This is a genomic window from Bacillus cereus, from assembly GCF_002577405.1.
GTDB lineage: Bacteria > Bacillota > Bacilli > Bacillales > Bacillaceae_G > Bacillus_A > Bacillus_A cereus_AU.
Map to the genome: position 1 here is coordinate 1 of NZ_NULR01000003.1, position 57671 is coordinate 57671.

Consider the following 57671-nt stretch of genomic DNA (forward strand, 5'->3'; position numbering starts at 1 on the left):
TGTTATACCCCTCGTCCCTTTGGGGTTGCGAGAACACGATGAAGCACTAACTTGTGTAAATTTGATTGAATTGTATAGATTTAGTTAAGTTTATCTTATCGGAAGTTCATTCAATTATCAGATTGCCATTATATGCGTAAAAACCTTTCGAGAAAACAAGCGTTATCACAATTAACAGCCCATATCGAACGTCACGGAGATGTGTATGATCGCACGACATCAAGACAGTTGTGGGAAAGGAAAATTTCGAAACGTTTACGCTGGTTTATGGAAATGAATCTTGAAGAGCCAAAAGGGTTATTAAAAGATATTTTAGCCGCAAAACGAAAAATTATTATTTCACTTCCGAGTACAAGACAAGTGGATAAACGAGTATGGCAAGCGTTAATGCGTACAAATGCGCAAATAACAGTGTATAGTGATGGACCTGTTCCGTTAAAGAATGTAAAGTTACAAAGACAAAACAAAGCGTTCCCGTTTATCGTAATCGATGATGAAACCTTTTGGGCAGGGGCACCACTCACATCTCAAATGATGTTTGAAGGTAGTACCGAATTTCCGTACGTATGTGCAAGATTGCAAGCACCGGAAACGATTGGTGTATTAAAAGGATTTTTAGATATTCGGTAAATTCGGATAGGAATTCCTTGACTTTTGCCTGGAATAAATTTAGAATGAAAATAATTTAATATAATTTTATGAAAATTCTTATCACGAGAGGTGGAGGGACTGGCCCTATGATACCTCGGCAGCGGATTCTTTATGAATACTGTGCCAATTCCAGCAAGGTAACTTGAAAGATAAGAAAGAAGCTCATTTTGACTGTATATACAGAAGCCTCTTTCTATCTTTTAGAAAGAGGCTTTTTTACGTGAAAATAAAAGGGGGAAGAAAAATGGGAGCGACTGGAGTCACGTCACAAAGAAAAACAATTGAAGAGAGTATAGAGAGAAATAAGGAAAAGTACATACGAACAAGTCATAATATTCATGCGAATCCGGAGATTGGTAATCAAGAGTTTTACGCATCAAGAACGTTAAGTTTATTGCTAGGAAGTGCAGGATTTCAGCTGCAGCACAATATAGCTGGACATGAAACGGGATTTATCGCGCGAAAAAGTTCAGGAAAACAAGGACCAGTTATCGCATTTTTAGCTGAGTATGATGCTCTGCCAGGACTCGGTCATGCGTGTGGTCACAATTTAATTGGTACCATTAGTGTTGCAGCCGCAATCGCATTATCAGAAACGCTTGAAGAAATTGGCGGAGAAGTTGTTGTGTTTGGAACACCAGCAGAAGAAGGCGGGCCAAACGGTAGTGCGAAAGCAAGTTATGTAAAGGCAGGTTTATTTAAAAACATTGATGCGGCACTTATGATTCATCCGAGCGGAAAAACAGCGACAACGAGTCCATCACTAGCAGTCGATCCACTTGATTTTCATTTTTACGGAAAAACAGCTCACGCCGCAGCTTCACCAGAAGAAGGAATTAACGCGTTAGATGCGGTGATTCAGCTGTATAACAGTATTAACGCACTTCGCCAACAACTTCCGTCAGATGTGAGAATTCATGGCGTCATTACAGAGGGCGGAAAAGCACCTAACATTATTCCTGACTACGCCGCAGCAAGGTTCTTCATCCGCGCAGCAACGAGAAAAAGATGTGCGGAAGTAACAGAAAAAGTAAGGAATATCGCACAGGGAGCAGCGTTAGCAACAGGCGCAAAAGTAAAAATTCATCAATTCCAAAATGAAATTGATGAACTACTCGTAACAAAAACATTTAACGACGTCGTAGCCGAAGAACTAGAACTACAAGGTGAAGATGTAAATCGTAAAGAAAGAGTGGGCATTGGTTCAACGGACGCAGGAAACGTAAGCCAAGTCGTACCGACAATTCATCCGTACATTAAAATCGGCCCAGATGACTTAATTGCACATACGAATGAATTTAGAGAAGCAGCACGTTCAGAACTAGGAGACAAAGCGCTAATTACATCGGCAAAAGCATTAGCGAATACCGCTTATCGATTAATTACAGAAGAAGGGTTGTTAGAGAAGGTGAAGGAGGAGTTTAGGGAGGCGCAGAGGAATCAGGGGTAGAAGGTTAAAGGGAGTGGGTTTGACCACTCTCTTTTTTGTTTTTTTGTATAACTCAAGCTTATAAACTCTCATTATTAAGAGGTCCATGCTTGATACTTGTTTTGGAATAGATGAAAATTTGAAATGCTGTTCTGGCGTTAATAATCCTTTTGCACGCTTTGAAGAAGCTGTTTTCTTTTTTTAAAAATTTGTATTGAAATTTCAAATTTCTAGAAGTATCATATACATATTCAAACATTTGAAGATGTATATGATACTTTTAAAAAGAAAAAATAACCAATGGAGGTATTGGAATGGGAAACGAAATGCAACAATTTAAAGCCGATTTCTTTAAGGCTTTATCTCATCCTTTGCGAATAGGTATTCTTGAACTATTATCTGAAGGTGAAAAAAGTGTAAATGAAATACAAACGATCTTAAATAAAGAAGGTTCAGCTGTTTCTCAGCAACTGAGTGTATTACGTTCAAAAAATATTGTTGTTGGCATAAAAGATGGAAAAAGAGTTTTATATTCACTACGAGATCCTATGATTGTGGATTTATTAATAGTTGCAAAGCGAATTTTTAACAATCATTTAATTGATACAATTTCAATGTTAGAGGAACTGGATGAGACAGAACGTACACCTATGGTTAAGGAGGGATAGGTTGAGCATTGAAGTTAAGAAAGAAGATGTCATCCAACATGGAATTGAAGTATTTCGCTCGATAGGAGCTCATTATGTTTGTAATGTTTGTATTAAAAGTGGGAATTCTTGTTGTTTTTCATGCCAGCATCTACAAGATAGCGTCGGGTGTCAAAAAAGAAATACGGCTTGTACAGCTTGGTTATGTGGGATCCAAGGTTTTTTATTTGATCAAATAGGATTATTAGATGAATGGAATCGTTTTTGGATTGAAATTCCAGGTAAAATGTTTCGTAGAGATATTACTCCAGATAAGATAAGGATTACAACATTTATAGACACGAAGAAGCTAAATAGTCGAGCAGGGGAGCTTCTAGCGGAAAGGTTGGAATCCTACTTACAACAAGGTGGAGATATAAGTAAATTAGAGAGACATTTAAGCAAAACGTATAGTAAGTATTAGGCTGGCGTTCTATAAGGGAACAAGAAATACATTTTTAACCTAGATTAATTTCGCATTAACTGCCCGTAAACGCCTGATTGGTGCGGGGTGATTAAAGTTTCACTTTATTAAGAATAGAAAAGAAGGGTTTATAATGAGAGGGTTATTTACAGGAAGGTTTGAAGGCTATTCATTAGGACATTTGCAAAAGGATCTTCTGTCAGGAATGATTGTTGGGGTTGTTGCGATTCCTCTTGCTATGTCTTTTGCCATAGCTTCTGGTGTTAAGCCAGAGTATGGAATTTATACAACATGTATTGCAGGGATACTTGTTTCGCTATTTGGTGGTTCAAAGTATCAAATTGGGGGACCTACAGGTGCTTTTGTTCCAATTCTTTTAGGAATTGTCATCACCTATGGATATGAAGATTTACTACTTGCTGGTTTATTAGCGGGAATTATTTTATGCCTTATGGGAATTTTTAAGCTAGGGTCTTTAATTAAATTTATTCCACGTCCTGTAACAATTGGCTTTACGTCAGGAATCGCTGTCATGATCTTTACAGGACAGATTGCTAGTTTTTTAGGTCTAACAGGTATAAAAAAGCATGAGGACTTTATAGCAAATCTGCAAGAAATCTTTATGCATATCAGTACGACCAATTTTTACAGTGTAATAACTGCTTTAATTTGTCTTCTTGTCATACTCATAACACCAAAGATTTTGCCAAAAGTACCAGGTTCATTAGTAGGTGTTGTGATTTCGACTATAATTGCAACGATATTTTTCTCAGGTCATGTACCTACTATTGGTACAGCATATGGTACGATTCCGAATACAATGCCTCAGTTTGATATACCAGAAATCACGGTAGAGCGTATAAAACAGTTAATTGGTCCTGCATTTGTGATTGCTATGCTCGGTGGGATTGAATCTCTTTTATCTGCTGTCGTAGCAGACGGTATGACAAATAGTAAACATAACAGTAATAAAGAGCTTATCGGTCAGGGAATTGCCAATATTGTTACACCATTATTTGGAGGTATTCCCGCAACTGGAGCAATTGCCCGCACAGCAACCAATATTAAGAGTGGAGCTGTATCTCCGTTATCGGGTGTTATTCATGGAGGATTTGTGTTACTCACGCTTTTATTATTAGCTCCATATGCTTCACATATTCCCCTTGCTAGTATGGCTCCTATTTTAATGGTGGTAGCTTGGAATATGAGCGAACAAAAGCATTTTATTCACATATGTAAAATGAAGACAGGGGATTCCCTTGTATTACTTGTAACATTTCTGCTGACTGTATTTACAAGTTTGACAACAGCTGTGGAAATTGGACTTATTTTGGCTGTTATTTTATTTACAAAACGTATGAGTAACATGCTTGTTATATCTAAAGTGCTTCCAGATCACACAAGAAAGAACGAAAAATTGTTACCGCATGTGGTAACTAAAGCTCATGATTGTCCACAAATAAGTATTTACACAATAGAAGGACCATTATTCTTTGGGGCTGCTCAAACATTTGAACAAAACATTCTAGCGACCATTCATTATAAACCAGAAGTTTTAATTTTACGTATGGGAAAAGTTCCTTTTATTGATACAACAGGAGAATCATATTTTAGGAATATTGTTCAGCATTTTAAAAAGCAAGGTGGCGTACTTCTTATATCAGGAATTCAATCAGAGTTAAAAACAACTCTAGATAAGAATGGATTATTTGCTGAAATTGGAGAACAAAACTTTTTTGATCATACAGGGGAAGCGATCAACTGTGCTTTAAGCTATTTGAATACGAAAAAATGTATAGGATGTAAGCACTTCGCTTTTCGTGAATGTACGGGGCTTGCTCAGCAAATTCAGGAAATGGATACGATAAAGAATAAAGTAAAGACATTAGATTATTAAGAAGTTAAAATTTGAATTTGTTAAAAAGGTTTAAATGTGAGGTTCATATAACAGAACTAGTTTAATCTAACTGTTTGAATTCAATGAATATAAAATACTCTTAAGATAGTAGAAGTTAACCATTTTTTTAATAGAAAGACCGCATTCAAAGATACGTATCAAGGATGAGGTCTTTTTATTTTTTGAAATTATTATGAATATACTCGTATATTTTTGAATTAACTATTGTGTTGTAAAAAGAATCGTAGTTTTTCATTCTCAGAAAGCTAAGGTTCTTTTACTTTTGATACAGGTAGGATTAGAGAAAGTGGATCTATATTAATCAAAAAAACTTGATGAATAAGTTGCATAAAGAACTAAACAACGTATATACTATGAATATCAAAAAAATTTGATGAAAGGAGAGTGAACTACAATGGCACAAGATTTTCAGTTATATGAGAAAAAGTTTAAAGCATTGGCTGATCAAAAGCGTTTAGAAATTATGTATGAACTTTGTCAGCGAGGACAGACATGTGTATGTGATTTAACAGAGGTTTTTGAAATGACACAATCTAAGTTGTCCTATCATTTGAAGATTTTATTAGACGCAGGTTTAATTGTAAAAGAAACAAAAGGTACGTGGAGTTATTATGATTTAAATGATGCGGAAGTGAATAATTTATTGTCAGAAGAATTGTGCTGTATTTTTAGAAAAACAGGAAAAGGTAGCTGTTGTTAAAATTTTGCACTATTAATCAAAAAAAATTGATTAATTACATATAAAGAGGAGGAATAAGGTATGAGATATGTTCACGTTGGTATAAATATTACGAATTTAGAGAAGTCTATTGAATTTTATGAAAAGGTATTTGGTGTGTCACCAGTTAAGGTGAAAACGGATTATGCAAAATTTTTATTAGAGACACCAGGACTTAATTTCACGCTGAACGTGCGAGATGAAGTGAATGGAAATCAAGTAAATCATTTCGGTTTCCAAGTGGATACAGCTGAAGAGATTACATTACATAAAGAAAGATTAGAAAAAGAGGGGTTCTTTGCGCGTGATGAGATGGATACGACTTGTTGCTATGCGGTGCAAGATAAGTTTTGGGTAACGGATCCTGATGGTAATGAGTGGGAGTTCTTTTATACGAAAGCAGATAGTGATGTTCACAAAATAGAAGAGTCATCTTGTTGTACGACTTCTAATGAAGTAGCTAAAAATTCTTGTTGTTAATAGGAGATGGAGAATAAAATGAAACGTTTATCATTTCTAGACCGATATTTAACACTATGGATCTTTCTAGCGATGGCTATTGGGATTGGTTTAGGGTTTGTATTCCCTAGTGTAGTAGACGGACTAAATGCATTACAAGTTGGTACGACGTCTATTCCGCTTGCTGTTGGTTTAATTGTAATGATGTATCCACCATTAGCGAAAGTTCGCTACGAGGAAATGGGCCGAGTATTTAAAGATGTAAAAGTGTTAGTGCTATCTTTAGTGCAAAACTGGATTATTGGTCCGATACTTATGTTTGTTTTAGCAATTATTTTTCTTCCTGATAAACCAGAATATATGGTCGGACTCATTATGATTGGCTTAGCACGTTGCATTGCAATGGTCATTGTTTGGAATGATCTTGCTGATGGTGATAAAGAATATGCAGCTGCTTTAGTTGCTTTTAATTCTGTATTCCAAATGTTGTTCTTCTCGGTTTATGCATACGTGTTCGTAACAGTAATCCCAGAATGGTTAGGAATTGAAGGGGCTATCGTTGCTATTACAATGGCAGAAGTTGCGAAATCAGTGTTTATCTATTTAGGAATTCCTTTTATAGCAGGTATGTTGACACGATTTGTATTCGTGAAGTTAAAAGGAAGACAGTGGTATGAAAAGGTGTTTATACCTAAGATTAGTCCACTTACATTAATTGCATTGTTATTTACAATCATCGTTATGTTCTCTTTAAAAGGGGAAATGATTGTGAGTGTACCACTAGATGTAGTAAGGATAGCGATTCCGTTATTCATTTATTTTATCGTGATGTTTTTCGTTTCTTTCTTTATGGGAAGAAAAATTGGTGCAAGTTATCCGGTAACAACAACGTTAGCGTTTACAGCAGGTAGTAATAACTTTGAGTTAGCGATTGCGGTAGCGGTTGGTGTGTTTGGTATTCATTCGGGCGCAGCATTCGCAGCTGTCATTGGACCGTTAGTCGAAGTACCTGTCATGATTGCGCTTGTAAATGTCGCTTTTTGGTTTAAACGTAAATATTTTAATGATCAACCAACTTAAAAACAAAGGTGGAAACCAACATGGAAAACAAAAAGATAATTTACTTTTTATGTACAGGAAACTCATGCCGAAGCCAAATGGCAGAAGCTTGGGGAAAGAAATATTTAGGAGATAAGTGGAATGTATATTCTGCAGGCATCGAAGCACACGGAGTAAATCCAAATGCTATTAAAGCAATGAATGAAGTAAATATCGATATAACAAATCAAACATCAGACATTATTGATCCAAACATTTTAAATAACGCTGATTTAGTCGTTACCCTTTGTAGTCATGCGGATTCTGTTTGTCCATCTACACCTCCGCACGTGAATCGTGTTCACTGGGGATTTGATGATCCAGCAGGAAAAGAGTGGTCTGAGTTTCAACGTGTTCGTGATGAAATTGGTGAACGGATTAAACGATTTTTTGAAACAGGTGAATAAATAAAGGAAAGAGTCAATCTTCTAATGTATAGGAGATTGGCTCTTTGTCAATTGGAAGTCAAAGCTGCAATTGAATGAACTGGTAGTTTAGTTGAAGAAGGAAAACCTATAGTAAGCATAGAAAAAGTTTAACGACTTGAAATTCTTACGAGGTGAAAATAATGGCAATAAAACAAGATGAAATTAAAGTAGTAGTTGGAGCTGGGGCATTTAATAACAATCCAGGCTGGATTCAAACGAAAGAAGATGAGCTGAACTTATTAGTTGAAACGACATGGGAAGAAAGATTTGAACATAATTCCATTTCAGCTATTTTAGCTGAGCATGTATGGGAGCATCTTACTTTTGAAGAAGGGGTAAAAGCAGCTGGAATTTGCTATGAATTTTTAAAACCGTCAGGTCATATTCGGTGCGGCGTCCCTGATGCATTTTTCCAAGATGAAACATATCAAAATATAGTTCAAGTAGGCGGACCTGGCCCCAAAGACCATCCAGCTGCAAGCCATAAAATCGTTCATAATTATAAAACATTAACGAAAATGTTTGAAACTGCTGGGTTTGAGGTGGTTTTACTTGAGTATTGCGATGAAAATGGGCAATTTTATTACAAAGAATGGGACGCGAATGATGGCGTTATCTTCCGCTCAAAAAGATATGATTCTAGAAATCAAGGAGATAAACTTGGTTTCCCATCATTAATTGTTGATGCGATTAAACGGTAAGTGATTAACCGCATGAATTAGTTCTATAAGATTATGAGCCGCAAATGCGGCTTTTTATTTGTGGTGTAATTATTAATGGGATGCCTTTTCGAAAAACTGAATGATTTTTTTTAGTGTCTATTCTATAGGGGACATTTATTTCTCGGCACAGCTGTGTCTTATGACGAACAAGCGATTGAAATTGTGAACAAATCAGAGTTCGGTTTCATTTATATAATACGTGAATCGTTTCAATCCCTCTTATCGCGCTTGAAGCATTTAGAGTTACGTTATATATTTTAAACATAGAAACATTTTAAAATATTTCATATACAAACTATAGAAAAAGAATAAAGGAGCCATGAGATTGAAGAAGACAGCGAAATGTTTATTATGGGGGACAGGCTCTATATTTGGTGCTTTCACAGCATTTATTACTTATGTGGCAATTAAGAATGTGAAGCATAAGGATGTTGAGAAATTGAAGGTGACCAATAATAACGAGCACGTTCTTAAAGTCGGTAAAGAGTTTAAGGTGACAACGTTTAATATTGGCTACGGCGGTTTAGATAAAGAGCAAGATTTCTTCTTAGACGGAGGGAAAGGCTCGCGTTCTAGTAGTAAAGAACAAACAGAAAAGAATATCAGCAATATGCTGTCTTTTTTACAAAAGGAAGATTCTGATTTTATATTAACGCAAGAGATGGATGAGAAGTCACTTCGTTCATTTGATGTGAATCAGTATAAGGCGTTTCAAGATGGACTGAAAGATCATGCGTCTACGTTTGGTGATAACTTTAATGTGCAGTGGGTGCCGGTACCAATTAAGAAGCCACACGGATATACGAACAGTGGACTTGGTTCGTTTTCAAAATATAAAGTAGAAGAAGCGACGAGATATCAACTTCCTGGAAGAGAAATGTGGCTTCGTCAATTATTCGATGTAGATCGGGCGATTGTTGAGCATAAGGTTCCGGTTGATAACGAAAAATATTTACGAATGGTGAACGTTCATTTATCTGCATATGATAAGGGTGGAAACATTCGAAAGCAACAAGTTGAGTTTTTGAAAGAGTATATGAATAAACATTTCAAAAGTGGCGATTATATCGTGCTTGGTGGAGATTGGAATCAACTATTATCTGATGTGCAGTTAAAGGATTCGAAGTTTAAAGAAGGATGGCCAGAGTGGTTAGTACAGTTACCAGAAGATTTCACTGATGGTGGGTTCCAGTGGGCTGTTGACGATACTGTTTGGACAGTTCGTGATAATGTGAAGAGCTTTGTTGAAGGTGAGAACTTTGTTACGATTATTGATGGGTTTTTAGTCTCTCAAAATGTGGAGATTGTAAGCGTACAAGGGCATGATTTGAAATTTGAAAACAGCGATCATAATCCAGTTAGTGTGGTATTGAAATTAAATTAGCAAGGGAAGACAATGGTTTCAAGGGAGTATGTGCAAGAAGGGTGTAACCACATGTTGTCTGAAGTTTTATCCAATGTAAATAATCTTTGCTCATTCATTTCATTAACCGGTTCCTTACGTATAAGGTACCGGTTAATTTGTGTCACAGTTTCCTGAAATGATGGGGTGATCCTTCACGGTACAGTTGCTTTTTCTTTTATCAATTCCACAAATGCATCTTGGATTGCTCTTTTGTAAGAACGACTCGTAAATCGATATATATATCACGTAAACGATATTCAGCCTGAATTTTTTCAACACATTAAGAAAAAATGACGGATATACGACACATCCATCATTTTTGATTGTTGTTAGGAGTTTTACTCAAGATTTATAATTTGAAGTAAAAAACAACACGTTGTTCATTAGTTTGCTTGAAAATGGGGAGGGAAGTTTATGAAGAATCAATAGTTAATTGTTGGAGCTGGACCAACTGGATTAGTTTTAGCTATTGGACTTACAAAACAAGGAATCCCTTTTAGAATTATCGATAAAAATAAAGGACTTGGAGAAACTTCAAGATTTATAGGTATACAAGCAAGGACATTAGAGTTCTATGCCAATTCTTTTTTTGGATATAATAGATGTGCAGCAAGAGATAGAAAGATATTTCTAGTAATTTATATTTAAAATGCAGGGAGATTGAACAGAGTTATGGGGAATGAAAAAGAAATTAGTTCCGCTAAATTAATATGGAAGATGACGCGCCCACATACATTAACAGCGACGTTTTCTCCTGTAATTTTAGGGACGGTGGCATCACTTTATGTTGCCGAAATTCATTGGCTTTTATTTATTGCGATGATGAGTGCATGTTTAGCATTGCAAATAGCAACGAATTTATTTAATGAGTACTATGATTTCAAACGTGGGTTAGATACCGCTGATTCTGTTGGGATTGGTGGTGGAATTGTCCGTCATGGATTAAAGCCAAAAAACGTTTTAACAGTTGCGCTTTTATTGTATGTGGTAGCAGCATTTATTGGCATTTATATTTGTATGAATAGTAGCTGGTGGTTAGTAGTCATTGGTTTAATTGGGATGGCGGTTGGCTATTTATATACAGGTGGTCCATTACCGATTGCGTACACCCCATTTGGAGAATTAGTTTCTGGCTTGTTAATGGGGACATGTTTTGTATTAATTGCTTTCTTTATTCAAACGAATACTTTAACGATTGAAAGTGTATTGATTTCCATTCCAATTGGGATTTTAGTAGGTGCGATCAACATGTCGAATAATATCCGAGATATCGATGAAGATATTAAAGGTGGAAGAAAGACGTTAGCTATCCTCCTTGGGAGAGAGAAAGCAGTGGTAACACTAGCTGTAGCCTTTTTTATTGCTTATTTATGGATCGTTGTGATTGTGTTGATGGGTTATATAAGCCCTTGGGCATTAATTATGTTCCTAGGTTTGAAAAAGCCAATCTCTGCAATTCAAGGTTTCCAAAAAGGAGTAAAGGAACCTGGATATATGCGCATAGCAATGAAATCAACAGCGATGACAAATACGATTTTTGGTTTCTTATTATCAGCAGGATTATTAATCAGTTATTTGTTTTAAATAAAAACCCTCAACAATCGGGCTTTTTAATATTGAAATTTCCAGAAAGATCAACGTCTATAGTATTAACATGGTTATTTTAAAAAATTGTTCTTTATCAGTAACATGTTATCTAATTTTACTAATAAAGAATCCGATAGTGCTCCGAACAACTTCATTTAGAATCGATTCATACAATTTAGCTTATGGGAAAAGTAACATTATAAAACAAACTAAAAGAGCCAACTCATAAGAGTAGGCTCTTTTATTTATCTACTATGTCCAATTGTCTTCTTATTTCCGTATGTCCTTTTCAGCAATAACATCGTACTGCTTCTCTCACAAGGATTTTTATGGCCGGCCAATCCCAATATAATGTAGTCCGTTTTTTACTACTTCATTTCGTTCAAGACAATTACGGCCATCAACGATTTTACATCCTCGCATTAATTTTTTTACTCGTTGCCAATCAAGTGTTTTAAATTCATCCCATTCTGTGGCAATAATTATACAATCCGAATCTGTAATAGAGGACTCCAATTCAGTATGTTGTGTAACTTGTTTTTTTACATGAGAAGGGAGAAGGGCTATTGGATCATAAGTATGAATTTCGTAACCGAGCGGGATTAGCTTTTCAATAAGTGTGACAGCGAGAGAGTCACGTGTATCATCTGTATTTGGTTTAAAAGAAACCCCTAAAATTGTTAATCTGTTTGAAGAAGGATCTTTTAAATGATTTCTGATTTTTTCAATATAAAGATCTACTTGTGTCGAATTGATAGATTGCACAGCTTGTAAAATAGGTACTGATACTTGTTTACTATTTGCTGTGTAAATTAATGAATGCAAATCTTTCGGAAAGCAGGATCCTCCATAACCAAGTCCTGCTTGAAGAAAGTCGGGATTGATTCGGGAATCATACCCAACTCCTTTTGCTACTTCAGTAATATCAATATGATAAGCGTCACAAATTCTAGCAATTTCATTTATAAAAGATATTTTCGTAGCTAAAAAAGCATTAGATGTATATTTAATCATTTCCGCGCCGTCTAAACTTGTATGAAAAAACGGTGCTTGAATACCTTTATAGAGTGCATGCATAATTTCTAGTGACTTTGTGTCATCTTTTTGTATTCCTATGACGGTTCTATCTGGAAAGAGCATGTCATGAACAGCTGAGCCTTCACGAAGAAACTCTGGATTAGAAACGATATTAAAAAGTGAGGGTTCTACACCTTTTTTTATAAGCATTTCGCTCATAAATTGGTTGGTACCTGGTGGAACCGTACTTTTCGTAATAATAGTTTTATATGATTTTATGTTTTGAGCTAATATATCAATAACAGAGTCAATATATTTTAAGTCTGTTTTTCCATTGGACATGGGAGGAGTTCCTACAGCAATAAGAATAACTGCTGTTTGTTGAATAACTTGACCAACATCACTACGGAATTGTAACCGATTGCGATTTTTGTGCATAAGTTCTGTTAAACCTGGTTCATAGATAGGATACTCTCCTTTTTGGAGAGCGTTAATTTTATTTTGATCTTTATCAACACAAATAACATGATGTCCTAAATCGGCTAATACTACTGCTGATGTTAGTCCAACATAGCCAGAACCTATAATACATATATCCATAAAATAATCATCCTTTTGAAATTAGTGCTAGTTTTTCCTTTTAAATAACGGTGCAAAAGAAAAACAACTCGAAGTATGTCTTTTGGAAGAATCTTACTCCAAATTGTTTGGAAGTATTCTTATACCATATTTGATTTTAATTTGTTCCAATGATTATGTCTATCGAAGAAAATACGTTTCAGTATATTTGGTTCTATGTCTAAAAACTATCATAACCTGAGCAGGTAAGGGAGTTCCAAATTTTGTGTGATATCTCATGCGTGACAGGGATTTTTAAGTGCTTTTGAAGCTTTTGAAACAAAGGGGAAATGTCTTTTTATTAGTTTTTTAAAAATTGGTCGAAATTACCATGCAGAAATATGACAACTACTGAAATATTTATGTTGACACTTAACGTAAGCGCTTTTATAATCAATTTGACAATAATGAAAATCACTATCACTTAGGGGTAACAGGGGGAAGTAATTTATGACATTCAAGTTGAAAGTATTATCTGCAGCTGCGGTAACATCTCTTCTTTTTACAGGTTGTGCAAAAGAGGAAACAAAAGCAACGGAAGCACAAAATAAAAAGACAGAACAGACAGTGAAAAAAGAAGAAACAAAACAACAAGAAGTGGATTTTGTACAAGCTTACAAGGATGGAGTAGCTGAACTTGAAAAGGCGAAAGAAGGCAAAGAGGTTGACTTTGATAAAGTAACAAAGTTATATAAAGAAAAATTACAACCTCTTGTTCAAAAGCGAGATGGTGAATTCAATGAACAAATCGACCAAACAATTACAGCTGCATTAGAAGCAGGGAAAAAGAAAGAAATGGAACCAATGGTTGTAAAGCAACTATTTGATAAATTAATGCAAAAAGAGTTTTTCCAATCGATGCGCCATGAATTTAAAGAAATCGACACAAACTGGGGCAAAAAAGATGTTGTGAAAAAAGAAATGGATGAAGCACTTGCGTTTTATAAGGGCGTAGAAGGTACAGTTGGAAAACGCGATACAGCGTACGGTACACAAATGGCTTCTCAAATTAAAGGCGGCTTTGATGAAATGCAAGCTGCAATTGATAAAGACGACAAACTTGCATTTGCACTTGGTAAGCAAGTTGTAGATAAAACGATAATGAAAACATTCTACCTAGCGACAGGTGGAGTACCACATGGCTATGCTACAAAAATGGTAGAAGCAGCAAAAACTGATGAAAAAACAGCGGAAATTGAGCAAGCAGAGGGATGGGCATTTTATCAAGCAATCTATCCGTACATAAAAAAAGCAGCTCCTGAAGATGCAGACTTTATCTTACAGCAGTTTGATTTGAAAACTGATGTAAAAACAGTTGATGCAAAAGCAGTAAATCAAGCGTTTGTACGTGGATTCTCAAAAGTTGCATTAGGTGAGTATAAAGAAAGCCAAGAAAACTTCGGAAAAGATAAAGGTCCTATTACAGCATTAGAAGGCGCGTTGTTCATTAATATCATTGAAAATGATTTAAAAACAGTACTTGGCGAACAGCAAACAGTAGAGTTAACAAAAACAGCACAGTCTTATTTAGATGCAGTAAAAGCGAAGAAGAAAGAAGATGCTGATAAATTGTTACCACAACTTGAGGGCGCGTTAAATAAAGCTATTGAAGCAGCGAAATAATCTGCTCATACGTATACCTTTTTGAAGAAACCTTGTCTTGACAAGGTTTCTTCTTTTACATAGTGTAGTAAAGGGTGGTGAAATGAATGAAAGTACTAATTACTGGAGGGGCTGGTTTTATCGGGAGTCATCTTGCTTTAAAGTTGTTAGAACAAGGAAAGCAAGTTGTACTACTTGATAATTTCCACTCCTATTATGCGAAATCACGAAAACAGTTTCAGCTTGAACAAGTGCAGCGATCTGGAAATGTACCATTTTATGAGTGTGATATTTTGCATAAAGAAGATGTGAAAGCTGTTATGCAGCAAGAGAAGGTTGATGCAGTTATTCATTTAGCTGGATTTCCAGGCGTGAGACCATCGCTTGAAATGCCAGGTGCTTATATTGATATTAATATAAAAGGGACAAGTAACGTATTAACATGCGCAGGAGAAGAAAATGTAAAAAAAATCATTGTGGCATCCTCTTCTTCTGTGTATGGAGAGCAAACAGGAATGCCTTTGAAAGAGGAAATGGCAAACGGCAGTGTCTTATCTCCTTATGCAGCATCGAAGTACGGGATGGAGTCACTTTGCCATGCTTATCAATATATGTATGGATTTCAAATGAATATTTTACGATTCTTTACCGTATATGGTCCGTGGGGGCGCCCTGATATGGCGATAGCAAGCTTTATTCGAAAATTATTACGTGGTGAAGAAATTGTCGTATATGGAAAGGGAACAGGAAGAGATTACACATACATTGATGATATTACAGAAGGGATTGCTCTTACGTTAGAGTCGAATGGAAGCGATGTCTACAATTTAGGTTCAAATGCACCAATTTTAATGACCGAATTGCTTGCACAGCTAGAGAAGCACTTCCCGCTTATGCGTGTAAATAGAGAGGCGCATCGTAAAGGAGATGTAACATCGACGTGGGCTGATATTTCGAAGGCGAAAAATCAGCTAGGATATGAACCTCGTGTATCATTTGCAGAAGGGTTGGAGCAGACTATTGCTTGGGCGAAAGAATATCCGGATACTGTTTAATCTTTGTGGGATTTTCTTGTTATGTGTTTTTTTTGTTATATCGTGGCAGTCATTTGAAATGTCTTCTTTGTGGGGAAAACTATATGAATTATGGAAACATCCTTATACCTTAATAGTTATTATTGTGATGTATGGCGTTGCATTTTTCTTTCGTGCATACGCTTGGAAATTGTATCTTCATCATCATATTACAATGAAAGAGGCTCTATATGGATTGTTTTATAGCTTGTTTATTAATCATGTTTCTCCATTGAAAGTAGGAGATGCTGTTCGCATTGCGATCATTACAAAAGAGAAGAAAGTGACATTAGGAGAAGCGACACAATCGGTTGTTATTCTTCGTATATTAGATTTACTTATTCTTGGTGTATTTGGAGCAGTAGGAATGTTTATATTGTGGGGGAATGTTTTACTGAATGTTCCTGTTATCCTTGCTTGCATATGTATCGGAAGTGGAGCGTTGTTTCTTTTATATAAGAAAGTACCGCAATTTATCGAGGGACAATGGAAGCAACTAAAGACCGTTTTGTTTACAATACAAGGCGTTATCATTATCTTACTAATTGTAATGAGCTGGATTTGCGAAGCTTTTGTCATTTATGAGATTGCGAACTCACTTACATTCCTACAGGCTGTTTGGGTGAATAGTGTGACCATAGCAGGACAAGTATTTCAATTAACACCAGGTGGTCTTGGGACCTATGAAACGGTAATGACGTTTGCGCTAAGGGCACTTGGAGTAGGTGAAGTGGCAGCATATGAATGGTCATTAATGAGTCACGGCTTTAAATTTATATTTTCTTACGGTGTGGGTGCAATTCTGCTCGTCTTATATCCAATGGAGTTGCGTTCACTAGTCAGTCAGAAGGGAGAAAACATCCGGTGGAAGAAGTAAAAAAAGCATCAAAGTTTGAAAAAGTTGCAGCCCGCTGCTGGAACTTACTGAATGAAGGAAAACCGTTTACACCTATTTTTGTATTCGGTACATTTTTATTGTTTTCTATCTCGCAGTTTGGACAAAATGGTTTTATCTCAGCATTTTTTAGTAGCTTTGTCCTCATTGTACCTTTACTTGTTTTATATTATTTGTTTGATTTCCCATTGTTTTTAAGAAATTATTTATGGTTTCCGTTTATTGCATATTTAATTGTATTTAAGACGGTACATTTACCATTATTCTTTTTTGCATTAGGATTATATTTCTTCTTTACAATTCTATTTTGGGGAACTTTATATTATCATTTGCGAATTGGTACATCATGGTTGAACTTCACACGTTTTTGGAAGCTAGTTTTAAAAAATAGTGATTCTACAAGTGGGAATGCACAAGAACAGATGCCAAAGTTCTTACTATTACTTTCACTTTGGTATTACTATTACGATTTCTTCCAAGCAGGCGGTACATTTAACGGTATAGATTGGCAAGTGCTGTGTATATTTTATGGTGCTCTTCTTATATATACGCTTATTTTACACCGTAATTTATTTGATTGGCAGCCAAAGGCAATTTCTAGCTATACAGAAAACATGCCTGAAAATCAAGAGGCATTAAATGAAAAAGTAGTTGTAATTGTGATAGATGGTATGCGAAAAGATCGTTTTGAGGCAGCGCATACACCGTACTTAGATTCCCTTCGAAAACAAGGGACAGAGTTTTTAAATATGGAAACTGTATATCCAGCTCGTACAGTTGTATGTTTCTCATCTATGTTTACAGGAACATATTCCTTTGAGCATGGGATTAAATCGAATATGGTGTGGAAGCATGGAGTGAACGTAGAGAGTATTTTTGATTCTCTTCGTAAAGTGGATAAAACAGGGAAGATGTTGGCGGTTGCTCATCTTGTTGACGCGTTTGGCGATGATGTGGAAACATTTACTGCTGTGATGAAAAATGATGTTGTTGACTCGAAAATTATGGAGAAAGCAAGAAAGATTATGGATGAACAAGATCCAGATTTATTTATCGTCCAGCTTATTTCTACAGATCAAACAGGTCATAGTCGCGGCGTATTATATGATGAATATTTACAAAAAATTCATGAAGCAGATCAGCATGTGAAGCAATTTATTGAGCATTTGGAGAAAACAGGAAAAGCAGAAAATACGACATTTATCATTTGTGCAGATCATGGACAAGCGGATGGGATTGGTGGTCACGGTCATTTAGACGAAGGGGAACGCTTTGTACCATTCTTTATGTACGGCCCTCATATTGCTCAAGGTGTAAAAGTAGAAGAAAAGAAGAGTCTTGTTTCTATGGCCCCTACAATTGCTTATTTATTAGGAGCACCGTATCCATCTCATAGTCGGGGTCCTGTCTTAGTAGAAGCGCTAAAGGAGCAGGAAAAAGAATGAAAGTAATTGTTTTTATACCCGCATTAAATGAAGAGGATTCTATTGCACATGTCATTCAAAAAGTGCCGCGTCATTTTCATCCAAGTGTAAAGGTAGAAGTGCTTGTTATCGATGATGGCTCAACTGATAGAACGGTAGAGGTTGCAAAAAAGGCCGGGGCTGATCACATCGTTTCACTTGCAAAAAACGGAGGACTCGGTGCAGCTGTTCGAGCAGGGTTGCAGGAAAGCTATCGTCTAGGGGCTGACATTAGTGTAATGATTGATGCTGATGATGAGTACCCAGCTGATGAAATTCCGAATGTACTTGAACCTATCTTTATGGGAGAAGCAGATTATACGATGGGTTCTCGTTTTAGAGGAACCATTCAAGGAATGAGATTACATCGACGTCTTGGAAATTATTGCTTTACGACGCTGCAATGTTTATTATTACGGAAATGGATTCGAGATGGGCAGTCAGGCATGCGTGCTTTTTCTAGGCAAGCGATGGAGCATGGGGAAATTATTCACGATTATAACTATGCACAAGTCATTACTTTGAATTTAGTACGAAAAGGATTTCGAGTACAAGAAGTACCGATTACCTATAAAGTACGAAAAACAGGTGAGTCTTTCATATCGTTTCGTAAGTATATGACACGTGTATTTCCAGCGATTTGGAGAGAAATGACGCGTCCAGTAGAGAAAGTAAGTATAGACTATACGGCTCATGTATTAATAGAGGATAAGAGGTGCTCATAGCGAGCGTTTCTTATCTTAATAATGAAAGTAGTAATAATTATCGTTAACCTCGGGAGGAACGTTCATGAAAAGAATCATTACATCATTATTTGTTAGTATTTTCTTACTATTCTCAATACAACCAACTGCATTTGCTTATTCGTATGGAAATCCGAACGAAGAAAAAGTAGCTGAAGCATACAAGCAGATGGTTACTAAGTTAGATGAAAATCCGGCAAACTTTAAAGAAGCAAAAAAAGCATATGAAAATGTGCAAGAAGAAATTGATCAGCATATGGGAAAAGAACCTTCTAAAGCAATGATGAAGGACTTTGATAAACAAAATAAAGAAGATATTATTGCTGATATGCAAAAAATTCTTGCGCTTAATATTAATCGTCGTTTAACAAATGTAGACGAAAATTTTAAAGACTATGATACAAGCAAACGTTTATTAGCTAAAGCATTTGCTACATATGAAGCGTTATCACCAGCTGTTGGTGAGCACAATAAAGAGCTGGATACGAAGCTAAAGGATGAATTTAATAAAGCGTTAGAATCATTAGGAAATCCAGGCTTATTTGGAGTAGGTCAAAAAGAAGCAAATCAAGAGGCTTTCAAGAAAAGCAAAGACGTTATTTTAGCAGAGTTACAAAAAGAGTTTAAAATTAAAGACTTTAAAGTTGGACACTTTAGTGCAAATAGTCAAGAAGATCAAGCAGCTTCTGATAATACGGGGAAAACAGAGTGGACAGATTTAAGCAGCCTGAAAAACTGGGCTCCAATCGTAGTGATTGTACTTATACTTGTTGGGGTCATTGTATATGCTGTAAGAAAACGCAAGTAAGGGTGAGGGGGAAGAGCAATGCAACTTCAGGCATTTCTCATTACATTTCGTGAAGTATTAGAAGCGCTGCTTATCGTTGGGATTATTACAACGTACTTAAAGCGCACAGATAGTAAGCAGTATGTGAAATATGTTTGGCTAGGAGCAGGGCTTGCGGTTGTAGCAAGTTATATTGTCGCCCTAGTCTTCCAAGTTGTATTTACTGGTTTTGCTGCTATGGGGAGTGAAATGTATTTAAAAATATCCATTATTTTCATTTCAGCCATTTTACTTACACAAATGGTATTTTGGATGGCAGAACATAGTAAGAATATGACAGCTAACATGGAAAATAAAATGAATCAATATATTACAGCTGGAAATATAATTGGAATGGTCGTGCATTCTTTCCTTGTTGTACTTCGAGAAGGTGTAGAAACTGTGTTCTTCTTCGCAGCTATTACTGGTGGAAATATTGGAGAAGCGATGAAAGGCTGGGGAGCTATATCTGGTCTACTCGTTGCAGCAGTTGTTAGCTTCTTATTCTTTAAAGGAACGATGCGTATTTCACTTAAAGTGTTCTTTAAAGTAACAGGTGCATTTATCGTATTAATCGCAGCAGGACTTCTTGTACAAGGTGTTGCTATGCTTCAAGATTTAAAGATACTTGGCAGCGTAATGCCGCATGTATATGATATTACTTGGCTACTACCAGAGCATCCTATTGATTATGAGCATTATCTTCGTGATCATGGTACTGCACCAATTCTTTCTGGTGATATCGGCATTTTCTTAAAAGCATTTTTAGGATATTCCTCAATGCCATCCATTGAAGAAGTACTTGTGTATATCGGATATTTTGTAGTGTTGTACATGTTAATTATCTTTAAAAAGCCTGTTAAAAAGAAAGAAATAATGGAAGAAAATAAGTCAGTTAGTTAAAGTACAAGGTGTTTTCCTTGTACTTTTTTTGAAGAAAGGAAATGAGATGAAACAAGTACTACGTATATGGGCAGTTATCCTTATTATTAGTGTGATTTGTATTCGTTTTTTCTATGCAAGTCCGTTTGCAGCAACGTGGGACGAAGTCGATTTTACACTTGCTTTAAAGCAATATGACATATTAGCGATGCAGCCACATTTCCCAGGGTATCCTTTTTTTATTTTAGGGGGAATGATAACGCATATTTTTATAGAAAATCCTGTGCAATCGTTAGGGATTTTTAATGCCATTATGGCACTTGGCGCAGCTTTCCCGATGTATTGGATTGCACGCCATTATTTAAGTAAAACGAGTGCTCTTATTGTTGTAGCTGTCTTACAAACGAGCGGGTATTTCTCTATTTTAGTAACGCAACCTATGTCAGAAGGCGCAGCTTTAGCAATTGTATGGTGGTATATATGGAGTATAGAACGTGCCTTTCGCACAAAACGTTTTCAAACTCAATTCTGGCCAATTCTCTTCTTTGCGCTATTAATGGGTATAAGGTTATCCTATGCACCGTTTGGAATTGCACTTATTTTATTATTATGGCAACAATGGCATGAAGAAAAATGGCGATTTATAATCTTATTTTGTACAGCTATCCTTTCACAACTAGTTTGGGTCAGTGCTCTTATTTGGAACATTGGTGGAATCAGGGGGCTATGGGAAATTTCTTTTGGATTTGTAGAAGGCCATTTTACCGAATGGGGTGGAGCAGTTACAGGTACGAGTGAACCACTTATTTCACGTCTCTATCGTTTAATTTCTGAAAACATCATCTTTGCAGGAATAGGTATCCACTCTTATTATTTAGTAGGTTTCTTTTTGTTCTTTTTGTTTCTATTTGTTTTACAATGGAAAAATATACGTTGCTACCCAAAGGTTTTGATTGCTCTTGTAGCTTTCTATTTTCTGTGGAATTTATTTGGACAAAATATTGATAAACCTCGTCACTCTTACCCAATTGTAGCGATGTTACTTTGCATACTTGCTATTTCATGGTTAAAAACACATCGTGGTATTATCTTGCTTTTGTTTGCAACCAGTCAATTTGTGATAAGTATACCGCTCATGAAAGAACAACATGCGGAGGTACCGGCAACATATCAACTCGCGTCATATTTAGAGAGAAAACAAGAGCCGTTTATCGTATACACTTGGGAAGAGACGAGGGTTATGGAATATTTACAAATGCCGTATGAACATAAACGTTTTTACACATATTCATATTTTTTACAAGATAAAAAATATCATAAAAATGAGAATGTATATGTTACCAATCATCTCATTGAAGGATTTCAAAAACAAGGAATTCATATAGAAGGACAAGTTGAAAAGGAAGCCGTCTTTCATTCAAACCCATTATTTGATCCTGTTTATCATGAAATAGTTTTATACAAATGGAAAAAGGATTCTGTTGTAAAGTAAGTTAAAATGAAGCAGATCATTTTCAACTAAACTTCCAAAAAGATCAACGTCTATAGTATAAAGGTAGTTATCTGAAAGAGTTGTGTTTTATTACTAAATCAATAACTAAGCCAAGAGCCGATTTCCTACTTTATAAAGAAATCGGCTTTTTCTTTATAAAGTAGGGAGTCCATGTTTCAGTTAATTTATTTTAAAATGGCCTTTGAGGGATCGTAGTATTTTTTCTAAACTTATTAGTTAAGATTATTCGACAATCATATTAATAATAATTAAAGTATAGAATATACACATCTTAGGGAGGGCATATATGTGAAGAAATGGATGAAAATTGTTCTGTACTCTTTATTAGGTATTTTACTTATGGGAAGTATTACGTTTTTTGTTTGGTCTCAGTTTACTTATAAACCAACGAAAGAGGCTTTGTCGTTAGTGGATGATAAAAAAGATGAAGATAATATAGTATTTGGACAGAAAGATGCTAAAATAGGGGTTATTTTTTACCAAGGGGCTAAAGTAGAAGTCGAGGCTTATAGTTACTTAGGAGAAACTCTTGCAAAAGATGGACATTTTGTAGTAATGCCTAAGTTACCATTAAACTTAGCGATATTTGGAATAAATGAGGTAGATAGTGTAATTGAAAAGTATCCTGAAGTTCAAAAATGGTATGTTGCTGGGCATTCAATGGGCGGAGCTATGATTTCTAAGTATGCCTTTCAACATGAAGAAAAGATAGATGGGATTATTTTCTTAGGTTCTTATCCTGCAGATGATTTCTCTACTAAACAGATTCCGATGTTATCAATTTATGGGGAAGTAGATGCTTTAGCGACTGTAGAAAAAATAGAGAACAGTAAAAAGTTCATGTCAAAGAATACAACTATGCACATGATAAAAGGTGGAAATCATGCTAATTTTGGCATGTATGGTGAGCAAAAGGGTGATAATGCGAGCTTAATTACGCCAAAAGCACAACGAGATGAAACAGTGAAAGTAATTGAACAATGGTTACTAAAACAATGATAATACATTTAATATATTTACCGAAAGAATTCTCCTTCCCCTGGTCTGTAAAGGGGTAGGTGGGAGAGGTAATAAAGGGCCAACTCATACGAGTAGGCTCTTTTAGTTATCTACTATTTTCAATTGTCCTCTTATTTTCTCCGGTATGTCCTTTTCAGAGATAACATCGTAAGAATACACATACTTTCCTTTTACATGAATTTTTAAGTAAGTTTTTCTTATAAAGTCATTAGGAGTGTTCGTCCCTACTGTATATTCTTTCTCATTCCTTAATTCATCAACACCTTTTAGTGAGTACATAGCCCGGCCTTTATGATGGTAATCCGGAACGCCATATCCCTTCGCAACGGCGTATACATTTTTTTCTTCAGCAATTGGATTAAATCTGTCTAAATCCCCGCGTAATATGAAAGGTAGTAAGTATATAGGAAGGCCTATTCCTATTATGCAAATTACAAATTTTTTCATGGTTATTTCTCCTTTTGTTCATTTACATGTTTCAGTATAGAAAAAAATTCTTATAAATAAAGGGAGATTTTCTTAAGATTTTCTTAAAAAGAATTTTAAGGTTATTTTAACCAAAATTTTCATGAAAATCCCTTTAAAAAGAACAAGAGTTCGTATATAATGAGAACAAACGTTCTTTTGTTAGGAGTGATTACCTTGTATGATTATTTTCTTTTACCGAATCGTATTATTCTTTGTGTAGATCTTCGTAGCTTTTATGCGAGTGTATCATGTATTAAAAAAGGACTGGATCCACGTTATACAAAGTTGGCTGTCGTAGGGGATGTGAATCAGAGCGGGTCAATCGTATTAGCAGCAACACCGCCGTTAAAAGCGTTAGGAATCAGGAAGATGGCAAGATTTTATATTGCTATTTTTTATAGAGTTAAATTAAAATTAATAACTATATCAAAGGTTATCTTAATTTTTCTCAAAAGAAGAAAAGTTTTTGAAGCAAAATTTGATATGCAGAGAATGAAAAAGTTACCAGTAGCCATTATTGGAGGAGACCCTGTAGGGGGCTGCAGCTGCACATTTAGCAAAATAAGGTGAATCATTCATCTTATTAGAAGGTGGAGACAAGATAGGATTAAACATTCTGACATGGGGCCATGTGCGGGTATCCTCACCTTAGCAATATAACATTGATAAAGCGGCTTTGTCTCTTCTTGAACAGTGTGGCTGGGAGTCACCAGAAATAAAAGCATTGCCAACAGGGAAAGAAATTGTAGAACAATCCTTACAGCCGCTGGAGACCCTTCCAAAATCAAACGATTCATTTGAATACTAAAGTACTATCTATAGGTAGGAAAGACACAGATAAAATGAAAACAGCGAATCGTGAAAAAATTCCATTCATGATTTATACAGAAAAAGAAGGTGTACTGCAAGTTTATGAAGCTAGAGTGGTGTTAGATGCCATAGGTACGTGGGGAAATCCAAATCCGTCAAATTCTAATGGTATTTGGTTGAAAGAAGAACAATCTTTTAACGAGCATATTTTTTATGGTATTCCAGATATCTTAGGAAATGAACAAAAGCGATATGCTAATAAGCATGTAGCTGTTGTGGGAAGTGGTCATTCTGCAATCAATGCTTTGTTAGAGTTGGCAAAATTAAAGGAATTCTATCCAGAAACTAAGATTATATGGATCATGGGAAAGCAACGTGTGGAAGAAGCATACGGAGGAGAGGGAAAAGATGCTCTGGAAGCGTGTGGCGTCTTGGGTAGCCGTATTCATCAATTGGTTGATGAAGGAAGCGGTGAGGTAATGACACTATATAAAATTCAATACGTAGTTAGAACGAAAAATGGAATGGACATTGTAGGTCATCAAGGTGAACAAGAAATAAAAATTACTGATGTCCATGAGATGATTGTAAATACAGGTAATCTTATATCGTTGGTTGGGCTTCCATTAATCCATACAGTCATCGATGCGCCTACCAGGGAGAAATTATTAGGCTAATGGGGGTCTGTTAAAAATGCAATTGGAGCCGTTAAAGAAGCTGTAGAGCGAGGAGGGAAAAGTATTTTTCCGTTGCTCTGGTGGATGAAATCGTACAGGGACAGTTGCAACTGGATTATTAGTAGAATTAGGCCATGCATCTAACGTAGAAGAAGCGGAACAAAAAGCAAAAAAAATCCGTTCAAGCATTAATATCAAACCAGAAATGAAACAAGTATTGAAACGTTTATATGTATAATTCATCTAAGTCTCAAAAACATTACCGTTTTTGAGACTTTATTATTTTATGAATTTGATATATGGGACAATCAAATAAAAATTCTGTAAAATTAAAATTGAAGAAAATAAACAGACTCCGTAAAGTTTGTAATTTAGTTACTTTAGTATAGAAGAATAAGATGGGACGCTGTATGCGATGAAAGTCGCACGTACAGTGTTAAGTAGGGGGAAAGATGAAGATAACCTCAAAGTCTTACCCATCGCAATGATTAGTATGTAAAAAGAGCACCTGATCAGGGTGCTCCGCCCAAAATTATGAACAACAATCCATAACAATATATGTTGCTTTTGCCTAATGGTGATAATCTTATAAATTCATTAACGAAATTCTTATTGAATATAGAAAAAGACAATAGCCGGAGGGGTATTGTCTAAAGAAAAGTGGAGTGGAACTAAAATATTAGTTGAAGACATAACAGGTTATTTAAAATATATGTATTGCTTCAAAAAGTATACATTAAAAATAAAAGGTGCTTTTTAAGGCGCTCAATGGCCAAGATACATCTTGGAAAAAGGTGATTACAATTATATCGTATGTGTACGTATGGTTTATGTGCAACCTTTAAACTAAATCATGATTTAACAACAAATAAAAAGAGCGCATTTTTATATGCACCCTTAGTAAGGTATGTGAATGTCTCATGAGATATAAAAAATTCAGAAAATCGTAATCAGATTTTTACGAGTGAATTTTTTATATTGTATGCCTTACTTGGAGTTATGGAGCCTGTCATTAAAGAATAAAGAGCGCCTTGAGAGAAAGACGCTCTGCCCAAAACTAATATTGAAAAAGAATACCCATAATATTGTATGTAGGTTTTTTGTGTAGGTGCGAGTTTAAATAAAATCTTTATCTTGCGTAAAAAAGGCTAGGATTGATCCTAGCGCTCAATAAAAGGTTGTGTCACATGGGAAATGAGAAAAGATAATAAGCAAATTCACTTATTTCGAATGTAGTATATAACGTTTTTAAGGAGAAAAGCAAGAAATTCAGTAATGTTTACAGATGTATTACGCGAGCATGAAGATGTTGATGAATTATAAAATCGTTATTTCAATAATGTTTCATAAATGTATCAGAAATGTGAACAAAGCGTTTCTTCATAACAAAGAAAAAGAGCACACATATAAGTATGCCCTTTGACAAGAAAGGTAGATTGATATAAATGGATGCCTCCATAAATATCATATGCCTGTCCAATTAAAAGGTGAAAAAAATTTAAGGTAATCATGAATTTATTGGTAAAAATACTGGTAAATATGTCCGGTTTTATGGTCGTTAATTTGAACAAAACGCTATTTGAATTAATGTGGAAAATACCATATGTAACCTAAAATAATTAAGCAAGTAATTCCTAGTGTAATTAATAAATATTTAAGGATTGTGAGTACTGTTTTCATTGAATACCACCTAAACTTTTAATTATTTTAGGTATTTAGTCAGGTATTTATGTATATAAAAATTTCATTTTGTAGAAAAGTGGTGAAATAGATGTACATTGACACATTAAGAAGTAAATTGAAGAAAGATTGCAGAGGAAAAGCGATGTTCCGTAATACAGGATTAGTACACTTCTATATTTACCTGGCAAACTCAGATGATATTTTTACAGCAAGAAGCAGTGTCCGAGAATTTAATGAAGTTTGTGGGACGAAAGTTACATACAACGGACGTACAGAGCATATTGATGGAAGTTTATATAACTACTGTATTCATGGTTGGGATGCAAATCAAAAGGAGCAACTAGCAAAAGCTAACTGCTCCAAACAGGGATGTGTCTCTAGATGTAATTATAGTATGAACGGAATTTCAATGCATATAAAAAGCCATTGTTTTAAACAGTAATTGAACAAAACGCTGGCTTTTTATTATTTTTCAGAACTGTTTTTTGTAAAAAAGTCTGATTAATTGAATTTTCCGTATACCACTAACGCACCATTTAGTTTAATAAGAATGAATGGATTTAAACTTTCTTCCAATAAAGTTAGTAGGTACGGGGATGAGTTCTATTTCTCTTGACCAAACAGAGAGTTGAATAATGTTGTGAGTCTCATGAGCAATTATATGGTGTAATCCAGCGCACTCCAAATATTTGATTATATCGTCTTGCAAACTGAAAACGTGTTAGTTTTGGTTGCTAGCAAAGAAGGTTGCTTCCTTTTTTGAAAATTCATTTTCCTTTTTTAATGACAGGATTTCACTTCGTAAAGAACGCAGTTCTTTCATATCAGATACCTCATCATCAAAAAATGGGGAAGAATATTTTTTTATCCATGCATTTAGTGTCCCGTTCCCCAGGTCAAATTCTCTTTGAATACTGGAAATTGTACCCCCTTCTTTAACCACCAATTCAATACATTGTTTTTTAAACATTTCATCATACTGTTTTTTCATCTGAAACACCTCTCATATAGAATAATTTATCTCTATACTATGTTTCAGTTTTACTGTATCCCCTCATAATGCTGTGATTAATATCTCATACTGTATGGCTGTCTTTTTTAGGTGCAGTCCCTTCTTGAAAAGGTGTTATTGTTTTAGAGAGGCAATTTCTCTCGCGAATTGCAAGATTTTTAAGTTTTTTGTTTTTCTATTCAGAATTGGTACATAGTTGATTAGAAGCAAATGTTTTAGATAACATAATAACTTGTTTGCCATACGATTTTGATTTATTTTCACTCATTTCTTGTGTCTGTTTTTAAGGTTGTAACTTAGTTTAAGATGCTTCGCAACAGGACCGAACAGAGTCTTTTATTTTTTGCTTTTTCATAATATAGGTAAATTGGCGAATCTCCTCACATAAAATACCATAGAGGCAAAATCGCTTTCCTCATCTAAGGAATGAGCATACTCTGTTTGGAGGTGTTAAGATGTTCGATAATCAAAATGAACATAGGAAATGGGAAGGGATTCAGGTTGGAGCTTTGGATTCTAATTTGGTGGGGCCAACGTTTCCAGCAATTCCTTCATTTACTTTCCCAACTGGGCCAGCCGGCCCAACTGGAAAAACTGGTCCAACGGGAGAAACAGGCCCAACGGGAGAAACAGGTACCATGGTTTTAACAGGGGTTGGAGATCCCACATGCGCTATTGGAAATTTAGGAGATATTTACATTGACCTATCCACAGGGAGAACATATTATAAGCTCTCTCAGCCAGTGCCTCCAATGGTCAGAGCTATTCCAGCACCTACCGGTGCCACAATTCCTGTGGGTTCAACGCAGACTTATACTACAATTGATGCAGCTTTAGCTGTCGCTAATAATGGTGACAGGTTATTACTTGACGCTGAGACCTTTATAATTACATCCACTGTTACTGTTAATAAATCGGTAACGATTGAGGGTCAAGGAATAGGGGCAACTACCGTCATTACTACCTTGAATACTGTAATCTCTATGTTTAATGTTACAGTATCTAACGTTATTTTTCGTAATATGTCAATTGTCCAAAATTTCCCTTCTGTTTTGAGTGTAGAGTCTGTTATTTCAATTAATAATTTGTTAGCAACAGGAATATATGTTGATAGTTGTGAAATTTCAGTATGCGAACTCGGTATCGCCATTAAAGCAACTGAATTCCAAATAACAAATTGTAATTTTACCTATGCACCCGCTGCTTCACCTAACAACGGATACTTCTATATCATTATTTCCTCTACTTCAGGGCAAAGTATTATTGACGGTAACACCTTTGTGTCTGACTCAGGTAACACGAGATGCAGATTTATCATCATAACCAATATAACCGTTAATTCAGGCACACTTCAAGGGAATTTAGTAATAAGCAATAATACACAAGACAACTTATCTCCGGCTACATTAAGACACCTGTTAGATATCGAGGAATTTGTTGGTACAAATTTTGGTTTGTTTCTTTTAAACAACACAACAGTAAATGAAGGAAATGTACCTGTTTTATTGTTTAACGCGGACTTTACTATATTTAAATTCATAGAAGTTAATGGTAACAGTATCCAAAATACTGCCGGAAAGGGAATTATCGGAATTGACTCGAGTTCTATCGGTCAAACACCTATTTTTAGTTCGGGTAATACAATTGCAAATCAATTTTTCACTCTAGGATGGGCTTCTGCGACCATTCCACTTAGTTTTATTGTGGGGTATAATACAACGGTAATCTCAGAGCCACCTAACCTGCCATTAACTAGTTGTTATTGGCTTATGTTGATTTGATACTGTATAGATGTAATTTAGAAGTTTAATATGTTACTATGACCCCCAAACAAGACCACCAAAATATTTGAATAACATTGTAGAACAAGAGCATCACTTTATTAAGAAACGTGTACATTCTATATTAAGAGTCAAGTTTTTTCACACAGCTATATCCTTGCAGAAGTAGGTGACATGTTTTGGTTTTTATGAAGTATAAGAAACCGTCAGAAAAAGTAGAGATTGAATATCGATGTAATTTCGAAAAAATAAGATCATTACTTTTGGGAACACAACTTTATTAGAGTTTCTTGCAAAGTCTTTATTAATAAAGCTTGATTAATAACTAACTGTATTCTTATTGCTATGACTATAACTTTCTTCCATAGCCAATGCATCTGCTTTAGTAACATGAACGGTACCAAATGGATGATTTGGAGGAGCGTATATCGAGTAAAGTTTTAACGGAATATTACCTGTATTAGTTACATTATGCCATGTTCCCGCAGGTATCATTATTGCAAAATCATCATAGACATTTCTTTTAAAGTTTAAATTATCTTTACTCTTGCCCATTTGAACAATCCCCTGACCTTGTTCAATACGTAAAAATTGATCGACATTAGGATGTATTTCCAAGCCAATATCTTCGCCAATATTGATGCTCATTAAGGTAACTTGTAAATGTTTACCTGTCCATAAAGCAGTACGATACTTATTGTTTTGTTTTGTTGCTTCATTTATATTAACAACAAATGGTTCTGATCCATAATCTGTTAACGAAATACTTCCAACACCGTCGGAAAAACTAAAAGAATCAAATCTGTTTGCATACTCTATCTCATTGGGGAAAGTCCAGTAAACAGGCGGTCTTCCATAGTTATACGGTACATTAACATAATAAGGACATGGATACATAAAAGGAATATAGTACATTTTTATCAACCCTTCACGATTTTATAAAATTATCCTATGCACTGGTTAAGTTAATGTACTTAGACTAAAGGTAACTTTTGTAAAGAAGGCTTTTTAGCATAAAAGGGGTACGGAAACAATTATGGATTTCAGGGGGGAATCTGGAATTAAATCCTATATTTTAATTTTGATAAGTCAATTTGAGAGCTTCTAAAGCATTTAAAATAAACAACTTGCTATATTATTAATAGCGTATATCCTATTCATAATGCTTGGTATGAATAGGTTTATCTCATTATCGTTATAAATCTGCATAATCCTGATGTGACACGGTTTAGTTTTTAGACATATTATATAAATGTTTATTTAATTATTAACTGAGGTGAATTATTATGATAAATCCTTACTGTATTAAAAACAGGGCAATAGGCTCAGTCTATACAACCCATGGAGCTCAATCAACAATGCATGCAGTATATCATGCAATGCAGCATATGCCATATTATCAACATCCCGCTATACCTTATTATGAAACCATACAATATCATCCCTCTATAGAATATACACCTCAAAGTATATATCCTACCATTTTTACAACAATGCCACTTTATTAATCATCCTTCTGTTTTTAATTACTTTTAAACTGTATATACAACCACTGGGGAACTCTTCCCAAAATCCTCGTTTTTGGTCTGTTTGGCTTGGCAACACCCTTGATATAGAGCATTAAGACAACTTGTCTTGATACTCTATATAGGAATGTAAATAAAAAAAGAGTGTAGATATCTATACTCTTTTTTCTCTAACTATCTGAGACTTTTAAAGGGTCTCTTTCTGTTATTACAGATTTTATACATACTTAGACTTCAGAAGAGGATTAACATTCGAATTTATGATATATTTACTACTCACTCGAAGTGTGGACTCTAAACGATCACATGAATTATAAGAAAGTCAGTCGTTGAGGGTGGATTTTAGCCTGATTTTCATACACCAATCGAAGCGATGACGTATAACGACGCTACAAGAACTTGCAACGGTGGTGTTTTACAATAATGTTGCTAAGATTGCAAGTAAGCATGATCCAGATCTTGCTACATTATTAAGCCGTCTTGCAAAAGAGGAAACTCTTCAATATGCGTTTTATCGAGACGTCATTCGAACACATTTAGAATTGGAATCTAATTATTGCTATTATATTGCCAATGTGATTAGGAATTTTAAAATGCGAGGTGCTGTCATGCCTAATTTTGAAAATAGAATGGCTGTAATTGCAAAAGAAGCGAATTATGGACCACTACAATATTTTGATCAAGTACTTGATGTAGTGGTTGATTATTGGGGGTTAAAAGACTTACGATCAATTGCACCTTTAGCTGAAAAAGCAAGAATTGAGATTTTGGAATACCACATAAGATTGAAAAAAATACGTGATCGATTTGGTCGTTTTCAAGGAAAAACTGATCTACGTTAATGAGTAGAAATTTTAGAATATAAGCGGGGGAATTCCCCTTCCCTTTATGGGGAATCTGACACACTTCCTATTGTTTTTGGGATGTTTTTTACTTAATTTAATTTTTTGTTAAAAAGTTATTGACGATAAAAATAATTTTATGATATTATAAAATATTTGATAAAAAATAACATATGTGTTAAGGTTAAGGAAGTTACCATATATGGAGGTGGATTATATGTTTCAAATTGGCGATAACATTGTTTATCCAATGCACGGAGCAGGTATAATTGAAGCCATAGAAGAAAAAGAATTCTCAGGAAAAAAACAACAGTATTATGTTATAAAAATGTCAATCAGTAATATGCAAGTCATGATTCCTATGGGTAAAATACTAAGTTCGAGTATACGCCCAGTTACTGATATACTTGCATTAAAACACATTATACACATTTTTCAGCATGGAGAATCAGATAAATTATTGCCGTGGAAACAAAGGTATAAAGTGAACACGGACAAAATAAAAACGGGTGAAATACAAGATGGTGCTGAAGTTGTACGTGATTTAATGCGTATGAAGAAAGAAAAGGCACTGAATACAAGCGAAAAAAAAATGTTGGATAACGCACATGAATTTTTGATTAGTGAACTAGGATTAATTAAAGGAATCACTGAAAATCAAATAAAAAGTTTCTGTTAAGATTCATTATAGATAATGTATTACATCCCCCGGAAATATCCTGAATTTTTCGGGAATATGATGATTATTAAAAGTAAATCATTTCAAAGACATTCAGCTTCTTCAACTCACTTTTAGAGTAGGAACCTCTTTTGTTATTACTTCAATCTTATCCATTTTTATTTTTAAATTTCTTTTACGAACGTTCAAAGTTTCATCAAATAACTCGATTAAATAGTCACTTGATTTTTGCAATCCTGATTCACACTGGCACGGACAAGGATCCGTAAGGATGAAAGAGAGGTAGGGCTTTCATTGTTTTAGGTAATATATTATCTAAGTCATTATTTCTAGAAGAAAAAACAATTAATCTCACCGCTATCTCTTTAAGAGTTCTTTACATCTACTGAGACAGTGAATAGTAATTGTTTATCTTCTTTACGTAAAATTGATAAACGAACTGGTAACACCATATGGTCAACTACAAAAAATGGTTTCCAGACCAGGAAACCATTTTTAATCTTATTTACATAACAATAGTAAATTAAGCAGTAAGAAGGAGTGCACACATGAAAAAAATGTTAACAAAAGAATTAAGTAATGAATTAAAGAAGCGAGAAGGGATTATTTCTATTACAGTTGAGCCTTATGAAAAAATCGAAGTTGGTGGAATTCGTGTAGATGGACCAGCTGTGATTCTAATTAATCAAGAATAGCTAAAAATAGTTGAATGAACGAAAAAAAGGATCAGCCTTTACGAGAAGGGAAGATCCTTTTTGTTTGCTACGGCTAATAACAGGATATACATATATTCCATCTGATGTGATGGGGTTCAAAGGAAGGAGAGGGTGGGGATTATCATAGTGGAAAGCTTAATATTGGTAGGATTTCTTTTTATTTTATATACATTAGTTGATCAAAAACAAACTAAGTATTTGAAACGATAGATTGTTTTCTTTTTAAGAGCGGGATTTATCTTATAGTGAAACGGATAATTTAAAGGAGGAATTTAGATGGATGCAAGGAAAGAACGCATAAAATACGAGAAGATGTCAAAGAATTATGATCGTATTTATTTAGTTTCGTTTATCCTATTAATTGTACTTGTTTGTAGTAGTGTGATTATCATAGGAGCTACAGGAGGAAAATATGGAGTGTTTTTATTGTTGGCAATTTTACTTAACGCACGTATTACGAAAGAATCTCAAAAAAAGTATGAGCAGTACTCTAATAAAGGACGTATTTAAAATGATACATATCTTGAAAGGATATACATTCAAAGTATCCCTATATCATCACCTATTAACTAGTAAAAGTAACTTTATATAAATAATTTTTTGCAATTTAGGAATAGAAAATGCACCTTATTAAAATGTTATTTTCGTTCATATAATGAATTATCCTTCTAGCATATTTATAAGATTTATATCATTTATTAAGAGAAAGAATGTAAGTTAGAAAGGAGTCTTATAGAATGTGTTATTTGGAGGGAAATGACTTTAGTGAGCAATATATGGTAAGTATACTTAATCACTACGTATATCAGACATTACAATCAGTAATTGGTAAACATGTGGTTATTGAAACTGTAAGAGGAAAGTTAAAGGGTGTGAAACCAGATCATTTGCTCATTGAAGATACAGTACCGTTATATTGTACGCATTCAACAAATTGTATGGATTATGCCAAAACAATAATCAAAATACATCTAATTGGATTTATAGCAGATTAGCGTCATAGACGACTGAATAAAAACACAGGGTTTTATCTCTGTGTTTCTTCAAATTTTCGTTTTTGAATATATCCTTGAGCATGAATAATTTCTTCCTGAAGTTCTTTTAATTCTGCCGTTGATCCTGATTCAATCCTCATGTAAGTAGTAACTAAACTAATCATCATATCCATCTTCTCTACTATATTTTGAATGACCTGTTCAGATTGCTCTTTTTTAGGGTGTTGTATTGCTGTTAATACATCTTCTATATAATTATTCTTTCTTTGCTGGATATCATAAATAAACTGTTTTGTGTTTGGATTCATTTGTTGTTCCTCCATTTTGGATATGTTTCTATTGTATCATGTTTGAATAGAAAATATTGGATCCTCCTAAATTTACATCTGTCTCACACATCTACTCAAATATACAAACTAATTCTTTAACGTACAGGGAATCAATTAAAATGTGGTCAATAATGTGTATTGATGATTTTGATTTTTTGTTGTTACTAGCTCGTTAAAAAATACCCCTATTTATACATTGTCTATGTAAATAATGAAAATAGAGATAAATAAACATTGATAAGGAGTGAGATTTTTTATTTTTGATGTATTTACATTTATTAGCTTAATAGTACGGTGCTAATCCTTAATGGAATAAAAAAAGGCCTAGGGGAACTAGGACCAAAAGTGAAGTATCATCTTTGAAGCGAAAGTAAAAGATGGACACGTAATTGCAATAAAATAATTTTAATATTTAGAAATAAATATATTGATGAAATTTTTATTTTACAAAAAATATTCAAAAGCAAACAAATAATTGTGCTCCTGGATAAGGGTTTTGGAATCAGATGAGTAAAAAGCGTTGATACAAGAATATATGTTTTTTCAGTTTGAATATGAAAAGTTTTGAAAAATAAAGAGTGCTTTTTTAGGTACTTTATGACCAAGACTCATATCCATAAAAGGTGACAAAGATAAATAGAAGAAACCCCGATTGTCTGCGGGGCTTCTAAGGGTAATTGTCAAGTAATAACGTACTCGACTAATTAACAATACCATGAATTTTTTTGTGGAAATACTGGTAAATGTGTCCAAATGAATTCGAAGAATAAAAAGTTTTATTGTTAATAGACATTGAAAACGGAATAGAGGCTATTATTCAACAAATAACTAACGTTCAACGAGAAAACATGTTGACTATACGCAGCTACTATTCTGTAATTGCACATCCTTATGGAGATATAATGAGATCTGTTATTATTGCTATTTATCAAGAGAATGTTGAAGAAATTTTTATTGTAGGAATAGAGGACAAAGAAACTTCTTCAGTTAATCTACAAACTCAACGTGATTTTACAAAAGATAATATAGAATTAGACTATCTCTTTAAAAATTGCATGCCTGAATTTTCAAATGGTACCCTTAATGAATGGCTGATTAGACAAGAAAATGTTAGTGAAAATATTGAGAAGAGTATAGATGCGATTCTTCATCATCCACTAGTGCCTCCTGATGTTAAAGTTCATGGTTTCATGATTGATAAAACAGGTGGAAAAGAAACAGTTGTTAAAATTCCTGCTAATAAAGTATTTGAATACATTAATTAATTTACTAAAATGAATAAAAATTCACTCTTATATATAAATTATCAATAGGTAAGTACCTTTTATTTATTGGATATTATAATATATTAAATTTTTGGGCTTGCGTCCTTAAAAAGAGCAAAAGAAAGCCTCTATAAATGGATATCTTTTGCTCTTTTTGTTAGATATTTTAATGTATTTTATAAGAAGTGCTGAGTATGTACATAATTTAAATAAAAAACTTTGTGGCGTTTTTGGAAAAAATGTTCTTTAAGATAAGTCTATTAGATTTATAAGAATTTTTATTAATGATAGCAAGAATAATTTTAATAAGAAGTATATAGTAAGAATGATTTGGAGATACAGATGGGGATATAACTATTTTATTTAGGATGGTGCAATTAAAATGGATTTACAGAAAGGGAAATTATATTGGAACACGACTTTTTCTAATACACCTTCTTATCCTCGTTTGGACGAAGATATAAAATGTGACGTACTAATAATAGGAGCAGGAAGTTCAGGTGCTCAATCAGCATATTATTTGAGTGAATCAGATTTAAATATTGTTGTCGTTGATAAAAGAAAGGTAGGACATGGAAGTAACCTTACAAATACAGCACTTATTCAATATTTAGGAGATAAGATGTTTTTTGAACTTGTAAATACATTTGGAGAAGAGTATGCAGTTAAGCATATGAAATTATGTGAACAAGCTATTAATGATATTGAATATGCTGATCAAAACTTGCCTTATTGCTCTGATTTTAAACGACGTGACAGTTTATATTATGCAAGTTATGAAGAGGATATAAAGAAATTAGAAAAAGAACTGTATTATTTACATAAGCATGATTTTAAAGCGACTTGGCTATCAGAGGAACAAATTGGACAGAGATATCCATTTAAAAAACGTGCAGCTATTTATACGTATAATGATGGTGAAATAAATCCTTATAAATTTACACATAGTTTATTAGAACAAGCTTCTAATAAAGGAGTTCACATTTATGAAGATACAGAGATTGTTGGCAAAAAGTTAGAGAAAGAATGTGCTATTTTTTATACAAAGGGGGGCAATTCTATTACTGCCAATAAAGTAATTGTGGCTGCAGGATATGAAGGATTGGAATTGAAAAAGGAAAAGAACGCTACACTGATTAGCTCATATGCAGTTGTTACTAATCCTGTAGAAGATTTATCTTCTTGGTATAAACGTACTCTCATTTGGGAAACTGCGAGACCATATATTTATATGAGAACTACTGCAGATAACAGGATTATTATAGGTGGGCTAGATGAAGACACAAACATTGCTCAAGAAAGAGATTCAAAATTAATCCATAAAAAAGAGAAATTAGTAAATGGATTTAATAAGCTCTTTCCCAATATAACAGTTGAACCTGAATTTTATTTAAGTGCTTTTTATGGTGGTACTCATGATGGTTTACCTATAATTGGAATGTATGAAGAGTTTCCAAATTGTCACTTTATCTATGCGTATGGAGATAATGGATTAGTATATAGTATGGTACTTTCTAAAATTGTTCGAGATATAATTATTAAAGGTTCAAGTCCGGATTTGAATTTATATTTACAAACTAGACCAAAACTAAATGAGTAAGTTGCATGTATGCAAAATCAAGGTAGTATAAAAAAGTAATAGTTTTTACGGTTTTAATTACTTTATATAGGAAGCAATTCTACAATTATAATCTCTCCAATATATTTGGGGGGATTTATTTTTTTTTTATGATTTATTGAAAAATAGTCTAATTAGACTATAATGAGTATATAGTTTAATTAGACTATATATTTTATTGAGTGTGAAAAAAGGAGGAAAGAGGCATGGTTGCAAAAGAGAGCAACTTACGCTTAGTGATAGCTGGGTTAATGCTAGGCATTTTAATGGCTGCAATGGATAATACAATTGTTGCCACTTCAATTGGTACAATTGTCTCAGATTTGGGTGGATTGGATAAATTCATATGGGTTACTTCTGCTTATATGGTTGCAGTTATGGCGGGTATGCCTATTTTCGGGAAATTATCTGATATGTATGGTAGAAAGAGGTTTTATATTTTTGGTTTATTAATCTTCTTAATTGGTTCTGCATTATGTGGTACTGCGCAAAGTATTGTTCAGCTAAGTATTTATCGTGCAATTCAAGGTATAGGTGGGGGGGCACTGATGCCAATCGCCTTTACCATTGTATTTGATATTTTTCCTATTGAAAAAAGAGGGAAAATGACTGGATTATTAGGGGCCGTATTTGGTTCTTCAAGTGTATTAGGACCTTTATTAGGTGCGTATATAACAGAAAATATTAGTTGGCATTGGATTTTTTACGTCAATATTCCAATTGGTCTAATGTCATTAATTTTTATTTTAAAAGCTTATAAAGAAAATAATCCACCTACTAAGCAAAATATTGATTGGTGGGGGGCGATAACACTCGTAATAGCAGTAATTAGCTTAATGTTCGCTTTAGAATTGGGAGGAAAAGAATTTAAGTGGGATTCGATACAAATCATTGGGTTATTTGCATCGTTTATTGTATTTTTTGTTGGCTTCCTATTGGTAGAAAGAAAAGTGAAAGATCCGATAATATCATTTTGGATGTTTAAGCGTAAGGAGTTTGCAATATCACAAATTATTACGTTTTTCTATGGAGCAACATTTGTTATTTTAACAGTATTTATTCCTATTTTTGTTCAGGCTGTATATGGTGGAACAGCAACTAATGCTGGATTAATTTTAACCCCAATGATGTTAGGTTCTGTGGTAGGTAGTGCAATTGGTGGAATATTTCAAACGAAAATTAGTTACCGCAACTTGATGCTACTATCTGTAATATCCTTTGGGATAGGTATGTATTTATTAGGAACGATGGATCCGCAAACAAGCCGTGTGCTTTTAACGATATACATGATTATAACGGGATTTGGAGTTGGATTTTCGTTTTCTTTGCTTCCCACAGTTTCTATTCATAATATGGAACCGAGATTTCGTGGTTCAGCTACTTCAACAAATTCATTCTTTCGTTCACTAGGTATGACAATTGGAGTAACGATTTTTGGCTCCATTCAAAATAGTGCCTTTACAGCTAACTTAAAGGATGCTTTTAAGGGAATAGAATACGGTTCCAGCATGTTAAATAATCTAGGTGATCCAAGTACAATATTTCGCTCAGATGTAAGGTCCAGTATCCCTACTTTTATTCTTGAAAAAATTATAGCTGCTATGTCATCTTCAATTACTACTGTATTTCTATTAGCTTTAATTCCAATTACAGTTTCGTTTATAGCAATATTATTTATGGGGAATGTCAAAGCAGGTACAAAGAATAATGATAAAGTAAATGTAAAGTCATAAATTTTATAAAACAAAAAGATTCTTTACTTATTTTTAGCTTATACTATTGGTATAGGTTATTAAGGAGTGGAGAGTTATGAATACAAAGCTTTTTATGCTGGGTCTTCTTATGGAGAAAAATAGGCATCCGTATGAAGTCCAGCAACTTTTAAAAAATAGTGAAATGAAATATTATATAAAAATTACTAAAGGCTCTTTATATTATACATTTGAGCAACTTGAAAAGAAGGGCTTTATAGAGGTTGTTGATATTATTCGTAATGAACAACGTCCTGAACGAACTATCTATGGTATTACTACAAGTGGTAAACAAGAATTTGAGCATTTATTATTAGAACAAATGATAAAGCAAGAGGATATGCATCGTCCTATATACGAAGCATTACTTTTTGCACAGCATGGTGATGACAGATTAATTCTAGAACAGCTAAGAATTAAAATATCTCAACTAACCTTATACCTTACTACTCTTCAAAAAGTGTATGAGAACAAATACGGAAAAGAGAGCATGGCTAAATTATATATACTATCTAGTGTTATTTTACATCTAAAAACGGAGCTGAAAGTCTTGGGGAATTTATATGCTAATATGAAAAATAAAAAAATAGGCAGTATAGGAAATGACGTACTTAGAGATATTGAAAATCAATGTTTGTAGGCATAAGTATTATAATGTAAAGAGAGGTATAATACTTACTATTAGTAGGACTAATAGTGGATTGTATGTCGCTAAATGAGATGAAAAGTTCACATCAGATTTTTTTATTAAGTAAAGGATTATCGTATCGAAATTAGAAGGGATGACTATGCAAAAAAAAATTATTGTTATGTTTCAAAAAGATTTTCGCTTATATGATAACCCAGCTCTATTTGAGGCTGTTCAGTCTGGTGAGGTTCTTCCGGTATATATACAAGATGCAACTTTTTCAATAGGAAGTGCGGCAAAGTGGTGGTTGCACCATGCTGTAATAGATGTAAAGAAGCGACTTGAGGCATTGGGCTCTACTTTAATAATTCGTAAAGGACGTACGGAGGAAGAAATACTTTCTCTCATAGAACAATTAAATATAACGGCTGTATATTGGAATATTTGTTATGACCCGGACAGATTACAATCTAATCAAAAAATGAAAATGATGTTAGAAGATAAAGGTATTATCTGTAAAGAATTTAATTCACATTTATTATTAGAACCGTGGATTATTAAAAAGAAAGATAACACTGAATATAAGGTGTTTACGCCTTTTTACAATGCATTTCAAAAGCAGGTAATACCTAAACCTATTAGCAGAGTGCAGAATATAAAGTGGGGAAACTCTTTACCAGCAAGCTTATCTGTTTCAGAATTACACTTGCTGCCAACTATACCGTGGACATCTCATATGGAAGCAATATGGGATCCGACAGAAGAAGGGGCATATAAAACATTCAAGAAATTTTTCTCTAGCAAATTAGTCTCTTATAGTGAAGGAAGAGATTTTCCAGATCAAAATGTCCATTCGATGTTGGCACCGTATCTTTCATTTGGTCAAATATCAGTAAAGCTAATGTTTCATTACTTAATAAATAAAAGTACCGAAAGACAATGTAGTCTTTTTGAAAAACAAGTTAATAGCTTTATACGTCAATTAATTTGGCGAGAGTTTTCTTATTATTTACTATATCATTATCCATTTACAGTATATAAACCTCTTAATAAGAGCTTTGAAAATTTCCCGTGGGATAAGGAAGAGGAGTTAGTAAGAGTATGGCAAAAAGGGAAAACTGGTTATCCGTTTATTGATGCGGGAATGCGAGAACTATGGCAAACAGGTTTTATGCATAACCGGGCAAGAATGGCTGTAGCCTCTTTTCTTGTAAAGCATTTGTTAATTCCGTGGCAAGAAGGAGCAAAATGGTTTATGGATACACTACTAGATGCTGATATTGCAAATAATACAATGGGATGGCAATGGGTTGCTGGAAGTGGAGCAGATGCATCACCGTACTTTCGTATTTTTAACCCCATCACACAAGGAGAAAAGTTTGATAAAGATGGAGAGTATATAAGAAGATGGGTACCAGAATTAAGAGATATCCCAAACAAATATATACATAAACCTTGGGAAGCACCTGAGCATATTTTACAAAAAGCCAATATAAAACTTGGTGATACATATCCTTTTCCGATTGTTGATCATAAGGCAGCACGAGAGAGAGCCCTTTGTGCATATAAAAGTATGAAAGAATTTGTATAAAATAGGTTAAACAATATGTATTTGGAATTTAAATATTAGAATTTTATCCATTACAAGGGCATACTAATCATATAAAGTTTCTATAATCTTCTAGTAAAAAGGAGAATGTTTATGAAAAAATCTAGTATTATAGTATTTTTACTAACATATGGTTTGTTTTATGTTTCTAGTGTTTTATTCCCTATTGATCGTACTTGGTATGATGCGTTAGAAAAGCCGTCTTGGACACCTCCTGGTATGACAATCGGAATGATATGGGCTGTATTATTTGGACTTATTGCATTATCAGTTGCAATTATTTACAACAACTATGGATTCAAGCCAAAAACATTTTGGTTTTTATTCCTTTTAAATTATATATTCAATCAAGCGTTCAGCTACTTTCAATTTAGCCAAAAGAATTTGTTTTTAGCAACAGTAGATTGTTTACTAGTCGCTATTACTACGTTACTTCTCATTATGTTTTCTTCCAATTTATCTAAAGTATCGGCATGGTTGCTAATCCCATATTTTTTATGGGCTACATTTGCTACATATTTATCTTGGACAATTTATAGTATAAATTAAAGACGTAAATGAAAACTTGAGCACAAAGAAAATGCTCAAGTTTTTTATTTTTATTAGTAAATATATAGGAGGTGCCGGGAAAACACACGAATTTTTACCCTCAAGTGAATTTTTTAGCAATTAATTATGGTTATTTAATTCTTTTATACATTCTTGAACAAGTGTGACTGCCTGACTCATAGTGGGGCCTCCGCCAAATGCTGCTGTTACTCCAACTGTTTCAAGAATTTCTTGTTCTGAAGCACCTTGATCAATACATCCTTTTGTATGATAAATGATGCAATACTCATCTTGAGAATAAAGACTTATACCCAATGCAATCAATTGTTTTTCTTTCTTTGATAACGTACCATCTTTGAAACACTCTTCTGTAAAAGAATGGAATTTATCAGTGAGTTTGGGCATTTTTTCAGCAAATACACCTAATCCATATTTGTATTGTAATAGTGCAGCTTCAGTAGAAGTTTTATCTTTATATTCCATTTTAAATTCAACTCCATATTCAGTGTGTATTAAACAAAGATTAGTATGGGCGTAAATAGTTTTGATTAATCATAATTGTAAATAAAAAACAGATACTAATTTTAAAATTAAATACAAAAGGCGAATACTGTGACATTGTTCATAAAAATCCACATAATTTTGATCAAAAGTAAAATACTAATAGATGTATTAATGCTGTACTTCTAAAGCATTAATACAAAATTATTAACTACGATACAAGGAGGCAATCACTGTGGATATTCGTGAAGGATTAATTCCAACAGCACTAGGTACAGCAGTGACAGCAGCAGGTTATGTTCTTAAACAAACTCGTGGAACTAATAAAATGATTGCAAATACAGTGTTTGGATTTGGTTTAGCTCACGTTGTTTTAGGTGTAATTGATCTTGTAGAACATCGTGGTTAGAATGGAAAGCAAGCATATTAATGCTTGCTTTTTTCATAATTTAATTAAAATTTGTATTTAAATGAAGTAATTCAATAAATTAAACCAAAATATTTATGGTACTTATAAGGAATGTTAATTAATTTAAATTTTTATAAAAATATTTTATCGAGGTTAAAGGGATGGATTGCTTTAAGAAAGGATATAATATTTTGGGCATATGTAATTTCCTTAGCTGTGTAAGATAGTTTAGTCTTTAACCATGCTTAAGTACTGCTTAGAAAAATTATATATAATAAAGCAGCCTGTAATTTTACGGCCCGCTTTACTCACTTGTTATGAAAGGTTAACTATTTATGCTAACACTTAAATAGTTCCTATATAGTATAAATACAATATATTATAGTATGCAAAAAAAGGTGCTTGTGATTCATTCTGAGGATAAAAATACCTACACGTTTAATATTTATTTTATGTATTAAAGTAGTAAGAAATATTAATAATAAATATGAACTTTAGTAATGCTGTGAAGTAACATGAAAGTTACTATTTAATCATAATATTAATTATTAAGTGTCTACTCATATTTTACGTTATGGAATTTAATATGTTGATGGTAAGTATATGGTATGCATAATGTTTTATGAAGAAGCATAGCTAAGGATTCATAAAAATATTGATCTGCATAATATTATCAAATTATTAAAGGAAGTGTTAAATAAATGAAAACTATACAGCGGATTGCTTTAGCATTAATTATTATCGGTGCTATTAATTGGGGATTAATTGGATTTTTTAAGTTTGATTTAGTAGCTGCAATATTCGGTGGACAAGGCGCCTTTTTATCGCGGGTTGTATTTGCTCTTGTTGGTTTAAGTGGATTAATGTGCATAACTCTTTTATTTCAGCTAATGAGGGACGTAAATCAGGATTTCAATTATAACAAATCAACAGAAATAAATTATGGTACCGAATTTGGTGAAGAAACAGATATAGTAGATCTTAGAGAATCTTCAAATCAAAACTATACATCTAAACAACGTAATTCTCTGGATGATTAATAAAATGCTTATTACATCCATTACTGAACGAGAAATTCTAAGACCATAAAGTGAGTCGTGAAATCGTTGCTGTTATCTCATAACACTTCAGTAACCATTAGTGTAGAAATAATAGCTAGAATCTTTCTTTATTTAATATTCATCTAACTTATGTGATAAATATAACATTTATTCAAATGTTATATTTATGAAACATTCATATGTTATGTTGGATAAGTCCTTTTTTGAATCATATTCATTCTATAAAAATCCCTAGCCCCCTCTAGGGGTTTTTACGTTCAATTGAAAATGAAGAATAGTGTCTTATTTCTCAATGTGTAAAATTTTTAAACGCGATAAAATAATATACGAATGAATTCCAATACACATATTATTAAATTTAAGATGGTTCAAGTTGGAGGAAGGCATCAGAGGGTGTCTTCCTCCATTGACACTAAGTTTAATTTTTAATTTAACAATTCTAATAAAAAAATAATATCAATGGTTTTTTTCTCTTCTACTTTGCAATAGATTTTTGTACCCTTCCGCTCACTACTGATAACCTTGCTTATCGTTAATTTTTTTAAATGTTGTAGAATTTTATATTCTGCAATTTGTGTTGCTGCACTAAGTTGAGAAACTGTCATAACACCATTTTTAATCAATTCACTAACAATCAATAAACGATTTGAATTACCCAGCATTTCAAGGATTTTAGCACTCCTTTCAAAATGACTATAATCCATATTAAAATCATTAGACATAATGTTTACCCTCCTGGACCATCACAAATAATAATTAAGAAATATTTAAATAACACTTTTCTAAAAATTACTATAAAGATACAATAAATTCAAATTATAAGAAATAGTTTTCAGGCATTTTCTCTTTTTTAGCACTTCTATTTATATGTAAATATGTTAAAATATTATATGAAAGATTCAAGGTGTATTTTTAGTTTTTAAAATGATGTTATTAAAATTAAGATGGTTTAAGTGTAAGAAAGGCACCTTAAGGTGTCTTTTTTTATTGGGTAGTTACACGATTACTGTCATAGACCGCAAAATAAACCACAGAGTTGAAAAATCTCTGTGGTTCTTTAAATTTCCTATCATTGATTACCGAATAAAGAGAATGTGTTAATATTCTGGTTTTTTTGGGATTGCAATTCAATATTACGAAGTGTTATTAGGTCATCAATATTAATATCTTTATAAGTATCTGCTATTTTTTCTATTGATAATTCAATACATAGTAAATCGTTATTTAGTTTAGATCCAGAAGTAGAATAACTTGAAGGTATTATTTTTCTCGTCTAAATAGTCTTTTTCCAAGTATTACTTCAAAATCTTTTATTGATCGATTAACAGTTGGTGTAATTCGATATGTCTCGTGTGTGTTAGGTAATATTAAGCTAATTCACCAATCTAAGTACTTGTTCAATTTGGAATTATTACGGCAATAGGAGTAATGTTGGATACATTCATTGTTAGGTCTCTTCTTGACCCTGCCAGTACGTTGATTCTAGGATGGTTCAAATTTTGTTCAGGTGAAATCTAGAATGGAAAAGAGAGAGAATGTGGATGCTTAATACAATAATGAAATGAATATAGAATTTTTCAGAAGTTGCGAATATGGATTTTTTAGAAATACAATATATTTTAGGGAAGTAAAGGTAGATATCTTTTTATAAGAGATGCCTACCTTTTATCATTTTGTTATTAAGAAAATTCCTTAATTAACCTCTTAAAAGGTGGAGAAATCTTCTAAATCTCACATAGATTAAAGTTTAAAATATGTATTTCTAATCTTCCGCAATTTTATTGCCATATTTTAAATATAGATAAGTTGTATTTTGAAGTACTACATTGTAGATGGAATTATATTTTGTAATGCATGTTCTAATGTTAAAAATTTATATTGATATCCGTGTTCAATAGCTTTTTGAGGTAATACGTGCTGTCCTTCTAATATCAGCATGCTCATTTCTCCCAGTAAAGTATGGAGGATAAAAGAAGGGACTGGCAGCCAATGTGGGCGCCCTGTAATTTTTGCCATATTTTTCCCGAATTCTTTCATAGTAGCTGGTGTTGGTGCTGTAATATTAAGAGGTCCTTTTACCTCCTTTTTGTTGATAGCAAAATCAATTATACGTACGGCATCATCTATGTGAATCCATGATAACCATTGGTTTCCGGTTCCGATTGTACCCCCAATATACAATTGATAGGGAAGGAGCATTTTTGGAAAAGCACCTCCATCTTTACCTAATACAATACCGAATCTAGTGTAAATAGTACGTATTCCGAGTGATTTAGCTTGAGATGCTGCTTGTTCCCATAAAGATACTGTAGTTGCTAAAAAATCATTTCCCGGAGTTTCGTGTTCCTCTGTGAAAGACTGCTTTTGAGATGCCCCGTAGTATCCAATAGCACTGGCATTAATGAAAGTTTGAGGTTTTATTTCAAGGGTGTGTAATTGCTTAATAAGTCCTTTTGTAGTTTGTAACCTACTCTCTAAAATCTTTTCTTTTTGTTTCTTTGTCCATCTACCGTTATTAATAGATTCTCCAGCTAGATTAATGACAACATCAATAGACGAAAAAGGAAATGTATTTGAATTAGCATCCCATTTTACATATTGAATATTAGAAGTTGAAAAATCATCTATCTTTTTCCGTGTAAGAATATAAACTGTATGCCCCTCATTGCTAAGAAAATTTGAAAGATGTCTACCAATAAATCCACTTCCACCACAAATTGCAATTTTCAATAAAATTCCCTCCTCATTATATTAATTCTAAAAAAAATTGTGACTATGTTAAAATAACAGTGAAAAGTATGATTGTCATTACAGAAATCAAAGTAGAGGAATTTAGAGATAATACTTGGAAAAGCCATCATCTCTAAATGTATTTTCAAACTATTACATACCAATATATTTATGATAAAAAACTTTTAATTTTTTATATGTTTGGACAAAAAGTCCTTTTAATTAAAAGGGCCCAATTTTTATAAAAAGAAAACTGTTAAGTCAAGGTGCTCAAGAATTGATTCTTAGACACAGTTTACAAGAGGATTCGATGGGAAAGCAAATTAAAAATACTCTTACCTTTATGGGGAAAAGGGTTTTCTCAAAAATGTTCTTTTTTAAACCAAAAAAAATAAAAATAAATGTTCAAATGTTTTATTAAACAAATACCAATTTTATAGAATATCGATATTCTTGACAATTCTAACAACATTACGGAATATTTTTATATTGGATGTAAAACACTGTAATGATGGCATAAAAGTTTAAAAGATAATTTAATACTTAATATATTGCTGATTAAATCCTAAGGAGGCAATAACATGCAGAGACAATTTCCTAAACCAAAAGTGGTTGTGAGTAAATGCTTGGAATTTGATACCTGTCGTTATAACGGAGATATGATTTTTGATGTTACAATTCAAAATTTAAAACCATTTGTTACATTTATTCCTGTATGTCCTGAAGTAGAAATTGGATTGGGTATACCTCGTGAAACAATTCGAATCATTGAGGAGAATGGCGTTCAAAAACTTGTGCAGCCTTCTACAAGAAAAGATTTAACAGAACAAATGCAGCATTTTTCTAATTATTTTTTAAGTACATTACCAGATGTCGATGGATTTATTTTAAAAAGTCGATCTCCAAGTTGTGGAATAAAAGATGTGAATATCTATACGGGGTATGAAAAGTCACCAACGAAAGGAAAAGGTCCTGGCATATTTGGTGGGGCTGTACTAAGAAAATTATCTCATATTGCAGTAGAAGAGGAAGGGAGATTGTCAAATTTCACTATTCGAGAACATTTTTTCACAAAATTATTTACAATTACTCATTTTAGAAGAATCAAACAAAATGGAAATTTAGAAGAATTGATTGCTTTTCAATCCGTTTATAAGTATTTATTCATGGCATATAATCAGTCAAAACAAAAAGAGTTAGGCAGAATTATTGCCAATCACAAAAAAGATAAAGTTGAGAGCATATTTAAAAAATATGAGGAAATGTTATATGAATTATTAAAAAGAACACCTCGTTATACATCACATGTAAACGTATGTCAGCATATCTTTGGTTATTTTAAAAAGAATTTGAAAAATCAAGAAAAAGAGCATTTTTTAACACTTCTTCAAAAGTATAAAGAAAAAAAGATACCGCTTAGCAGTTTGCTCTCTGTATTAAAATCATGGGCTCTTCGTTTTGAAGAACAATATTTATTAAGGCAAACCTATTTTGAACCTTATCCAGAAACCTTAGTAGAAATTTCAGATTCAGGAAAGGGCAGAGATTACTAAGGAGAACTACAAATTCCTTTGCTGTTTTAGAACAAAATAGAAATTTTCGTGTATAAGTGATAGGAATCAATGACAAAGATTACTTGTTTGCTTACATAACATACTGAAAAGCTATTATACTTTCACTTCTAGTAGCATCAACTTTTATAGAAAATAAGCGTACAACAAAAACATATAGTTATTTGATATACACACTGTAATTTAAGTTTTCGTATAAAACCAGTTACATAAAATAAATCAAATATTAAACACATTTCTATATGAAAAGAGTATGGGAGTCTAAAAAAATAAATAGTCACACTCTTTTCATATAGAAGTGTGACTAAAAATGCATAATTGTTTATTTATGTTGGACAAACTTCACCATTAAATTGGCAATTGTATGTTGTTCCTGTTCATTAGCAACTTTCCAAAGCTCAGCTAATAGTTTTTCTTGGTCATTTCGCGCCTCTACTTCATTTGCCAAATAATCACCTACACGGAATGCCATATCTGAAACTGCCTCACCAGCAATTCCTTTTCCTTCGGCTTGTTCTAATCGTTCTCCTAAAAAGCTTTTCCATTGATCAAAATTGTCTAGCACTGACATAATTAATCACCTCACTTTTAAGTAATAGAACCATACTTACTTTGTGCAAATTCTTATTTTATATGTAAAAATTTTTATTTTAACAATGTCAACCATCGTTTACCCCAATTAAGTTGGTTTTGGTGTAACAAATTTAAAGGACTAAAAAATGTTCTTTCAAACTAGGCCATTGTGGTACTAATACTTCAAATAGATATGTACTCAGTACGAAGAAAGAGAATTAAGAGTGTACTATTTTTTTAAGAATATTTTAGTCCTGATAAAGGAAATTCTATTTGGTTTCTGCTCTTAAGTTAATCGGTTATGAGCGTGTGGGGATATCTTTCCATAGCGTCAATCATAAATGTAATTCAAAATAAAGATTCTTCTTGATAAAAGTAGACATATTTTTATGGACTATAGGAAAAAATTTAGAATGTATTACTTTGCACATTACAATTTTTTTTAAAGAAAAGGTGATTGAATGGAGCTTTCTAATGAAAGTAAAACTTATTATGCTGGAGATATTGTCTATATTTTTTATCGAAATCCCCACACTCAAGATGTAGCAAATATACAAGCCGCAGCAGTTGTAAATAACCCTGAGAGACCAAATGAATTAGCGTTGTTCCTTTACGAAACGTATTATCCACTAACAAATGAGATGGCGGTTTATTCTACGGAAGAAGAGGCAAACCAAGCGTACACTTACTATTATGGTGATATTCCAGAGGGGATGTTGGAATGAATAAGCCATTTATGCCTAAGCTCGTATATTTTGAACCTAAAGCATTAGATTATCCTTTGGGGAAAGAGCTGTTTGAGAAGTTTTCAAAGATGGATGTTGAAATTCGACATACTACTTCCCATAATCAAGTAAGAGATTTGCCAGGCGATAATGATTTTCAAAAGTATCGATTAGCAAAATCTACACTTGTTGTTGGTGTTAGAAAAACGCTGAAATTTGATACTTCCAAACCTTCAGCGGAGTATGCAATTCCTTTTGCAACAGGGTGTATGGGACATTGTCATTATTGCTATTTACAGACAACAATGGGAAGTAAGCCATATATCCGTACTTATGTAAATGTTGATGAAATCTTAGAAGCCGCTGACAAATACATGGAGGCTCGTGAGCCAGAATTAACAAGATTTGAAGCTTCTTGTACATCAGATATTGTAGGAATTGATCACTTAACACATACGCTAAAACGGGCAATTGAGCATTTTGGGGAATCAAAATACGGAAAGCTGAGGTTTGTTACAAAATTTCATCATGTAGATCATTTACTTGATGCAAAACATAATGGAAAAACAAGATTTCGATTTAGTGTAAATGCTGATTATGTTATTAAAAACTTTGAACCAGGTACGTCCCCTTTAGCTAAACGAATTGAAGCAGCAGGAAAAGTAGCTAGAGCAGGATACCCGTTAGGGTTCATAGTGGCTCCTATTTATCTTCATGAAGGTTGGCAGAACGGGTATTTTCTTATGTTTGAACGTCTAGATGCTGAATTACCTCTTGATGTAAGAGATGACATTACATTTGAATTTATTCAACATCGTTTTACAAAGCCTGCAAAGAGAGTGATTGAAAAAAATTATCCTATGACAAAATTAGAATTAGATGAAGAGAGAAGAAGATATAAATGGGGGAAATATGGAATTGGTAAATATATTTATCAAAAAGAAGAAGAAGATGATATAAAAAATCAACTTTATTCATATATGAATAAATTTTTTCCAAATGCAAAATTAGAGTATTTTACATAATATAATGGAGATTCTTAATATAAAAAGTTTAATTAAAAATATGCGTTTAAAGTTCAAAATTGCATGTATGTTCATTTAGTCTAAAGTTAATGTTATAAATTAAAAAATGTAAAAAGTTATCCTTTCTAAATGTGTTAGAAAGGATAACTTTTTTATTAAATGGTATTAAATTTCTTAAGTTCAAAAGTGGATAAGAAGTACTTTACATTTCAGCTGTAGATAAAATACAGATATTTCTTATGCGCGAGGAAATCTTTTTAGTAATTTTAGATGATTTAAAACATTTATTGTAAGTAAATGTTTTGATTATTATTTAAGGACATGTTGCAGTCATTATTTTATACTGTTCCTTTCTACGAACTCAGAGAAGCTATGAATAAACTTTAGGATGAATTGCAATTCATCAATATTTTTTTGATGTATTAGAGAAGTAATGATACTCAGAAATTTAGTTATAATTGTTACTGGATTTAATTCCGTAATTTTTTCCAGTTAGCTAAGATAGGGGATTCTTCTTTTACAATTTTTTTTAGACTATTTTTTTCTTCGTTATTTTTGAGGGTTAAATCAGGATCGAGAAATGAGTGAAGGTCGTCCAAATTATCAAAAGCCTTCTGATTTTTTGATACAGATATTTGATTTTTTAAGCCGTACTTTACTCTATATTTTTCGACACCACTATGATGAGCCATTTCTAAGGTCATTTTTTCATATTTTTTAATCGTTCCTTCCAGTTCAGATATTTCAAGTTTTAGTGAATTAATTTGCTTCTCAAGTATATTATTTTGCAATTTAAAGTCATTATTTTTGGTTAACGATTCATGTAGTAAATTTTCACATGTTAACAAATGTTCTAAAAGCTTTGGTTTATCATGCATATACTTATCAACGATATCAGAAAAATTAGGTATTTCATGATGATCACCTAATTCTGACACGATTTTAATAGTAATTGGTTCGTTTGCTAGATTAATTATTTCTCTTCCCCAGTTACTCCAAACATCTTTATTATATGTTGATGGAAATTCATCGGGTTTTATTTTATTCATTTCTTCTGAAAATCTTACTAAATGAGAGATTTTAATTATTCCTGAAGGATTTCTTTCTCTGTAAAGATAAACTAATTTCTTTAATCTAGTTTGTTCCGCCGGATTGTCATATTTTCTTTTACGTCCAGCACCTTTGGGATTTTTTAATTTGCTCAATTATCTCACCTTTTACTCGAAAATTTTTGAAATAAGTACAGCATAATCATGTATTTCACTGTTTGTTAATTTAGACTCTCTAGCCAGTTCAGCTAGTTCTAAAGGATTTACTCTACAAGATTTATATTCTATTTTAATATCTTTATAAATTCTCGATAGTGTGTGTGCTCTAATTTTTAGTTTTTTGCTGTATTCAGTTTTTAATTCAACAATTTCTTTAAAATTACTTTCTATTTCTTCACGAGGGATCCAATTTTTAGAGCAGAAAATGCAAATTCTTGATTCACATCGTCTTAATTCATCTGTGCAATAGCCAATTTCGACTTCCTCTTTATACTCAAACATTTCCTCAGGAGCTAAGGACCTGTTAATTAAATCCTTTATTACAAGCGTGGAGTTATAGTTTGTATCCCTAGATGAATTTGTTAAACGATTTAATAATGTTGCTTCATACGCTTTGGAATCTATAAAAAATTCAATATGCTTTTGATAGTGGTATTGTGATTCAATATGTTGATGACCAGCCATACGTGCAATAGTTAATGGATTAAATCCTTGAATCATCATACTACAAATTGCAAAATGTCTTGTGTCATTCGGTTGGATTTTGATAATTTGTTTCTCAGCAGTAAATTCACTCAAACCATCATTAGATCTTAATTTTATTACGCTATTTTTTTCTTTTAGCCACTTTGATTTGTCTATTGGTTCCAGACCATATATATCCTTTAAAACTTCAGAATAAAAAGCATGTAGTAAATTATTAAACATATAAAGAAAAAAATGGTTTTGATTTAATATCCTACGTTTTGATTGTGTAGGATAGTTTAATGTACTACGATATACAGCAGCTGATATAAGAGTGGTTGTTTCACCGTACGAATCTGAAATGTGAATATAGCGTTTTATGAGATTGTAGAGCTCTTTAGAAATCGGTAGGGTATTAGGTACTTCAAAAGTTTTTGATGTAGCTTTTTGTTTTTGTCTAGGCAAAGTTATAAAAAAATCATTACCTTGAATAGATAGGCAGTTTCTTTTAATAGAACAAAACTCAGAAGGTCTCATTGGTATAACAGATGTTAATTTCCACCACAATAAAACTGGGAAAAACTTCAGTTCTAATTTTTCATCCCAAACGTTAGAGAATGAAGTAAGGATAAAACTAAATCTGATAATGTCTTTATAAGGGGGGAGGTCTCTGGTATTAGAAAAGAAAAACTTAGATACTATTGACCGTAATTGATTTGAAAATAATTCTATTTTAGATTTAGTTACTTGACTACCATATATATAGTCCAAGAAATTTATTCCGGAAATTAAAACGTTGTATCGAACTGATAATTTAAATTCATTTAAAGAAGCTTCTATTTCATCGATATCAAGGCATGATAAATAATTTGTAAGAAGCAAAAAATTTTTTAAGTTATTTAAATACACTGTTGCAGAACTAGGTGCTACTGTCAGTAAATAATTTAAAATCCAACACTTGGCTTTAATTTTAATTTCAGTATCCAAGATGTCCTGAAAATTAAAATATTTACGTATATTTAGTTCTTTGTTATTTATTAAAACCCAGGAATCATCATCGAATTTTCCATCTAAAAAAACTTTGTTTAAAGTAAGTTCTGCAATAATTTCTTTTGCATTTTCAATTGAATGCTCTTTTAGAAACTCATCCTCCGAAAATTCCTGAGGATAATTAATTCCATATAAGTTACCTTGAATTTTCATTTGTGACAAGAAAAGATCACTCCTCTATAAGGGTTAATTGCTGTACAAAGACATTTTCTCCGCCAGTATAAAAACTAAATACATAGTCCTCACCAAATTTTTCTATTGCTTTAATAAGAAGGTTTTGTAATTTTAAAATAGTATTTTGTTCTCTTTGTTTTACTCCATTTTTGTTTGTATTTTTATACCTTTGAATGCTATCATCAAATTCATTGAATATGGAGGTTAGTGCATAAACGTTATGCACTGCAAAGGGACATTGATTACAACTAAACATGTTAGATGGTCTATGACAATTAGGATAAATTAAACATTGTGCATCTAAGTTTTTTGATGGCATATGTCCTAAATACATTTTTCGCATGTGTTCAAATGCTTGATCTGGGGTTAAGGATAAGAGTTTATCCATTAAATTTTGTTCTTCATCGTTCATTACTTTAGATAAAAAATAAGAAAAATTTTCAACCTCAAATGGTTCGAAAAATCGTTTGAGTTGGCAAATGTCTAGTGTTCTTTGGGATAACGTACTTTCACGCTTATCTGTAAGAAGTTCAATTAAATGGTCATATAAAAAGCCAAATTCTCCTCGAGAAAATAAGTGGAGAGAGATTGTATTTCCTCCATCACTTATGTATTCCTTTGTAACTTCAGTTTTATGTTTACGTAATTTCATCACTAGTTCAAATGCTGAATTACCTTTCCCTTTTTTCTCTTGAATAGAATAAAATAAATGTTCCATCAATGAACGGTTAGCGATTAAAGGAGAAAATTTAATGTGTTTTAGATTCATATTTCTTCCAAAAAAATGATTAAAATCACTCCCTTTAATAGTATTCTTCTTTTTTCTTTCGGTTGTAAAGTCCATTATTGTTGGAATATTAGACTTCCGTCTATGAAATTCACAAATACACAATGCAGTTACCATTGGTTCAAGTAGATCAAGATTGCATGTGAAATCCCTAGGCATTCCGTTTTTAGCTGTAACTAAATTATAACTACGGATAATATTTATAATTTTTTGTGCCTTAGGTTTAGTAATTTTATGATGCGTAAGCCAATCAATGTTAGGGATACCAATAATTTCAGGCTGTATAGGGGGTATTCGAAAAACATCACTAGGTCTCCAAGCGTTAGTTAAGAGTATTATGACGAATAACCATAAATTTGCATACTGTTTATCAATAATAGCTTGATGTAAGTGTGCATCGATTTTCTGTGCATACTTATAAATTTCTAGCCAATCATCAAAACAAAGTTTTTCTTGTTCTTTTTTAAGCCTTTGTTTACGTGGATTGGGTAACTTTTTTAGTGAATATCTACATAATCTTTCTTTTTCTATAAAAGTTAAGATCCTCCATAAACAGGTTTTATGATGTGTTGAGGAGCATTTCTCAATAAATAACTGTACTTCAGTATTATCGAAAAGATAGAGTTCTTTTTTGAGGGGATATTTAATTAAATATTCTATCGCAATTAGATATTCTCTTTTATAACTGTTTAATGTATCAGGGTTAGCTTGTTTTGCTGAAAGATTTTGCTCAGTAAAAGACTTTAAGAGATCTACGGTTTCTTTAAGGCTTTCAGGAAATTTTCTTAAATCAATAAATGATTTTATATAATCGCTAAGGCTAAGGTGCGATTGTTTAAAAATAAGGTGAGATAGTTCTGGGTTATCTAAAAAAAGTTGTGCTTCTTGTTTATCATATAGATAACTACTTAAAATATTGGTGAAAAACTTCATATGCAACGGTACCTTTATAGAAGAGATAGGGATGTATTGAAAGTTATTTGGTAACTGTAATTTTTTTAATAATTCAGCGCGTGTATAATATTTTTCTCTCAGTTTTATTATTTCTTTTAAGTAATTATCGACTTCTTTTTTGCTGATTTTCCAAAACTCTTCTTGATTAATGGGTTCTATATAATCTTTAAAAAGGTTCTTATATTCAGATTTTTGCAGCAGTTTATATAAGGTTTTTTCAGTTCTTGAGGAAAGAGATGCGATACCTTTTAAAGTATAGTAGTCATAGATAGTAGAAGGGATATTGGGATTCGGAGAGTAAGCCTTTTCTATACTTTTTAAGTCATATCTTTCTAAAAGTTTAAATGCTTTTTCTTTTTTTATGTATATTTGTTTACTTATAATGAGCTTGTCATTGTTTGAAAAAACCGAAAGTAAATGTATGTGTGAAAGTTTTAACTTATTCTCTATATGCTCTAGCTTCAAATACTTATTTTCCAATAAATCTAAAAATGAATGAACAGACTCTTTTGTTATCCAAAATGTATTGTTGCCAGCATTTTCATTAATTATTCCATATTCCGTTTTCCGAAAGGTTAAAAACCCTTCTTCAACTAGAGCCATAATTGAACATAGGCTACTTTCAGCGTATCCAAGCATTTTTTTTACTGCAGAAACTGAATAATGCTCTTCTAAAAAGGTCTGTTCTTCTGCGGCGACTGCTTCTAGTTCTTCGATAGGATAATACAAGCCGCGTTCACTAATATTAGGAGGAGCTATAATAGGATTTAATTTTTTGATTTTTGTATAATATTTAATTCTAGCAAATCCAAAACCATATCTTTTATTAGCTTCTTTTGTGGAAATATGAGTAGAAAATAGTACTCTTTTTTTATCTAAAGTATTTCTAAAGGTGAGGGAGGATTCTTTTGTGATGAAAATATACTTTCCGTTGATCGGAAAAGTTAATTTTATTATTTCAAGAAGGTGAAATTCTTCAGGGAAATGCGATTGAAGATTCTGAATGCCGGTATACTTCGGTATCTGTACAAATTTTGTAAAATCATTGATGTTGAAAGAAGTATCAATTATTCCTTTTTCATAATCTAAGTATTGTAGTATGGAATCTTGCTGATAATATTTTCCGTTAAACTTAATTAGGTTTAATTCTGCTAACCGTCTAACTTTATCTGCACTGAAACCAGTTAACTCAATAACTTCTTTCTGTATTAGTAATCGACTCAAAATTTACAGCACCCTCTCTTAAAATGGAATTTATAAAATTATTGTTATATTGCTGTGCTAAACTAATTGCTTCTTCATCTAAATTATCGTTGGTGTTCATATTCTCTTGATACATCTGTTGTAAACCTTCTTGTATTTCTTCACGAATTGCTTCTTTGCTCATATAAACAAGGGCAGATTCAAGACTTTTATCTCCTCGAAGAATAGCTAACTCAGCTGGACTTTTAACGATCTTTGCCATCAGATTAGTATATATTCGTCGACCAATATGCGTCCCCCAGGTATTAGATGAAAGTAGAGAGAAATAAGCAGGCATTTTCTTTTTTACAGTCATTAAAAATTTACGCTTAACTTTATTAAAACGAGCATCATAAGTATCACCACTCATTGGATTACCATTATTATCAACAAATAGCGCATTATGTCTGTTCGATTTTTGTAACGTTTCTAATCGTATCTTCAAACTTTTTAAAATAGGGACTGAAATAGTTGGGATAACTTGAATGGGTTGTATAGGGAAAAGTTTAGTATCTCTTTTAACTGAGCAAGATGAAATATCATTTAATCTTTCCCATATATAAGGTTTGTAGCCTATCCTAACAGATAAACCATGTTCTCCATTAGGACCGATTTCGCGAAGGTCACTTCGTAAGACATTAACAACTTCACCTCTGCGTAATCCACCAAATATTTGTAGATAAATCCCAAAAGAAATTTCTGGCGCTACCAAATCAGATACTTCTAATAATAAAGTAATTAATTGGGGGTGAGGGAAGTGCTCTAGTTTAAATTCATGTCTTGTAACGTTTTTTGCTGGGAGTGAAAAACCATTTCCAATAAAAATAGAGCTAATTATTTCTTTATTATTTGCTTTGTATGTATGTTTTTCAATAACATCTGCTAATGCACCTTGAAGGATGTGTTGATCTTTTAAGAATTTAAAAAAATATCTTAAGTACAGATCTGCATGTTCTAAAGTCCCTCTAGACCTGTATACGCTATTTCTATCTTTCTTTTTTTTATATTTAGTGGTTTTTAA

Annotated in this window: 49 protein-coding genes, 11 pseudogenes and 1 riboswitch (1 of these 61 running past the window's edge); of the genes and pseudogenes, 46 read left to right on the forward strand and 14 right to left on the reverse strand. The window is 33.0% G+C overall.

Annotated elements, in window-relative coordinates; all coding sequences use genetic code 11:
• Window positions 1–102 precede the first annotated feature (102 nt).
• The 13 genes and pseudogenes from COC96_RS04840 to menA all read left to right on the forward strand — a co-directional run.
• Window positions 103–630 (forward strand): annotated as a pseudogene (locus tag COC96_RS04840) (AAA domain-containing protein); the annotation flags it as partial.
• Window positions 631–705: 75 nt separating this feature from the next.
• Window positions 706–807, forward strand: a riboswitch (SAM riboswitch).
• Between the two features lie 88 nt (window positions 808–895).
• On the forward strand, window positions 896–2101 hold the full coding sequence (locus COC96_RS04845) for a M20 family metallopeptidase (RefSeq protein WP_098768386.1): 1206 nt from the start codon (window positions 896–898) through the stop codon (window positions 2099–2101).
• 293 nt (window positions 2102–2394) lie between these two features.
• Entirely contained in the window at window positions 2395–2748 is a 354-nt protein-coding gene (locus COC96_RS04850) for an ArsR/SmtB family transcription factor (RefSeq protein WP_098266247.1), read from the forward strand.
• A 1-nt stretch (window position 2749) separates the two neighbouring features.
• Entirely contained in the window at window positions 2750–3190 is a 441-nt protein-coding gene (locus COC96_RS04855) for a DNA mismatch repair protein (RefSeq protein ID WP_098768387.1), read from the forward strand.
• A 133-nt stretch (window positions 3191–3323) separates the two neighbouring features.
• A complete protein-coding gene (locus COC96_RS04860; protein ID WP_098768388.1) occupies window positions 3324–5087 on the forward strand; it encodes a SulP family inorganic anion transporter in 1764 nt (587 codons plus the stop codon).
• A 415-nt stretch (window positions 5088–5502) separates the two neighbouring features.
• Window positions 5503–5808, forward strand: a complete 306-nt coding sequence (arsR, locus tag COC96_RS04865; RefSeq protein ID WP_000046018.1) for an arsenical resistance operon transcriptional regulator ArsR — start codon at window positions 5503–5505, stop codon at window positions 5806–5808.
• 60 nt (window positions 5809–5868) lie between these two features.
• Entirely contained in the window at window positions 5869–6306 is a 438-nt protein-coding gene (locus COC96_RS04870) for an ArsI/CadI family heavy metal resistance metalloenzyme (RefSeq protein ID WP_098768389.1), read from the forward strand.
• Between the two features lie 18 nt (window positions 6307–6324).
• Window positions 6325–7365 (forward strand): ACR3 family arsenite efflux transporter, encoded by a 1041-nt coding sequence (gene arsB / locus COC96_RS04875; protein ID WP_098768390.1) that lies wholly within the window; start codon window positions 6325–6327, stop codon window positions 7363–7365.
• Window positions 7366–7385: 20 nt separating this feature from the next.
• On the forward strand, window positions 7386–7790 hold the full coding sequence (arsC, locus tag COC96_RS04880; protein WP_098768391.1) for an arsenate reductase (thioredoxin): 405 nt from the start codon (window positions 7386–7388) through the stop codon (window positions 7788–7790).
• A gap of 161 nt (window positions 7791–7951) precedes the next feature.
• Window positions 7952–8512, forward strand: coding sequence for a class I SAM-dependent methyltransferase (locus tag COC96_RS04885; protein WP_098768392.1), 561 nt, complete (start codon window positions 7952–7954; stop codon window positions 8510–8512).
• A 340-nt stretch (window positions 8513–8852) separates the two neighbouring features.
• Window positions 8853–9917, forward strand: coding sequence for an endonuclease/exonuclease/phosphatase family protein (locus COC96_RS04890; RefSeq protein ID WP_373604882.1), 1065 nt, complete (start codon window positions 8853–8855; stop codon window positions 9915–9917).
• 453 nt (window positions 9918–10370) lie between these two features.
• Window positions 10371–10535 (forward strand): annotated as a pseudogene (locus tag COC96_RS04895) (FAD-dependent monooxygenase); the annotation flags it as partial.
• Between the two features lie 75 nt (window positions 10536–10610).
• Window positions 10611–11522 (forward strand): 1,4-dihydroxy-2-naphthoate polyprenyltransferase, encoded by a 912-nt coding sequence (menA, locus tag COC96_RS04900; RefSeq protein ID WP_098266257.1) that lies wholly within the window; start codon window positions 10611–10613, stop codon window positions 11520–11522.
• Window positions 11523–11852: 330 nt separating this feature from the next.
• Here menA and COC96_RS04905 read toward each other — a convergent pair whose 3' ends face one another.
• Window positions 11853–13142, reverse strand: coding sequence for a UDP-glucose dehydrogenase family protein (locus COC96_RS04905; RefSeq protein ID WP_098768394.1), 1290 nt, complete (start codon window positions 13140–13142; stop codon window positions 11853–11855).
• Window positions 13143–13610: 468 nt separating this feature from the next.
• Here COC96_RS04905 and COC96_RS04910 point away from each other — a divergent pair, with 468 nt between their 5' ends.
• From COC96_RS04910 to COC96_RS04950, 9 genes are all read left to right on the forward strand, one after another.
• Complete coding sequence (locus tag COC96_RS04910) at window positions 13611–14783, forward strand: hypothetical protein (protein WP_098768395.1); 1173 nt, start codon at window positions 13611–13613, stop codon at window positions 14781–14783.
• Between the two features lie 86 nt (window positions 14784–14869).
• Window positions 14870–15817 carry an SDR family NAD(P)-dependent oxidoreductase gene (locus COC96_RS04915; protein WP_088229589.1) on the forward strand — a complete coding sequence of 316 codons (948 nt, stop codon included), beginning with the start codon at window positions 14870–14872 and terminating at the stop codon, window positions 15815–15817.
• Window positions 15783–16712 (forward strand): lysylphosphatidylglycerol synthase transmembrane domain-containing protein, encoded by a 930-nt coding sequence (locus COC96_RS04920; RefSeq protein WP_088229588.1) that lies wholly within the window; start codon window positions 15783–15785, stop codon window positions 16710–16712. The genes COC96_RS04915 and COC96_RS04920 overlap by 35 nt, the downstream gene beginning before the upstream one ends.
• Complete coding sequence (locus COC96_RS04925; protein ID WP_088229587.1) at window positions 16700–18175, forward strand: alkaline phosphatase family protein; 1476 nt, start codon at window positions 16700–16702, stop codon at window positions 18173–18175. The genes COC96_RS04920 and COC96_RS04925 overlap by 13 nt, the downstream gene beginning before the upstream one ends.
• Window positions 18172–18918 carry a glycosyltransferase family 2 protein gene (locus COC96_RS04930; RefSeq protein ID WP_088229586.1) on the forward strand — a complete coding sequence of 249 codons (747 nt, stop codon included), beginning with the start codon at window positions 18172–18174 and terminating at the stop codon, window positions 18916–18918. The genes COC96_RS04925 and COC96_RS04930 overlap by 4 nt, the downstream gene beginning before the upstream one ends.
• Before the next feature lie 64 nt (window positions 18919–18982).
• Entirely contained in the window at window positions 18983–19744 is a 762-nt protein-coding gene (locus COC96_RS04935; RefSeq protein ID WP_098266261.1) for a hypothetical protein, read from the forward strand.
• An 18-nt stretch (window positions 19745–19762) separates the two neighbouring features.
• The gene (locus COC96_RS04940; protein ID WP_098768396.1) at window positions 19763–20665 is read left to right on the forward strand and encodes an FTR1 family iron permease; all 903 of its coding nucleotides are present in this window, start codon (window positions 19763–19765) and stop codon (window positions 20663–20665) included.
• Between the two features lie 46 nt (window positions 20666–20711).
• Complete coding sequence (locus COC96_RS04945; protein WP_098768397.1) at window positions 20712–22136, forward strand: hypothetical protein; 1425 nt, start codon at window positions 20712–20714, stop codon at window positions 22134–22136.
• Between the two features lie 309 nt (window positions 22137–22445).
• Window positions 22446–23156 (forward strand): alpha/beta hydrolase, encoded by a 711-nt coding sequence (locus COC96_RS04950; protein ID WP_098768398.1) that lies wholly within the window; start codon window positions 22446–22448, stop codon window positions 23154–23156.
• Between the two features lie 102 nt (window positions 23157–23258).
• On the opposite strand, the gene COC96_RS04955 is transcribed toward COC96_RS04950, so the two are convergent.
• Window positions 23259–23624 (reverse strand): YxeA family protein, encoded by a 366-nt coding sequence (locus COC96_RS04955; protein ID WP_098266264.1) that lies wholly within the window; start codon window positions 23622–23624, stop codon window positions 23259–23261.
• Window positions 23625–23819: 195 nt separating this feature from the next.
• Between COC96_RS04955 and COC96_RS04960 the strand changes: the two are divergent.
• The 4 genes and pseudogenes from COC96_RS04960 to COC96_RS04970 form a co-directional block, all read left to right on the forward strand.
• Window positions 23820–24029 (forward strand): annotated as a pseudogene (locus tag COC96_RS04960) (Y-family DNA polymerase); the annotation flags it as partial.
• Between the two features lie 96 nt (window positions 24030–24125).
• Window positions 24126–25111, forward strand: a pseudogene (locus COC96_RS04965) (NAD(P)-binding domain-containing protein); the annotation flags it as partial.
• A 27-nt stretch (window positions 25112–25138) separates the two neighbouring features.
• Window positions 25139–25370, forward strand: a pseudogene (locus tag COC96_RS27475) (protein-tyrosine phosphatase family protein); the annotation flags it as partial.
• Window positions 25371–26903: 1533 nt separating this feature from the next.
• Window positions 26904–27257 carry a hypothetical protein gene (locus tag COC96_RS04970; protein WP_225316022.1) on the forward strand — a complete coding sequence of 118 codons (354 nt, stop codon included), beginning with the start codon at window positions 26904–26906 and terminating at the stop codon, window positions 27255–27257.
• A 279-nt stretch (window positions 27258–27536) separates the two neighbouring features.
• Here COC96_RS04970 and COC96_RS04980 read toward each other — a convergent pair whose 3' ends face one another.
• Window positions 27537–27806, reverse strand: a complete 270-nt coding sequence (locus tag COC96_RS04980) for a transposase (protein WP_225316023.1) — start codon at window positions 27804–27806, stop codon at window positions 27537–27539.
• A 476-nt stretch (window positions 27807–28282) separates the two neighbouring features.
• Here COC96_RS04980 and COC96_RS04985 point away from each other — a divergent pair, with 476 nt between their 5' ends.
• Together COC96_RS04985 and COC96_RS04990 are read left to right on the forward strand one after the other, a co-directional pair.
• Window positions 28283–29608 (forward strand): exosporium leader peptide-containing protein, encoded by a 1326-nt coding sequence (locus COC96_RS04985; RefSeq protein WP_098768399.1) that lies wholly within the window; start codon window positions 28283–28285, stop codon window positions 29606–29608.
• A 52-nt stretch (window positions 29609–29660) separates the two neighbouring features.
• Window positions 29661–29777, forward strand: a pseudogene (locus COC96_RS04990) (IS6 family transposase); the annotation flags it as partial.
• Between the two features lie 149 nt (window positions 29778–29926).
• Here COC96_RS04990 and COC96_RS04995 read toward each other — a convergent pair.
• Window positions 29927–30523 (reverse strand): cupin domain-containing protein, encoded by a 597-nt coding sequence (locus COC96_RS04995; protein WP_000291468.1) that lies wholly within the window; start codon window positions 30521–30523, stop codon window positions 29927–29929.
• 371 nt (window positions 30524–30894) lie between these two features.
• Between COC96_RS04995 and COC96_RS27910 the strand changes: the two genes are divergently transcribed.
• The 6 genes and pseudogenes from COC96_RS27910 to COC96_RS05025 all read left to right on the forward strand — a co-directional run bounded on the left by COC96_RS27910 (window position 30895) and on the right by COC96_RS05025 (window position 34331).
• Window positions 30895–31116: a hypothetical protein gene (locus COC96_RS27910; protein WP_098768400.1), complete on the forward strand. Its 222-nt coding sequence runs from the start codon at window positions 30895–30897 to the stop codon at window positions 31114–31116.
• A gap of 192 nt (window positions 31117–31308) precedes the next feature.
• Window positions 31309–31976: pseudogene (locus tag COC96_RS05005) on the forward strand (acyl-ACP desaturase); the annotation flags it as partial.
• Window positions 31977–32193: 217 nt separating this feature from the next.
• Window positions 32194–32655, forward strand: a complete 462-nt coding sequence (locus tag COC96_RS05010) for a CarD family transcriptional regulator (RefSeq protein ID WP_000486312.1) — start codon at window positions 32194–32196, stop codon at window positions 32653–32655.
• Window positions 32656–33203: 548 nt separating this feature from the next.
• Window positions 33204–33350 carry a BC1881 family protein gene (locus COC96_RS05015; protein ID WP_000738547.1) on the forward strand — a complete coding sequence of 49 codons (147 nt, stop codon included), beginning with the start codon at window positions 33204–33206 and terminating at the stop codon, window positions 33348–33350.
• 297 nt (window positions 33351–33647) lie between these two features.
• Complete coding sequence (locus COC96_RS05020) at window positions 33648–33881, forward strand: hypothetical protein (RefSeq protein ID WP_014895257.1); 234 nt, start codon at window positions 33648–33650, stop codon at window positions 33879–33881.
• 227 nt (window positions 33882–34108) lie between these two features.
• A pseudogene (locus COC96_RS05025) lies at window positions 34109–34331 on the forward strand (DUF2642 domain-containing protein).
• Between the two features lie 67 nt (window positions 34332–34398).
• Here COC96_RS05025 and COC96_RS05030 read toward each other — a convergent pair.
• A complete protein-coding gene (locus COC96_RS05030; RefSeq protein ID WP_001069278.1) occupies window positions 34399–34674 on the reverse strand; it encodes a hypothetical protein in 276 nt (91 codons plus the stop codon).
• A gap of 774 nt (window positions 34675–35448) precedes the next feature.
• On the opposite strand from COC96_RS05030, the pseudogene COC96_RS05040 reads away from it, so the two are divergent.
• From COC96_RS05040 to COC96_RS05065, 6 genes and pseudogenes are all read left to right on the forward strand, one after another.
• Window positions 35449–35960: pseudogene (locus COC96_RS05040) on the forward strand (carbonic anhydrase).
• 382 nt (window positions 35961–36342) lie between these two features.
• Window positions 36343–37560 carry an NAD(P)/FAD-dependent oxidoreductase gene (locus COC96_RS05045; protein ID WP_088115181.1) on the forward strand — a complete coding sequence of 406 codons (1218 nt, stop codon included), beginning with the start codon at window positions 36343–36345 and terminating at the stop codon, window positions 37558–37560.
• Window positions 37561–37784: 224 nt separating this feature from the next.
• Window positions 37785–39311 carry an MDR family MFS transporter gene (locus COC96_RS05050; protein ID WP_076538630.1) on the forward strand — a complete coding sequence of 509 codons (1527 nt, stop codon included), beginning with the start codon at window positions 37785–37787 and terminating at the stop codon, window positions 39309–39311.
• Window positions 39312–39387: 76 nt separating this feature from the next.
• Window positions 39388–39969, forward strand: a complete 582-nt coding sequence (locus COC96_RS05055) for a PadR family transcriptional regulator (RefSeq protein WP_098162106.1) — start codon at window positions 39388–39390, stop codon at window positions 39967–39969.
• A 148-nt stretch (window positions 39970–40117) separates the two neighbouring features.
• Window positions 40118–41548: a cryptochrome/photolyase family protein gene (locus tag COC96_RS05060; protein WP_098768401.1), complete on the forward strand. Its 1431-nt coding sequence runs from the start codon at window positions 40118–40120 to the stop codon at window positions 41546–41548.
• Window positions 41549–41659: 111 nt separating this feature from the next.
• Window positions 41660–42115 (forward strand): TspO/MBR family protein, encoded by a 456-nt coding sequence (locus COC96_RS05065; RefSeq protein ID WP_000749744.1) that lies wholly within the window; start codon window positions 41660–41662, stop codon window positions 42113–42115.
• Between the two features lie 120 nt (window positions 42116–42235).
• Here the strand turns inward: COC96_RS05065 and COC96_RS05070 are convergent, their stop codons facing one another.
• On the reverse strand, window positions 42236–42598 hold the full coding sequence (locus COC96_RS05070; protein WP_076538624.1) for a carboxymuconolactone decarboxylase family protein: 363 nt from the start codon (window positions 42596–42598) through the stop codon (window positions 42236–42238).
• 253 nt (window positions 42599–42851) lie between these two features.
• Here COC96_RS05070 and COC96_RS05075 point away from each other — a divergent pair, with 253 nt between their 5' ends.
• Complete coding sequence (locus COC96_RS05075) at window positions 42852–43025, forward strand: asparagine synthase (protein ID WP_071739411.1); 174 nt, start codon at window positions 42852–42854, stop codon at window positions 43023–43025.
• Window positions 43026–43726: 701 nt separating this feature from the next.
• Window positions 43727–44065, forward strand: coding sequence for a DUF378 domain-containing protein (locus COC96_RS05080; protein ID WP_000849456.1), 339 nt, complete (start codon window positions 43727–43729; stop codon window positions 44063–44065).
• A 446-nt stretch (window positions 44066–44511) separates the two neighbouring features.
• On the opposite strand, the gene COC96_RS05085 is transcribed toward COC96_RS05080, so the two are convergent.
• Window positions 44512–44808 carry an ArsR/SmtB family transcription factor gene (locus COC96_RS05085; protein WP_000063807.1) on the reverse strand — a complete coding sequence of 99 codons (297 nt, stop codon included), beginning with the start codon at window positions 44806–44808 and terminating at the stop codon, window positions 44512–44514.
• Window positions 44809–45475: 667 nt separating this feature from the next.
• Between COC96_RS05085 and COC96_RS27090 the strand changes: the two are divergent.
• Window positions 45476–45604, forward strand: a pseudogene (locus tag COC96_RS27090) (MMPL family transporter); the annotation flags it as partial.
• A gap of 303 nt (window positions 45605–45907) precedes the next feature.
• Here the strand turns inward: COC96_RS27090 and COC96_RS05090 are convergent.
• Window positions 45908–46816: a TIGR01777 family oxidoreductase gene (locus COC96_RS05090; protein ID WP_000684085.1), complete on the reverse strand. Its 909-nt coding sequence runs from the start codon at window positions 46814–46816 to the stop codon at window positions 45908–45910.
• A 581-nt stretch (window positions 46817–47397) separates the two neighbouring features.
• On the opposite strand from COC96_RS05090, the gene COC96_RS05095 reads away from it, so the two are divergent.
• Entirely contained in the window at window positions 47398–48369 is a 972-nt protein-coding gene (locus COC96_RS05095; RefSeq protein WP_076538622.1) for a YbgA family protein, read from the forward strand.
• 340 nt (window positions 48370–48709) lie between these two features.
• Here COC96_RS05095 and COC96_RS05100 read toward each other — a convergent pair whose 3' ends face one another.
• Window positions 48710–48958 carry a DUF3243 domain-containing protein gene (locus COC96_RS05100; RefSeq protein ID WP_000114446.1) on the reverse strand — a complete coding sequence of 83 codons (249 nt, stop codon included), beginning with the start codon at window positions 48956–48958 and terminating at the stop codon, window positions 48710–48712.
• Between the two features lie 463 nt (window positions 48959–49421).
• On the opposite strand from COC96_RS05100, the gene COC96_RS05105 reads away from it, so the two are divergent.
• Window positions 49422–49685, forward strand: a complete 264-nt coding sequence (locus COC96_RS05105) for a transcriptional regulator SplA domain-containing protein (RefSeq protein ID WP_076538621.1) — start codon at window positions 49422–49424, stop codon at window positions 49683–49685.
• Window positions 49682–50710 carry a spore photoproduct lyase gene (splB, locus tag COC96_RS05110; protein WP_076538619.1) on the forward strand — a complete coding sequence of 343 codons (1029 nt, stop codon included), beginning with the start codon at window positions 49682–49684 and terminating at the stop codon, window positions 50708–50710. The genes COC96_RS05105 and splB overlap by 4 nt, the downstream gene beginning before the upstream one ends.
• 333 nt (window positions 50711–51043) lie before the next feature.
• Here splB and COC96_RS28440 read toward each other — a convergent pair.
• The 5 genes and pseudogenes from COC96_RS28440 to COC96_RS05135 form a co-directional block, all read right to left on the reverse strand.
• Window positions 51044–51157 (reverse strand): annotated as a pseudogene (locus tag COC96_RS28440) (helix-turn-helix domain-containing protein); the annotation flags it as partial.
• A gap of 23 nt (window positions 51158–51180) precedes the next feature.
• The gene (locus tag COC96_RS05120; protein ID WP_074651245.1) at window positions 51181–51915 is read right to left on the reverse strand and encodes a hypothetical protein; all 735 of its coding nucleotides are present in this window, start codon (window positions 51913–51915) and stop codon (window positions 51181–51183) included.
• 12 nt (window positions 51916–51927) lie between these two features.
• Complete coding sequence (locus tag COC96_RS05125; RefSeq protein WP_074651246.1) at window positions 51928–53655, reverse strand: tyrosine-type recombinase/integrase; 1728 nt, start codon at window positions 53653–53655, stop codon at window positions 51928–51930.
• A gap of 7 nt (window positions 53656–53662) precedes the next feature.
• Complete coding sequence (locus COC96_RS05130; RefSeq protein ID WP_097861050.1) at window positions 53663–56632, reverse strand: hypothetical protein; 2970 nt, start codon at window positions 56630–56632, stop codon at window positions 53663–53665.
• Window positions 56598–57671, reverse strand: partial view of a hypothetical protein gene (locus tag COC96_RS05135; RefSeq protein ID WP_074651249.1) — the 3' portion only. 312 nt of this gene lie beyond the right edge of the window; the window shows 1074 of its 1386 coding nt (coding positions 313–1386); the start codon falls outside the window, past its right edge; its stop codon occupies window positions 56598–56600. The genes COC96_RS05130 and COC96_RS05135 overlap by 35 nt, the downstream gene beginning before the upstream one ends.

Coding starts and splice junctions, on each gene's coding strand:
- COC96_RS05015 (WP_000738547.1), top strand. CDS start 33,204: ATGAAAAAAATGTTAACAAAAGAATTAAGTAATGAATTAAAGAAGCGA.
- COC96_RS04915 (WP_088229589.1), top strand. CDS start 14,870: ATGAAAGTACTAATTACTGGAGGGGCTGGTTTTATCGGGAGTCATCTT.
- COC96_RS05080 (WP_000849456.1), top strand. CDS start 43,727: ATGAAAACTATACAGCGGATTGCTTTAGCATTAATTATTATCGGTGCT.
- COC96_RS04970 (WP_225316022.1), top strand. CDS start 26,904: ATGTACATTGACACATTAAGAAGTAAATTGAAGAAAGATTGCAGAGGA.
- COC96_RS04940 (WP_098768396.1), top strand. CDS start 19,763: ATGCAACTTCAGGCATTTCTCATTACATTTCGTGAAGTATTAGAAGCG.
- COC96_RS27910 (WP_098768400.1), top strand. CDS start 30,895: ATGATAAATCCTTACTGTATTAAAAACAGGGCAATAGGCTCAGTCTAT.
- COC96_RS04845 (WP_098768386.1), top strand. CDS start 896: ATGGGAGCGACTGGAGTCACGTCACAAAGAAAAACAATTGAAGAGAGT.
- COC96_RS05065 (WP_000749744.1), top strand. CDS start 41,660: ATGAAAAAATCTAGTATTATAGTATTTTTACTAACATATGGTTTGTTT.
- COC96_RS04985 (WP_098768399.1), top strand. CDS start 28,283: ATGTTCGATAATCAAAATGAACATAGGAAATGGGAAGGGATTCAGGTT.
- COC96_RS05105 (WP_076538621.1), top strand. CDS start 49,422: ATGGAGCTTTCTAATGAAAGTAAAACTTATTATGCTGGAGATATTGTC.
- COC96_RS05020 (WP_014895257.1), top strand. CDS start 33,648: ATGGATGCAAGGAAAGAACGCATAAAATACGAGAAGATGTCAAAGAAT.
- COC96_RS04945 (WP_098768397.1), top strand. CDS start 20,712: ATGAAACAAGTACTACGTATATGGGCAGTTATCCTTATTATTAGTGTG.
- COC96_RS05030 (WP_001069278.1), bottom strand. CDS start 34,674: ATGAATCCAAACACAAAACAGTTTATTTATGATATCCAGCAAAGAAAG.
- COC96_RS05095 (WP_076538622.1), top strand. CDS start 47,398: ATGCAGAGACAATTTCCTAAACCAAAAGTGGTTGTGAGTAAATGCTTG.
- splB (WP_076538619.1), top strand. CDS start 49,682: ATGAATAAGCCATTTATGCCTAAGCTCGTATATTTTGAACCTAAAGCA.
- COC96_RS04930 (WP_088229586.1), top strand. CDS start 18,172: ATGAAAGTAATTGTTTTTATACCCGCATTAAATGAAGAGGATTCTATT.
- arsC (WP_098768391.1), top strand. CDS start 7,386: ATGGAAAACAAAAAGATAATTTACTTTTTATGTACAGGAAACTCATGC.
- COC96_RS05045 (WP_088115181.1), top strand. CDS start 36,343: ATGGATTTACAGAAAGGGAAATTATATTGGAACACGACTTTTTCTAAT.
- COC96_RS04860 (WP_098768388.1), top strand. CDS start 3,324: ATGAGAGGGTTATTTACAGGAAGGTTTGAAGGCTATTCATTAGGACAT.
- COC96_RS04935 (WP_098266261.1), top strand. CDS start 18,983: ATGAAAAGAATCATTACATCATTATTTGTTAGTATTTTCTTACTATTC.
- COC96_RS04870 (WP_098768389.1), top strand. CDS start 5,869: ATGAGATATGTTCACGTTGGTATAAATATTACGAATTTAGAGAAGTCT.
- COC96_RS05100 (WP_000114446.1), bottom strand. CDS start 48,958: ATGTCAGTGCTAGACAATTTTGATCAATGGAAAAGCTTTTTAGGAGAA.
- arsB (WP_098768390.1), top strand. CDS start 6,325: ATGAAACGTTTATCATTTCTAGACCGATATTTAACACTATGGATCTTT.
- COC96_RS05060 (WP_098768401.1), top strand. CDS start 40,118: ATGCAAAAAAAAATTATTGTTATGTTTCAAAAAGATTTTCGCTTATAT.
- arsR (WP_000046018.1), top strand. CDS start 5,503: ATGGCACAAGATTTTCAGTTATATGAGAAAAAGTTTAAAGCATTGGCT.
- COC96_RS04885 (WP_098768392.1), top strand. CDS start 7,952: ATGGCAATAAAACAAGATGAAATTAAAGTAGTAGTTGGAGCTGGGGCA.
- COC96_RS05070 (WP_076538624.1), bottom strand. CDS start 42,598: ATGGAATATAAAGATAAAACTTCTACTGAAGCTGCACTATTACAATAC.
- COC96_RS04955 (WP_098266264.1), bottom strand. CDS start 23,624: ATGAAAAAATTTGTAATTTGCATAATAGGAATAGGCCTTCCTATATAC.
- COC96_RS05050 (WP_076538630.1), top strand. CDS start 37,785: ATGGTTGCAAAAGAGAGCAACTTACGCTTAGTGATAGCTGGGTTAATG.
- COC96_RS04995 (WP_000291468.1), bottom strand. CDS start 30,523: ATGTACTATATTCCTTTTATGTATCCATGTCCTTATTATGTTAATGTA.
- COC96_RS05085 (WP_000063807.1), bottom strand. CDS start 44,808: ATGTCTAATGATTTTAATATGGATTATAGTCATTTTGAAAGGAGTGCT.
- COC96_RS04905 (WP_098768394.1), bottom strand. CDS start 13,142: ATGGATATATGTATTATAGGTTCTGGCTATGTTGGACTAACATCAGCA.
- COC96_RS04890 (WP_373604882.1), top strand. CDS start 8,853: ATGAGATTGAAGAAGACAGCGAAATGTTTATTATGGGGGACAGGCTCT.
- COC96_RS04910 (WP_098768395.1), top strand. CDS start 13,611: ATGACATTCAAGTTGAAAGTATTATCTGCAGCTGCGGTAACATCTCTT.
- menA (WP_098266257.1), top strand. CDS start 10,611: ATGGGGAATGAAAAAGAAATTAGTTCCGCTAAATTAATATGGAAGATG.
- COC96_RS04850 (WP_098266247.1), top strand. CDS start 2,395: ATGGGAAACGAAATGCAACAATTTAAAGCCGATTTCTTTAAGGCTTTA.
- COC96_RS05010 (WP_000486312.1), top strand. CDS start 32,194: ATGTTTCAAATTGGCGATAACATTGTTTATCCAATGCACGGAGCAGGT.
- COC96_RS04980 (WP_225316023.1), bottom strand. CDS start 27,806: ATGAAAAAACAGTATGATGAAATGTTTAAAAAACAATGTATTGAATTG.
- COC96_RS05055 (WP_098162106.1), top strand. CDS start 39,388: ATGAATACAAAGCTTTTTATGCTGGGTCTTCTTATGGAGAAAAATAGG.